We start from the raw sequence: 57,671 nt of genomic DNA, 5'->3' as shown, positions 1-57,671 counted from the left end.
GCTAAATAAACTTACCCGTTTGAATGTTAAGCAAGCCAATGATGGCGAACGTTTATTGCCCTGTTATGTGTATATTGCGCCCGGAGATCAGCACTTAGAAGTGATTAAGGTCGGCGGCAGTTTTAAGACCCGTTTGACCCAAGGTGATAAGGTTAGCGGCCATAGGCCTTCTGTGGATGTGTTGTTTAATTCGGTTGCGGCGTGTGCTGGGGCCAATACCACGGCGGCGATCCTCACCGGAATGGGTAAAGATGGTGCCGATGGCATGGCATTAATCGACCAACAGGGAGGAAAAACCTTTGCTCAGGGGGAACAGAGCTGTGTGGTGTTTGGTATGCCAAGGGAAGCGATTAAACGCGGCGTTATCCATCATGTGGTTGAACTGCCGCAACTGGCGGATAAGATGCTCAACTATTTAGCCTCGCTTAAGCGAGACTAAAAGCGCTTATAAATAGATTTTGGTCTTATCAATGGCAAATCACGCGCTATTTTGTCATTCCTCGTAACAGTCTTATTTGCACGCATCAGTTTCGTCACTTATGCAACTGATAGCCATAACACTTTTTAAAGCCATGCCTTTGATTAACTCGTTGATGCGTTAGTGCTTATTTTAAAGTGGTGATTAAACGGTTGCGTCCAGTTCGCTTCGCCTCATACAGATTTTTATCCGCCAGCAATAAACAATCTTGAAACTCATTACATTCGGTCGAGAAGGCCAAGCCACCGCTTAGGGTGACTTTAAATTCAGCGCCTTCTTCAACAAATACGATATGACTAAAGCTCTCGCGAATGGCATTAAGCTTGGCAATGGCTAAGGGCGCGGGTAGATCGGGCAAGACCAACATAAATTCCTCGCCACCGTAACGCCCCATAAAATCCACAGGACGTAGGGATTGCTGCAACAGGTGGGCAAAGGCTAAAAGGACTTTGTCGCCGCCAGAATGTCCATAGGTATCATTTACTTGTTTAAAGTGATCTAAGTCCAGCATGGCAATGCACACTGAAGAGTTGATACGTTTGGCGAGGTTATAACAGCGGCGTGCAGCAACCAGGATCTGAGTGTGATTGAGCAGCCCGGTTAAGCTATCACGGCTGGCGGAGCTGCGAATATCATGGCCACGCTGGGCGCGGGAAATCACTTGGGTCACAAACAGACTCGGCGCGGTTTGCTTTGAGATTAAATCGTCGGATCCCGCCTGAATGATGCTGACCTTGTTCTGCATGGTGTCGTCGGAGCTGAGCACGAGTATCGGACTCGAGCTGTACTTGTCTAATTGGCGGATCATTTTTGCCAGCTCTAAACCATTCACATCAGGCATATACAAATCAAAAATAAACAAGTCTGGCTCAAATTGCTCAAGGGTCGGCAATACTTGTTCGGGTTTGGTCAAGCCTTTTACCATTAGGCCATGACTGCGAAGTAGGCTGGAAAAATAATCGACCATGGATTGCTGATCGTCCACTAGCAGAATTTTGAGCGGCTGTTTTTCTGACATTTTAAGCCATTGGTGGATCTTGCGTACCAGTAGCGTGGTTTCGGCGGGTTTGACAAAGTACTCGCTGACATTGGCGCGGATCGCCAGCAGTCGCATCTCGAAGTCGCCGCGGGAAGAGAGAACAAACACGCGGGTGTTGTTTTTTTCAAATTCAGTCGCCGCCGTAAATAAAGCGGCCTCGGTATAATCGGGCAAGATAAGATCGAGTAAGACTAAATCGAAGGGCGAGGTATTTTGGATCCCCAGAAAATCGGTGAAATTTAAAAAATGCTGCACATTAAAACCAAACTCATGCAGCTGTTTAGTGATCATCGCCCCGACATTACTGTCATCCTCCACAATCGCAATTCGATACTCATGCCGTGCTTTGGTGGGCTTATAGGGGCTTTGCTGCATTTGCGCTTCCACCACGGGTGCTGCGGGTTCACTACGTAGATTATTTTGCAGCAGTTGATGGAATAGGGTGTCTAACCCCTTGATGACGGGCAGTTCTGGAGCAGGAGCGTCCAGTAGGTTTTTTAGCTGTAATTCGAGTCTATCGACGATATCTTTGGTTTCGGTTAAGCCGAAAGTTTCACAGGAGCCCTTTAAATTATGCACCTCACGGTATACGGCCGACAGCATATGGCTTTGCCAGTTTTTCCGTAGTGATATCCATAAGGTAATGATTTGCTTCTTTTTATCTGGTAGCGCATGCAAGTACTGACGTTTTAATTGTTCTAAGGATTCTTCAAGACTCATAAACCATCACCATGATAAGAATTTACAGAATAAATTGGTGCACAGCTGGCGCGTATGCAATACCCCATAAGGTTTAATTCACCCAATTCATTGAGTTGTGCTTTGTGGGTGCTTTAAGAGTGTAAACCAAGGCAGAGAAAATGCGGGCAAAAATACCAGTCTTGGTTGATTGTGATTAGAAATCTATTTTGCAGATGGATTAACTATTTATCTATCGAGTTCGTTATAGCAATTTATGGCGGTTGAAAATAATAAATCAGATCAAGTAACGTATAACCGTTGCAATGATAGCAAACAATAACAGGAGTTATTTCAAGGTGAAGGGATGCGTAAAGAATATCAGGCACAACGCCAAGTTCTGCATGTTGTTGGCTGTAATGGCCAGTGTCGTTGGTGTAGGCCTTTATCCTTTTTCGCTAAAGGCATTAGAGAAACAAGACTCTGAAGCCATCTGTATTCTTATCCAAAGTGAGATGCAAGATTGGCATCCAACCACGCCGCGTTATCAAGAGCTTAAGGCAAGATTCGATGCGCGTTGCCAGCAACCCGTCGCCAACGGTGTTAAATCCACGGTAAAGCAGCCTGCAACGCCAACTACGGCTCGCCAAGACAAGCCGCAGAACCCCAATCAGCTAACCGTGGTAACAGCTAAACCTACGCCCGCTCACAGCACGATTTCGCCCATCTCTTCAGTACTCGAGTCGTTGTCGATTCTGTTGGTGATTCCGATTTTTATACTTGTGTCTGCGATAGTCTCCTTGCTATTTCGTCCGACACTTAGGCAATACCGAGCAGAAAGGTTAGGTCAACAGGGTGAAAAGCGGGTCGCTAAGTTACTGAAACAAGGATTCAAAGATGAGGACTTCCGACTTTATCGCAATTTAATTTTACCTATGGATGAGATAACTGAAGGTACGTCTGCTTTGACAGAGGTGGATTTAGTTTTATTGACCCATTTTGGCGTGTTCGTTATTGAAGTTAAAAATTACTCCGGCTGGATATTTGGGGGAGAGAAGCAGGCCCTGTGGACGCAAAAAATCTTTACCAAGCAAACCCGCTTTAAAAATCCTCTCCATCAAAACTATAAACATTGCTTAGCCGTTGCCAACTGCTTAGGGTTAGTCGAGGGACTCCATTCGGTTGTTGTTTTTAGCGATGAGGCGAGCTTTAAAACGCCGTTGCCTAAAAATGTGGTGAATGAGTCGGGACTTTTGAGCTTAATCGCTCAATACAAAGGGCAAATAAGTGAAACCTCTCACAACCTGGCATTTACTCGCGCCGCAGAACGGCTGGATATTGCCCAGCAGCAATCAGACTCTGATGCTAAATCATTGCACTTAATGCAGTTTAAGCATCGCCGCGTCGAGCCAACCATCACAAGCTGAGGGGATAATTAATATTCTCGCGCAGGTGATAACGAATGGGATTCTTGCGCTATCTTTAAGGGCATCATTGGCCCATAAGCAATTGGAAGGATAAGGATATGTCGGATAACACAGGTACAGTGAAGTTACATAGAGTGCTGCGCGCACCCGCGGCGTTAGTCTATAAAGCCTTTACCGATAAAGCGGCGTTAGAGCGTTGGTTACCGCCTTACGGTTTTGTGGGGACGATTCATGAGTTTGAATTGGCGGTTGGGGCGGGCTATAGCATGAGTTTTATTCAATTTGCGACGGGATACAGTCACTCCTTTAAGGTGGTTTATACCGAGCTCATCCCCAACACACTTATCCGCCATACTGACCAGTTTGATGATGAGAATCTGCCCGGCGTGATGCAGGTGACTATCGAATTAACCGAGGTTTCCTGCGGTACCAATTTGCAGATCATTCAGGAGGGGATTCCAGCCGTTATCCCTGAGGAGATGTGTTACTTAGGCTGGCAGGAATCATTAATGCAATTAGCGGCTTTGGTGGAAGCGAAAACAGAATGAAGCAGTCAGTCACTGTGTATATGAAAGGGTGATACAAAAGGGTGGTATAAAAAAGACGCTAAGCTCGAGTAGAGTGAAGCGTCTTTTCTTTGGGTCTTTTGAAGTCCTTTAGCAAAAGGGCGTTTATCAAAAGCGCTTTTGCAAAAGACGATGGCGATTAGGCACTGGCAAGGTTTGCCAGATACTCATCAAAGGTCCCTTGGAAGTTGACTAATTTTCTATCGCGAATATCGATAATACGGGTCGCTAACGAGGACACAAATTCACGGTCGTGACTGACGAAAATCAATGTGCCTTCAAAATCTTTGAGGGCATTATTTAAGGATTCAATCGCTTCCATATCCATATGGTTAGTCGGTTCGTCCATAATGATGACGTTGATATCTTGCATCATTAACTTGCCGAAAATTAAACGGTTTTTCTCACCACCTGAGCAGTTTTTGGCTTTTTTGTTGGCATCATCTTCGGTAAACAGCAAACGACCTAACATGGCACGCACCATCAAATCGTTGTGTTTTGGCTGACGCCATTGGTCCATCCATTCAATAATAGTCAAATCATTATCAAAATCGCTGGTGCTGTCCTGTGGGCAGTAACCAATGGAAGCGTTTTCTGACCACTTAATCACGCCTTGATTATGGATTAACTCATTGACTAAACAGCGTAATAAGGTGGTTTTACCGACACCGTTCTCACCGATAATCGCAAGCTTTGCGCCAGCTTCGAGGATTAAATCGCCGCCTTCGAATAGCAACTCACCGTCAAAACCGTGGGCGAGGTTCTCAAGCACCAATGCTTGACGGTGCATTTTCTTACCCGGCGCGAAGCGAATCGATGGCGCGATACGGCTGGAGGATTTGACTTCATCCAGTTTAATTTTGTCCATGCGCTTAGCGCGTGAACTGGCGAGTTTTGCCTTAGAGGCGTTAGCGCCGAAACGGTTAACGAAGTCTTGCAGCTCTTCAATTTCGGCGCTCTTTTTAGCGTTGCTCGACAGCAATTGCTCGCGTTGCAAGGCCGACTGCTCGAGGAAGTATTCGTAGTTGCCAGGGTAAATCCGCAGTTCACCGTAATCGATATCCGCCATATGGGTACAGACAGCATTTAGGAAGTGTCTGTCGTGGGAAATAATGATCATGGTGCATTTGCGCTTATTCAGCTCAGTTTCGAGCCAACTGATGGTGTGAATATCCAAGTTGTTGGTGGGCTCGTCGAGCAGCAATATATCGGGGTTCGCAAACAGTGCTTGGGCTAACAGCACGCGCAGTTTCCAACCGGGGGCGACCTGTGACATTGGGCCATAGTGGAAGGATTCTTCGATACCTGCTTCAATCAGAATTTCGCCCGCGCGGCTCTCGGCGCTGTAGCCGTCCATCTCGGCAAATTCACTCTCCAAGTCACCCACACGCATGCCGTCTTCTTCGGTCATATCGGGTTTGGCATAAATAGCATCACGCTCTTGCTTGATTTTCCACAGCTGGGTATCGCCCATGATCACCGCATCGATAACCGTGTATTGCTCGAAGGCGAATTGATCTTGACTTAGGGTGCCGACCTTTAAACCCGGCGTGATCGACACGTTGCCCGAGGTTGGGGCGAGGGCGCCGCTTAAGATCTTCATAAAAGTCGATTTGCCGCAGCCGTTTGCGCCAATCAAACCATAACGGTTACCGTTGCCAAATTTTGCCGAGATATTTTCAAATAATGGCTCTGGGCCGAATTGCATGGTGATATTTGCGGTAGAGATCAAGGGTATGTCCTAGGAAAAAGTCGTTAATAACGGCTTAAAAAGCTGACAACCGCAAACAGTATTGCAATATCGAGCTAGTTATTGGCCAAATGATTTGGGCGCGGAGTATAGCGATTTCAGACTCAAGATGCGAGTTTCAAGCAAAAAGGTTCAAGGCAAAAATAAACCGAGCCACTCGGACTCGGTTATCATTCCTGTCGCCAGATCATGCAGCTTTCAACTGGCTCAATACTCAGTTAAGCGATAATTTCTCGATAATACTGCGCCAAGGCAGCCATTTAAAAGATTGATTATTATCGGGTAAATGATTGTGTCCATCCTGTACCACCAGCATTCCCTGTTGCCAAGCTCCGGTTCCAACGCTTAAGTGAGTCACGGCCAAACCATCGGTTTCGCTACTGCCATCAATACTGGTTTCGCGGCCATTTTCCATACCGTTAAGGTTTACTCCAATACGGAACTTGCCTAATTGGGCGTAGGGCGGCTGTGCCTGATACAGCAAGTAACTGTTGTCGCCTTGACTGGACACCACCAGCAGATCCTGCTTTTTACCGTGAATATTGGCGCCTTGATAGAGTGAAATGCCTTCAACATCGGGGACTAAGTCGCCCTCGGCTTTAATGATGAGCTCACCTTGGGTGCCGCCATTGGCCTTGGCATTAAAGCGCCAAATGCCCTTGTCTTCTTCACCGATAAACAGCGCGTGCTGAGCCTCATCGACTACACAGCCTTCGACTTGGCTTGGGGTATGGATATCGCGCACCAGCTTGATACTTGGTCCATTTACCTGCCAATCGACGCGGTATTGGGCGATGCGGCCGGACTTTTCATTGGCGAACACATACAGGGTATCGGCATCTTGGTACAGACACATGCCATAAATATCCACCATATTGGTGGCTTGATTGGGATACTCGCTTAACTTGCCTTGAGCGTCGATTTCATAGAAGGCGAGACTGTCGTTATCCCTTAATGTGGCCACGGCGATATCGCGTTTTTTACCGCCCAGCATCACTTGCTGGCGTAAATCGACGTTATTGATGCGCCCCGATGGTAGGGCTTGAACCTGCTCGCCACGCATATTAAAACTCAATAGCCCCCAACGTTTGTTGGTGCCAAGCACTAGGCTTTTTTCCGGTTCAGTTGGATGGACCCAAATCGCCGGATCGTCCATAGTATCGCCGGGTCTATCGGATGGGTCGCTTTCAACCCAAGCGGGGATTTCGACTGTCTCTTTTTGAGTTTCTTTTGCGTTGTTTTCACCGCTGGCTGCGGCTAAAGATACCTCGGTAAACCAATATTGATCGGTTTTATCATCATAAAGCGAGAGCTGAAGGGCGGTGTGATTGTTGTTACTGTTGCTAATATTACCGCCGCTGCGATAACCGCTTAGCCCTTGCACTTTACCCAAGTGGTAGTTTGCAATCGGCTGTTGATCTAAGGTCAGGACGCCTTTTTTATCGCTTAGCAATAACTTGCCATCGATCACTTGCATGTCCGCGATATCATTGTTGAGGGCGGCGAGAACCAACTTCGCGCTATTGTCGGCAAAGGGGCTGGCATCAAATTGCCAGACACCGGCTTCAGGCTCACTCACTAACAGTTTGTCGCCATCGATGGCGCAGCTAGTGCTGTTGACGGGGATTGCCTGACTGCGCATTTTTTTCGGCATAAAGTGTCCGGCATCGCCTAACAGCCATTGCTCGCTATAACCGTCTTCGCCGCCAAACCAAGCGTAGATATTGCCATCCTGCGGCCTTGGCTGAATACAGATCCAATTGATTTCAAACGATGGCATCGGCAGCAGTGGCAATACATTGGTCGCGACTTTGCCTTCTATCTGTTTGATCATGATAGGGCGAATGCGATCGGCACGGCGATCGAGCGTTAAGGCATAGGGATCGCTAAAGGCCAACAGCTCAAACTCGCCTTTGACTAAGGTTTTGGCGGCGGGTAGCGACGTTTTATCCGCGGTTGGTATGCTTTGTAGCATCAAACCACTTTTTTCACTGACCCAAAGCCAATCAACGGCAGGGATTATTGCGTTGTTATCGTTGGTAAACAGCAAGGCTTGGGCTTGGCTGCCTTTGTGGGCTGGGGCTGTGATTGGTTGAGCGAATGCGCTCAAGGGCGCACTGATAAGGCCTGCTAAGCTAACTGCTATGGCACTTATTTTGGTAAATGCTGTTGTCATATCTTTGTTCTTTTTTAATAGGTGATTAATAGTTGGTGTACTGCACGCCTAACTGGAAAGTGCGGCCATAGGCTTCGTATTGGGCGTTGTAGCTGCTTTCACCCGTGTAGCTGTAGTAGGGCTCGTCGGTCAGGTTCACCCCTTTGAAATACAAGGTTAAATTGCTGGTTAGATGGGCCTTGGCGACAAAGTCCCACTGCAAGTGATTGTCTTGATAGAGATCGTAGCGCTCATCACTGAGCTCAGTGACCTCCTGTAAATATTCGGATTTATAGGCCGCCGATAGCCAGACACTGGCGTAACTGTTTTCATAGCCAAGCGACAGGTTAGCGGTGAGATCCGATTGGCTTGGCATGGGAATATCGCGGCTCAGTAATTGGTCATCCTCTAGCCAACTGATCTTGGCGCTGGAGTCCGTGTAGGTAAGGTTAGAGTTGAGCACGAGCGAATTAAAGGGCTCGGGCAAAAAGTTAAACTCTTGCACATAGCTTAGCTCCAGGCCGTAGATGTCGGCGCTGTCGCCATTGACAAAGGTCACGGCGCTATGGGCATCCATATAATCACCACGGCCAGCTAAATCCGCCTGATAGATAAAGTTGTCGATATCTTTATAAAACAGCCCCGCCGAAATTAAGCCGATATTGCCGAAGTAGTGCTCTAGGCTTAAGTCAAAGTTCATCGATTCGAGTGACTTAAGCTGTGGATTGCCAAAGGTTAAATCGATATCGCCATCATCCTCTTCGAGCAAATATCCCGGCGCTAATTGGCCGAAGGTCGGGCGGACTAAGGTGTTGGTCCAAGCGGCGCGCAGCACGGTATTGTCGCTATAGCGGTAAGTGAGATGCAGTGCGGGCAGCCAATGTTCCTCATCGCGGGAGTGGTTGATATCGATAAACTCGCCCTTGGCGCCATCGTAACCGTAGCCGCTGGATTCCCATTGATTTTGCTCGAAACGTAGCCCTGTTAAAATACGCAGTTTATCGATATCAATATGGCCCATTAGGTAGGCGGCGTTGATATCTTCGCTGATATCAAAATCGTTAATGGTGGACTCGATATCATCGTGATTGCTGTCGGCATCGAGGCTATCGATAAGTTGCCACAGTGGCGTGGTATTGATCCCGCTGCCAAAGCGTCCGAGGTCATAGTCAAGCTCATTGCCTGCATATTGACTCAATAGCAAATCTTCATCACTTACGCCTTGATCGCCTAAGTCGCTGTAGATCCAGATATCTTCGCGATTGGATTTATCGCGGCGGCTCAACTTGACGCCGGTTTTTAGCTCGACGCTGTAATCCGCGAGGGTTAGCTGACGGGTGAGATCCAGTTGGCCACTGTTGATGGTGTCTTCGGCCTTGGAGGCGGCGATTTCAATCTCATCTAGCTCAAAGTTAGCGTTTTGAAAGTAGTCTTCGGGGGCGATAATCTGTGGCTGTTTGGTATTGCTAAAGCCCGTGTTATCAATCTTGGCGACAAAGTCGGCGCCAGCGATATCCCGCGGTTTTTCGGCGCTGGCGGTGCTGTGGCTCGCTTGATAGTCGAAGGTCCAGCGTTCGAAGCGGGTTTGACCACCCAGTACAAAGGAGGTGATGTTCTGGTTCTCGGTGCGTGATTTTAGCGATCGAGTGGTTTTGCCTTGGCTGAGGGCATTGGCTTGCTGCGGCGATTTCCACTTAGTTTTGGCGCTGTTACGGGTTTCGGTATCATCAAACTCACTGTAAAGGGTGCGCAGATACAGATCGGTATCATCACTTGGGCGATAATCGAAGTTCACGCCTATGCCTAAACGTTCCCGATTGATTTCATAATCCCGCGCGTCGATGGATTCAAGCGCCGCATCTTCAAAGCCGTTATCCCCGGCAAATTCCCATTTACCGCCAGTTTCGACGTTGTCTGAGCCAAAGTCGCGGTTATACCAACTGGCACCTATGGCTACCCCTAGCTTGTCGGCAAAGATATCGCTGTAGCTGGCGGCGAGTTTGGGATTGGTATTGTCGGTTAAGGTATCTTGGCTCGCCTCGGCGTTGAGGTTGAGATAAGTATCATCGCGATCGAAGGCCGACAGGCTTTTAACCTCAATCGCGCCGCCCAGTGCATCGGCATCCATATCCGGCGTTAAGGTTTTGCTCACTTCTACCGATTGCAAGAGATCCGATGGCACCACATCCAGGGCAACCGCACGGCGATCGCTTTCGGGTGAGGGTAAGCGGGTACCGTTCATCGACACTGAGTTATAGTCCGGCGCCATACCGCGCACGCGCACAAAACGACCTTCGCCCTGATCCCGCTCGATAGATAGCCCTGGCACCCGTTGCAGTGATTCACTGATATTGCTGTCGGGGAAATTCCCCAGCACATCGGCACTGACCACGCTCAGCACATTATCGGCGCCGCGTTGGCGGTTCATGGATTTACTTAATGCACCTTGTTGGCCGACGACGCGGATATGCTCGACATCTTGGCTGCTTAAGTTGATATCTTGCAGCGTGGTTTGTTTATCGCGAATGCTAACGCTATGTTCCAGCGGCATAGCACCGAGGTAGTTGACCACTAAGGTGTAATCGCCATCCTGCACGCCGACAAAGAAGAAACGACCATCGCGGCCTGCCTGTTGGCTCAGGTTGAGCTCTTTTAAGGTGACGGTAGCGCCAGCAAGAGGTTGCTGACTGACATTATCGCGAATTTGACCTTCAAGCTTGCCAACGGCAATGACGTTAGTGCTAAAGCCTGCGACCATCATGGCTAAGCTAATTGCCGACAGACGCGCAGCCAATCGGGTTTTAGGAATGGCGTGCTGCTTTTGCGGCGCTTGGGAGCCTTGTTGTAACTCTTGTTGTAATGGTGGGGTACGAGATTGCATCTTGAGTTCCGTTTAAGTTGTTTCTGTTGAGTGTTATTGCAAGCCTTGGGTGAAGGCCTATTTGTGATGGCGGCCAAGTTAGGGGAGCAAAATGTCAGATTTGTGACGGGATAATTGATCTACCGTGTTTGGCGCTTGTTAACGGACGAAAATGGCGGTTTTCGGCCGTGAGTGAGCCAAAATGACGTTGAAAAATCACCGCAAAAAATAGGCATGGATTAGTCAAAACCGCTCAGCAATGATGCAGGTATGAAGAGTGTGATTGGCAATAATGGCTTTATTTATAAAGCGTTATATCGCTGTCGGTCGTAAAACAATGAGATGCAGCAAAGGTCTAGTTAAGTCCGAGCAGACATAGAGTTCAGCATCAATCAGCTCAATATGGTTTTTTATCCGTACAACTCAAAAGTGCCTGAGCTAATTTGCCGCTGTGGTCGGCTCGAATAGTATGGGGTTAAGATTATTTTTTAATTTAATTCAATACATTAAGTTTGATTTGTTTATGTATGTCAGCTTAGCGCTAATAAATGGCGTCACGGCGTTGTCATAAAAGCCCGCTAACTTGCCATCCCATAAAGCATTAACGTTGTATTTGCCCGTTCGGGCTTCACAGAACAAGGTGTGTACTTTGGGAACTCCTGCAAAATCATTACGGCTCGCCAGCGTCTATGGCTTAAGTCTGCTTATTATCTTTATCGTGCCGCTGTTTCTTTGGCAAAGCACCACGGCCAAGACAGTGGCGGCGGTGGATTGGTTCGATGTCGTCACCGAGGGCGCCTTATTTATCCTCGGTATGTGTTGGTTGATGGTGATAGTGTCGGTTCGCCCCTCTGGCCGGGTGACAAATCTGTTGATCGCTGGCCTCTCAAGTTACTGCTTGGGCTGCTATTTAGATTTGTTAGATGAGATTTTTATCGTCAAAACTATCCCAGTGTATAACTGGTTTGAAAAGATGCCGACGCCAGTTGGGCTATTGGTGCTGACCTGTGGCCTATGGCTATGGCGTGATGAGCAAACCGTCGTCAATCGCCAGTTGCAAACTCGGGAGCAATTTCACCGTGAGCATCAGTTAACCGATGGCTTAACCTTGCTCAATGATGCTAAAGCCTTTGAACATCATCTAATAAAACAATTGTCGCAAAATCAAGCATTTGGTCTGATTATGCTTGATATCGATAATTTTCATCAATACAACAAAAATCAAGGGATGGAAGAGGGCGATAGGCTCTTGTCGCAGTTGGCATTGTGGCTCAGCTCAACCCTTAGGAATCAGGATTTAGTCTGCCGCTACGCAGGCGATCGCTTTATCATTCTGTTGCGCGGTGCGATTCCGCCCCTCGTGAGTGTGATGGCGGAGCAGATACAGCAAGGTGTTAGCGCGTTCGGTTGTAGCGCATCCGTGGTCTGGGCGCTGCCTTCGCCTAAAGTGCTGCCATTGCAAACGCATAAAGCGCCTGCCAAGGAAGAGGCCGCTACGCTGCTACAATTGTTGAATCAAAAAATGTCACAGCAAAAAGAGAATCGTAGTCCGGAAGCCACACCGGCTCAAGCGAGTAACACGCAAAATCTGTCGACCTTGAGTGAGCTTAACTGATGCGCGCGCTCGCCACTTGGCAGGATAAATGTATCGATAGCCAATTGCTGGTGGCGAGCATCGTTGGGCTTTTTAAGCAGCGTGGGCTCGATAGCGATAAGTTGTTACGGGGCACGGGGATTTTTGCTGCAGACATTCGTAAACCCGATCACCTTATTAGTCCAAAGCAGTTATCTCGGCTGCTGGACAATGCCTTATGCCTGTGGCCAAGTGGCGATTTAAGTTTCTTATTGGGTCAGCTGTGGCTGCCATCCCAAAGCGGCGCGCTCACGGCGGGGATATTTTGCGCACGGGATCTGCAGTCGCTCGGGCATTTTTGGCACAAATATCATTGGCTCACACAACCTTGGTTGCAAACTTGGCGCTGGCAAGGAGAGCAGGAATGGCACTTTCTACTCAGCCTCGATCTAGGCATGCAGCGGCACAAACAGTTTTTCATCGAATTAAGCCTGTCGTCCCTCACGTCATGCTGCAAACAATTACATGGCCAAGCATGGCGCGGCAGTATCAGTTTTCCGTACTCCGCACCAGCGAACTTAGCCCATTACTATAAGTATTTCGGCACTGAGTTAAGCTTTGATGCGCCCCTTTGCCGAATTTCGATGGCAAAATCCCTGTTGTGCCAACCTCTGTTGTTTGCAAGCCACTCCGAGACCCATGCTATCGATTTTGCTGGCTCCAAATATACAAAGCCGCCGAATAACCCCGCTGCGTTGCAACCTTGGGATCACCCTCATCCGAGAACATTGGAGTGCCATTTTAACGAGTCGCTTGCGAGTACTGTGTTAAGGCCGCAACTAACGATGGCCAAGAATGCCCGTCAAGCTCTGCTCGCGCATGGGTTTCGCCATGGATTAGCGGCAGGGATCCGCCTTAAATTGATGCACAATACATTGAGCCTGCCGGAAATGGCGCAATTGTTAGAGATGAGTCCTGCCACCTTAAAACGCCGTCTTGGGGAGATGGCGCTGAGTTACGGACAATTAGTCGATGAATCCCGTTTGATTAAGGCGCTGTATTTTCTCGCCGAGCCAGAGCAGGATGCCAATAGCATTGCGCATTCCTTATCCTTCAGTGACGCCAGTAATTTTAGACGTTCCTTCAAACGCTGGACTGGCCAATTACCCGCCTATTTCCGCTTTTGGCTCGCCTAAGCAAGCGCGATAAATATTTACGGCTCAAAACAGTAACAATTTCAACTGTTTTTGAATGGGTATTCGCGATTTTGCATAATGGTTAGAAAAATCCCCAGGGTTATATTTTTGTTTATGCAAACTAATGCATACTTAGTCATTTGCAAACTCAGTGGCGATTGGGGGCTGATTGGGGAATAAGTCATAGCAATCGAGGGGGGATTTGTGCCATGATCCGCCATCTTGTACTGCAAGATGCATGGTGACTCGTGCGGTAACAGGCGTTGTAATAAGTACGCAGCCAGAACAGTAATAAGTTATTCGACAGGTTAAAAACGGAGGTTAAAGATGAAGAGGGCGGTGCCTTTTATCCAATTATCGCTGTAAACATTCATAGCAATAATTGGATTTTAACATGACAAAAATTAATCAAAACCCGCAAGACCGCAAATGGAATTATACCTTTGCGTACTCACTCCTATTACTTATTCCCTTCGATTTACTCGCTTCCCTTGGCATGGATCTGTATCTGCCTGCCATCAATGATATTCGCCAGAGTTTTAGTGTTAGCCAAGGTCAAATGCAGCTGACTTTAACCCTCTATATGGCGATTTTAGGCTTAGGCCAGTTGTTATTTGGACCGCTATCCGACGCAATAGGGCGCAGGCGAGTGGTGATTGCCGGAGCCTTAGTTTACGCAGGTTCCAGTTTGGCGATGGCATTGACCGACAGCTTCAGTGTGTTTCTGCTCCTTCGGATTGTGCAGGCCTTGAGCGCCTCGGCCGTGCTGGTGGCGGCATTTGCGACCGTGCGAGATGTGTTTGCCGATAGGGAAGAAGGCGTTGTTATCTATGCCATTATGGGCTCAGTGCTCGCGGCCGTGCCTGCGGTAGCGCCTTTTATTGGCTCGCTTATCGATGGACTTTGGCATTGGCGAGGGATCTTCTACGCCTTAGCGATATTTGCTGCCCTAGTAGGTTTGCATGCCTTACTGAAATGGCCTGAAACCCGCCCAGCACAGACCCATCCCTTTGAATGGGAAAGATGTTTTAACATCATTCGCGCTAAGGCGTTTTTAGGCTATACCTTGGCCTACGCTACGGCTATGGGTACCTTCTTTATCTATTTTTCGGCATCACCGAGCATACTAATGGACAAATTAGGACTCGATAAGGTGGCCTTTAGCCTGTGGTTTGGCTCGGTTGCGATAGTCATGATAATCACCACCCGCTTTGTTAAGCGTCTCGTCAAACGTTGGGGCACGCAGGGAACTGTGCTTAGAGGCCTGTTCGGCATGATGCTAAGCGGCGGCTTATTGTATGGGCTGGAATGGCTAAATGGGCTGAGTTTACTTGGGTTTATGCTGCCAATGTACTTCATAGGAGTGCATATCGCCTTAACCTGCGCTGTAACGGCTAATGGTGCCTTAGCGGCGTTTTCCCATTCTGCGGGGCTGGCCACGGCTCTGTATTATGCCATCGAGAGTCTGTTCCTAAGTGCCTTAGTCAGTCTGTTGATTTGGCTGTTGCCCTCGGGTACTTCGCTGGTGATCTGTAGTTATATTTTGATCTCGGCGTCACTATCACTGCTATTTATTCTCTCCATTAGAGCAGATCACAAATAGCCTCAGCACCGTTATCGTCCATTAAAAGCCGAGAATCGCTCGGCTTTTTTTGTCATAGTGTAAACGTTGATAGATTTGTTTGTGCTGTCTACTTGATGGCTTTCTGGCTATAAAAGCTTTTTTATTTAACTTAGAATGATTCTAAATTGTCGTTTACTTAGGTTTGTTAGATAAAGCGTGTTACTCCATCAGCAATATACTCGCCATGGCCCCGATTATCGCTTCGGGGAGCAAATGACCTTTTTAGATGTCAAACAAACCTTTGGTTTTAGCCATGTACGTGTGGGACGCTGGGTTACGCGGGAGGAATCGTTAATTGCCGCGAATTTAGTGTTTGATTCGCTTGCCGATCTTGCCTTTATCCTCAATTTACCACCGTTGACCTTAGGGTTGAGGCAAACCTTAAGCCTTGCCTTTGGTCATGGCGGACAAAAGGGTGTGCAGGCTCACTATGCGCCAGGAGCGCGAGAGCTGGCGTTAGCCAAAAATGCGGGTGCTGGGGCGCTGGCCCATGAGTTTTGGCATGCCTTTGACCATTATGTGGCGCCCAAGGCGTTTTCACGAGTCTCGGGACGTTTTAAGTGCGCCAGCGATCTCTGGCTTGCGGATCTGCCACTTATCGAGCATCCGCTCAATCAGCGGTTGGCCGAAATTTTTCGAGTGACATTACTCTCCGAGGACAATTTGGAGCCAAGCGATTATGTCCGCCGCGCCATAGCCTTAGATAAGCGTTATGGCGCGCAGTATTTTGCTAAACCGACGGAAATGATGGCCCGCGCGTTTGAAGCTTGCATCGAATCCTATCAAGGGATCCAAAATCCCTATTTAGTCTCTGGCACGCGCCATTCTGCGTTGGCGAAGGAAGGGGCTTATCCCGATGAGCAGCATAGGCTGCGTATCTTTAATGCTTTGATTGCTTACTTTGAGCCATTAGGCATGGCCTTAGGGAAAGCGGGATAAGCAGACTGGCTTAGTCCGCGAGTTGCTGACAGTAGGCCAGCTGGTGGCGAATCGCATCGAGATATTGCGAGGCGTGATAATCCATCAGGTACCAAGGGCTCGTTTGGCTTTCGGGAAGATGATTAAAGAATAAAGGCTCGCACGCTTTTAGCTTGCAGTGATCGGCACATTGTTGCCAAATCTCATAAGGCGTGTGTGCAAGCTTGGCTAAGTGCTGACGTAGCGTTTGTTTAGTCTCCTCGCTTACGCTTGGGGCGAGGTTGGATTGTCTGAGTAATTCCAGCTGTTTAAAGGGCTCCTCGCATAAAGTTTGTTTATTCTTACCGCTATCGGTTTCTCTCGCTTCATTTGTTTCACAGTCCTTAGACATTGGCTCCCAAGGCATTAGAGTAAACTCGGCCCAATCTAAGCGTTCACACAGCAGCGTCTTGGCGATTCTTCTTTCCCCTAGCCAGTTATGCACCATGCAGGGTAAATGGCGTGTCTCTGGTAGTTCAATACTGCGCTGTAAGCTCGGCAACAGCGACATACGCTGAACCTGTACGTGATTTGCCAATTGCAGCATGAGTACAACTGTCGTTAAGCCTGAAGATGGCCAACAACCAAGGGATGCGGTGAGATCGGTAGCGACTTGTGTCAATGCTTTCGCCAGTTGCACAGCTTGCGGATGACCTTGAACTTCAAAGGCATACTGCGACTCAGCAAAGCCGCCATTGGCAATATTGACCACCTGGCTTTGGGGAGCTTTCTGCTGCGACCACTGCGTGCCATTAAAGATAAAGGTGAGGCCTTCGACCGCGGGCTGCCACTCGCCAGAGGCATTGCCAATAATGGTCACTTGCTCAAGCTTAAGTTGCTCAGCGAGAGTGCGAAGGCAAATCCTAGGTTGCGGCTCAGCCAATTGACGGTGCATATGCGTATGGGATTGAGGCGCATCGGCTAAGGGCTGTGGATAGGACATACTCGCAAGGACTCTCTAAAACAAAGATGGGTATTGTAGCGGATCTTCTGTTTTGACTAAAGAATTATTCCCCTGAAGCGACAGGCAAGATAATTAATAAAATTTCATAATAACAGTACGTTAGACTGTTTTTATTTCGGTTTTTCTCCCCTAGTTAATCTCCTCAAGCGTAGGTTGATGTATTTGGGGTTGAGGGCTATTGAGCTGCGAGTAGTATTGCCCGCTATGCTGTTGGAGCCTCAGCTTTGTAAACTCTGGCGATAAAATTTCGTCCTTAAAATAGTACTTATCCGTTATTTTCCCGATGTTTGACGTTCTTTTTCTATCACGGTAATGGTTCGTTCGATAAATTTCGTCAAGGCTTTTGGCGGCAGAAAAGGGGATTTGCCCTCCTGATTAAAGCGCGCAACCCGCTCTGCGATCTGTGGATGTTGGGTTATCTGTTCCACACTCTTGCCTGAGTCAATTAGCGACTCGATTTGTTGTATCCAATCATTGGTGTTTTGCTGAAAGCGACGCAGCGAGTCTTTATGACTTGGCTTACCATGGCCAGGTACGATAAGGCTGTCCTCATTCCCTATGGCTAAAATATGGTTGATGGCGGCATTAAATCCACTAAGACCACCAGCATAAAAAGTCGGGTGCCAGCTGTTATCGACAATATCGCCGACAAACAGGCTGTTGCTTCGTGGATGAAAATAAATCCAGTCAGCAGATGAATGGGATGATACTTGGGCTGCCAATATATCGGGTATCACGGGTTGCATTGGCACAGTATTTTGCGCTGCCACCGTGTTCTGCAGCTGGGCTGTATTTTGTGATGGAACTTTTTGTGACGGAACTTTTTGCGATAGAACTGTGTTTTGCGTTGGCGCTAGCCGTGCGCCCTGTTGGATAAAGTGCTGATTACCACCGGTGTGATCGGCGTGTTCATGGGTATTTAAGATGAATTTAACGGGTTTGGCATAGATGGATTGAATCACATCATCCAGAGCACTTAAGTGTTCATCCCCAGGCATAGGATCGATAAGCACCAAGCCATCCTGCGTCAATATCAGGCCAATATTGGTGCCGTAATCGATGCCTTTTAAAAGATGTACTTGCTCAGAGACTTGCTCAACACTGATGGTATTGGCTTGAACAATGAAGCTAGACGTTAAAAAAACGAGGGTAACGAATACCTTATGCATAGTGAATTCACTCTCAGGTTTAGCCTAATCGATGGGATCTTTAAGCATTATTGACCGCATTCGAGTTGCGAGCTATTGCGCAACTCGGCCTAATTTGTGACAAATCTTATAAACCTATCGTATTATCAATATGCTGTATTGATAACAATTCGCATTACCTTTACACTGTTGTGATTCTAAAAGAGGTAGGAAACAATCCCCCATGGCGAAAATAAGTAATCGCTTCTGGTTTATGTTACACGGTTGGGTGTCATTGCCCATCTGGATTTTATTCAGTTTTATCTGTTTAACGGGCACTGTGGCCGTGTTGAGTCATGAGTTGACTTGGCTGACCAATCCAGCGGCTCGTGCGACTAATCCTAACGAATTACCCGCAAAACCCGTTGACGAGTTGATGCTGGTGGTCGAAAAGGCGTATCCAAATGCGCAAGTGATGGGGGCAATGACCCTTGAGCCTTATTTAGTCAATGCCATTACCTTTACCGATGCCGATAAACCCTATGCCATCGCCTATGTGAATCAATATACGGGCGAGATCCAGCAGATCAATGAAGGGTTAACCTTTATCGGTTTTATGCGCTCATTACACGGTTGGCTGTTGTTCCCCTGGCAGAGCGGTTATAGCATAGGGTATTACCTTGTGTGCTCTATGGCACTTTTGATGCTTGCCTCATTGGTAACGGGACTCATCGTTTATAAACGTTTTTGGCGCAGTTTTTTTGCCCCAAAACTTAGACTCACCCAAGGCAAGAAGACTCTATTGTCGGATCTGCATAAATTATCCGGCGTCTGGTCGATTTGGTTTATCGCGATTATGAGCCTCACAGGGCTGTGGTATTTAGTCCAAGCCATCTTTTGGCATGCCGATATCGATATTGAATCCCATGCGCCTATGATTGCCGCCGAGCAAGTGCCTTTGATGCAAGCTGGTGATACGCAACTGCCAAGCGCTAATGTCTCTTTTACTGAGGCTTTAAGTTTAGCCAAGCAGCGTTTCCCCGATTTTCAACCAAGCTATGTGATGCTACCTGAGCATCAACGGGATATGTACCATTTAAGCGGCAGTGGCGATCATATTTTTTACGATCAATATTCCTATAGTCTCAGCATTAACCCGTGGACCGGCGAAATCGCCAGTGCTACCTCGCCAGAAACCATGACAGGTATGCAGACCTTAATGCATATTGCCGATCCGCTGCATTACGGCACCTTAGGTGGTATTTGGACTAAATTGATTTGGTTCTTCTTTGGGCTGGTGCTTTCTGGGATGTCTATTACTGGTTTTATGATGTGGGGATTGCGCCATGTCCGCGCCTTTAAACAGGCCGAAACCAAAGACTTAGCTGCAGATATGATAGGGGAGGCCCGCTAATGGCATCATCGGTATTTTGGTTAAAGCATAAATATAAGCTCAGTGGCTTGATTTTGATTTTACCCTTAGTGTTTCTCTATCAATCGCTTAGCCCAAGCTTTCCACCCGCTTGGCCGAGCCAGCAATTAGGTGAATTTAAAATCGCGCCAATGCCTTTAGATTTAAAGGCGCCTTACAAACACCACGATGATTACGTAAAAGATTTTATGTTGATCTTTGAACAGGGTGATATCGCCCATATTCGCCAAGGTTATGCCAATATCGGCCCAGAGGCCTTGCCATTAGAAGCCCTGCAAAAAGGTGAAAACGGGGTTTTACATGGCAGCAAACATGGCCAGCATGTGCATGCGATAACCGGCGCTAAGTTAGCGGCAACGGACAGCCTGTGGGTGTCGATTCAAAATTGGCAGGGCGAATGGTTAGTCAGCCAATGGCCTGTCCCCGAGGCAGTGTTAGTTCAGTAATACCGCTAGCAAATTGTTTGCAGTAAAACCGCCCTCAGGTGCAAACTGTGCTTGAGGGTTATTTTTATCGGATAGGTTTACTGCAAAGGATTGGATATGGCATTTACTCAAGCGGAACTCGCGTTAATCGCTGCCGCGAAACAAAAAGTGCAGATGGCGCAGCGAGTGCGTGTTGGGGTGATTATGTTACTTATCTTAGGCACGCTTACGCTGCTGGCAGGATTTTGGAGTCACCCGTACGCGATTTATATTGCCTTTGCGCTGGTGGTCTTTGCGGTCGCGCTACCCCAGTTTGGCCAAGGGCCCAAATATGAAGAATTGCTCGCCCTATTGCAGCAAAAAGCCGCTCAACAAAACGATTAATCTGCACCACAGGGCTAATATCAATAGGGCTAATAACAGCATTAATAACAAAAGGACTTTCAGCGAGATCTTCTCTAGCGTGGAAGCCCTTTATAAAAGTTTTCAACCAAAGTGTTTAACAAATTGTCTCCAACAATAAGCCGTTAACTAAAGCGCTTAACCACAGCCTTGTAGCGCCCTTACTCTTCGGGATAGACCTTTTCCTTAAACTCGCACAAATCTTCAATGATGTAGCTGCCACAGCGGGGTTTGCGGGCCAGACAGGTATAGCGGCCATGCAGAATAAACCAGTGGTGCACATCGACCTTAAATTCGGCGGGAACAACTTTTAACATGCGTTCCTCGACTTCGACCACGTTTTTACCTGGGGCGAATTTAGTACGGTTTGCGAGGCGAAAGATATGGATGTCGACGGCGATGGTTGGCCAGCCAAAGTTCTCGCTGCGGTAGTGGATGGTAGAATATTTCGATGTTTTGAAAGGACTGCTAAGTGCCAAAAGCGGACCTATACAAACTCCGTTTGTCGTATGATGATCATTGTGGCTCAGACAAACCTCTATCCGCATCTAGCTCAAAGAAGTCTCCGCCATTTATATAGCAGTCTTAATTATTGCAACTAAGACTGCTACTTGTTAGCTAAGCACCTTGAAGAGAGGGCATCACAACTTCCTGCACGATTCGCATCCCTTCGGGTGTACTCCAACTGCCGGCAAGCTCGGCAATGACTTGATTCGTACTGGTTAATACAACGCCCGCCTGTTCCATTCGCCGTAAAGCCATGTCATCGCCCATCTTACTCGGAGAGCCGCCCGCATCCGCTACGACCTGGACTTCATAGCCTTCTGAAACCAAGCTCAAAGCAGGGTAGACAGTACAGACATCATTTGTCACTCCGGCAATGATGATACGTTTGCGCCCCGGTGCTTTGGTCGCTTTCGCGAAGTTTTCGTCGTCCATCGCGTTAACGATACCTAAGCGTTGAATTCTGTTTTCAAACTCTTCCGGCAGGACATCTTTTAATTCCTGCATTAACGGTCCTTGCGCGTATTCCTCCATGCTGGAGGTCAATACAACGGGCATTTTTAGTATCTTGGCGGTTTTCGCCAGCATAAGGGCATTACGCTTCATTTCGTCAATTTGGATAGATTTTACCCAGCCCATAGTGCCAACCTGATGGTCAATCAAGAGCAGCGTTGCGTTCTCGCCAGTAAATCTACTGAAACTCATCTTGGTATCCTCATTAATTAAAGTGGTTTGCCACTAAAAAACATGACCTTCGCACCGGCATCGGACGCGGTCACTGTGATGGTCTGCTCATTTTCTTGTGACGAGAAGACCGGTACTTTGTGCTGCTGAAAAGAGAACGTTTGCTGGTCTACAGTAAACGCCCCCGAAACTGGCAGCAAAAAAGCGTTGTGGTTGGCTTTTACGTGCAAATTGATCGAGGCTCCGGCGTTTAAGGTAATATCCAGTAAGGTCACATCCGTGGGTGTATTTAAAGGAGATTGCACGCCATTAAATTCACCCACCGGAATACGGACTTTTCCTTCTGGAATCTTAACGCTGACAACATCTTCCGCTTCCAACGTCAAAGACGTTGGCTGCATCAACCGCTTAGCCTCTGGCAAGGCAATAAATATTTGTAACGAATGCACGGTTTTGCCGGGCTCGGCCGGAACTTCCTCATGAACAATCCCTGAGCCTGCCGCGGCCCAGTGCAATCCTCCTGGTTGGATTAGGTTCTTCACCCCGGTTGAGTCGCTGTTATCAATTCCGCTTTCAGAATCGAGAAACACATAGGAGACCGCTGAAAAACCTGCATGTGAATGAGGAGGAAATGTGGGTCCACTCATCCAGGCGTGATCAACCGCAATAAAGGGGTTAATTTTTTGCTGATAGCCACGCAGAACCTGTGCCCGAAAATGTGCACCGTGGCTAACCTGTTGTGTTGTCACTATGTGCATGGTGGTTCAACCCGCAACCTTGGCCAGCGGATAATCGGTATAACCTTGCGCTGCGCCACCAAAGAAAGTATTGCGATCCGCGGTATTAAACGGAATATCCTGTTTCAGACGTTCGACAAAGTCAGGATTAGCCAGCACCATCTGACCATAAGCCTCTAAATCAGCTAAGCCACTGCGAATATCTTCACCGATGTTTTCGCGGGCACGACCTGGTTTGTTGACGATCAGAATGCCATCCCAACCATCACGGATATCGCGCAGAAGCTCGTCATCACCTTGATGCATCACGTGCAAATAAACCAATTGCAGCTTGTTCAACTCTGCAACCAAATAGCGGTATAAGGCTGGTCCCTCAGCGCCTTCATCAATGCCCCACAATTTTGTGCCCGGTGACAAGCGGATAGCTGTTCTTTCTGCACCGATTTCTTCGGCGACAGCTTTAGCAATTTCGATAGCAAAGCGGGCTCTGTTTTCGATAGAACCACCATATTCATCCGTACGAGTATTTGAGCTCGGGGCAAGAAACTGTTGGATGAGGTAAGCGTTCGCACCGTGAATTTCGACACCATCGGCGCCCGCTTCAATGGCACTGCGTGCGGCATGTCTGAATTCGCCAATGGCTTGCTTAATTTGCACCTGAGTCATGGCCTCGGGCACCGGAATGTCCAGCATGCCTTTCAAGGTAAACATTTGCGTACCTGGCGCTATGGCTGAAGGGGCCAAACCAGCCCGGTGATGCGGTGTATTGTCTGGATGAGACATGCGGCCAGCATGCATCAGCTGGAAAAAAATACGTCCGCCTTTTTCATGCACCGCTTTCGTAACCTGCTTCCAGCCGTCGATATGGGCCTGGGTGTAAATCCCTGGCGTAAAGATATAGCCTTGTCCGTCGTCTGATGGTTGTATGCCTTCGGAGACAATTAACCCCAGACTTGCGCGTTGACTGTAATAGTCGGCAGCTAATGTACCGGGTGTACCATCCTGATGGGCCCTTGAACGGGTCATTGGCGCCATAACAAGCGCGTTTTGTAGGGTGTTTTTACCTAAAGTGATCGAATCAAAAATGGATTTCATCGTAATAACCTCTGATATTCGTTAACTGGATACTTAAGCCAATGCCTTTGCGATTAAGTCGCGGGATTGAAGTAAATAAGCCTGCATATGGTCGTCCGCATTGATGCCTTTGGTCGGCAGCAGTGCCTGAGATTTTTGGTTAAATAAAGTGCCGGAATATTGGTCTAATTCAGGCGCAATCAGTAACGGCGTAATGCCTTGGGCGTATTGCTTCGGTGTCGGGGTAAACCAACCGATCAGCGTTTCCAGCAGATTGAAAATCACCCGGTTCCCACCGAGGAAATTACTGCGGATATCGGTTTTAACTAAACCTGGATTCAGGCCAAATATCGAAAAATTTTGGAAGCGATGATGATTATCAAGGACCAGCATTTCATTGCCGGCGACCGTGTTCATATGCACTTGCATGGTTTTGTAGCTTTGCTCTGCATTCAAATCGCCCAGCACGCCTGGGCTACCTGAACCTGGATACCCCATCACAAATACCCGGGGTTTTTGATGGGTTTGCTTGCCTAAGCGAGGCATGATGTTATCAAGCATGAGCAGGCGATTGAGGTAACTGGTCGCCATGTCCATCTCCAGCCCTTCCGCAGTTTCTTGCCGTTTAGGTGCAGCAAAAATTCCGGTGGTAAAAATCAACATATCCAGTGTTTCGGCAGGGATAATGGTTGCTACGCGCTCAGCTTCCCGCATCGAACTTAAGTCCGCTTGCAAAAAGCGAATACCTAGGTGGGCTTGATCGCGAAATGTTCTTCCTACTACCAGAACATCAGCACCATGTTTAGCCATGTTTTGCGCAAGTGCACGCCCTAAACCGCTGGTACCACCGACAATGACGACTTGCTTACCTTTCAACTCAGTACGAACATCGCCCATACGGATTGCACAGAACTGTTTATTAATTTTCACGCTAATGTGCCTCTGTTTTAATGCCACCTCTTGGTTGAGTGTCATTATTAACCAATAGATATTTGGGATAAATAAGTTAAAATGGAATTGATTGATGCACTGATGGAGCAATCTAGTTGGACATATTGAGAGACATGGCGCTATTCGTGGAAGTGTGCAAAGTAATGAGCTTTCGCAAAGCGGCGGATGCTTTAGACATGCCAAGCTCAACGCTTTCCCGCAGAATAAGTCATTTAGAAAAAGAAGTTGGATTGCGCTTATTGCATCGCACCACCAGAAAAGTGGATCTGACAGAAGCCGGATTACTTTACTTCCAGCGCTGTAAACGTATTGTCGATGAAGCCAATTTAGCCCACGAACAACTTGGTGAAATGCTTGAACACCCCACAGGGACAATCAGAGCGTCCGTTCCTGTCGACTTTGCCATCATCTACATCGCGCCCTTGCTTGAAGAATTCGGTGCTATTTACCCGGGCATTAACGTCGAATTTGATATGACGCCGCGTAATGCAGACCTGATTTCAGAGCATATAGACTTAGCCATCCGTATGGGGCAACCACCGGATTCAACACTAATCGCCAGAAAAATTACCAGTTTTACCAGCCAATTGTTTGCGTCACCTGCTTACCTTAAACGATGCGGTCAGCCAAAACATCCATCGGAACTCATCGGGCATGACGGCATAGCATTTCCAAAGACAAGTCACTGGGATTTGAGAAATGGCAAACAAGACATTCGGGCTGAATTTGGCGGTCGCTATCGGGCCAACAACGTGGGCATGATGAAACGCTTAGCAACGTTAAATCACGGCATTATTCTATTGCCGCAAACCTCGGTAATAGAAGAATTAGCCCAAGGGAAATTAGTCGGATTATTACCAGGATGGACCGGTGCGAGTTTACCTGTTTACGCATTGACTGAAACCAGACTATTGCCCGCAAAAGTTCGGGTTTTCATCGATTTCTTACAGAAAAAACTTGGTAAATAATTAAATTTACTAGAGTAATTTACAGCATTAAAAAGCGGACCATATGATGTACGCTATTCGCTCATGAACAACAGCCTTGTGGCTTTTTATTCTTCGGGGTAGACCTTTTCTTTAAAGTACATTTATATTTACTAAAAATGCATTCTCTTTGGGTGATGAATGAGTGTGCGTCTAGCTATAACAGGCTCTATGGGTGGTTAATTTGCTTATAATTCATTACAAATATTTTAATTTTTGTATAGATGTTCTCTTTTTGACTCGAAATTATAGAAAATATAGTCTGATATACTTTACAAAAAACAATAACAAATGAACCCAATGCTCAATCTAACTTTTTAGTTTAAAAGACTAGCAAGGCATGGTTTAGCTGTCTATAGCCACTGATTTTCTAGATACCTTTTAGTTCGATTAGGGGGCTTGGCGGTTTACTCCAACAAGCTTCTCCCTCAAACGTGCCAGAGAAAACTTTAGACTCACATGTTAATAACTCGGTTGGCCTAGTCTTGGTAATGTTACAAAGTGACTAATGTATTGGTGGTTATTCATAACTGGTATCAAAGATGTTTATGGAATTGAGAACCTTAAGATTGTATTTTTATTTGTTTACAGAACCACGCACTCATGCTGGTTTTGACCCCTAACGGAGCTAGCGAGCCAAACTATACAAAAATCTTGCGCAAAGCCTCGGTGTAACTAACGAGAAAAATGAACCAGAACTGCTAGTAAAGCTGACTTAGGCATAGTAAATCTTAAAGTTAGGGATGATTAGTATATTTTTATTTTTCCTATGGCTTTTTGATCTAGATTTTGGTTGAGGATATAAAGGCTTAGCGCCACTCAATACATGCTCAGCATAAACCAACTGTCGCCTCTTCTTTTCCTCTACTAACTTGTCATATCCCATACATCTACCTACTTAAATGTCAATGCTGTTAAGCATAGATTAGCTCTCGCATGTAGAAATTACACTATAAAAATGGTTATGGTTTATGAGCTATCAAGTGGAGTTGCTCTTTGAGCTGATGGAGGATGTCACTGATTTACTACTAACTGGCTGTGCTCAGCTTGGGATATGTTATAAAAACGAGAATTCCCATCGCGAGATTGTCACTTACACACTAGGTGAGGCTTTGTTTCCTAAATCGACTCAGCGAACAAAGCCCCTCATAATTGTTCAAATATCAAACTACATAGTGAGTTTCAGGCATACCTAGCCCTGTGAGCTTGTTCAACGCCCTTATCATCACGTAAGTTTCTCCTACCTGACCGTTATAATTTCGCAAGCTTAATCTGCCACCTAGTAGTTGTTTCACCCTGTACATGGCAGTTTCTGAGATTGACCGACGATGATACCCATAGCGCTTCTTCCACTGTTTATTTGAACCATGAAGTTGTTGCCAACTGACTGCTAAGTTACGTGGATGTCCTGGTTCCCAGAGTGCGGCACCTTCCCTCGGTGGAATGAGTACTAAAGCGCGTTTTCTAAGAACGGCATCGTGACAGGCTCTTGTGTCGTAAGCACCATCACCTGAGATAATGCGGATTTTTCGATGGGTTTGTTTGAGCAAATTCGGCATGACTTCAGCGTCGGTCACATTTGATAAGCTGAGTTCTGCACCAATGATCTCGTGAGTATGTGTATCAACGGCAATGAGTAGTTTACGCCACACTCGGCGTTTGCCATCTGTACCATGTTTCTTCACTTTCCACTCACCTTCGCCGTAAACCTTTAAGCCTGTGGAGTCAATTGCCAAGTGCTCGATGATGCCGCAAGTCTTGGTTTTAAAAGCAATATTGACCGTTTTTGCGCGTTTGCTGATGCAAGTGTAATGTGGACACATTAGCGGAATGCCACCCAATTTAAACACCGAGTTAATGAAACCTTGCAGCGCTCGCAGTGGCATAGAGAAAACACGTTTAACCATCAGCGCAGTGGTAATGGCTAAGTCGCTAAACACGCGAGGGCGACCTTTCCCAGGTTGCTCTGCATTGGCCTTCCACTGGGCAATAGAGCCTTCATCAATCCAGAAGGTAAGTGAGCCACGATTGATTAAAGCTTGATTGTATTGCTTCCAGTTGGTTGTTTTATAACGAGGTTTTGGCACGGTTGAGGGGGTAGTTGATAGGCTGTGTCGATCAGATCAGCGGCTACTGCTTTAGTTCAACCGATTTAGGAAACAAAGCCATGTTTGGCCTTACCAGAAATCGGCTAATAATGTATGGCTATACAGTCATATTTAAATTTAGATACTTTGGAGTGATTTTAAGACAATATCAGTGCGCACTAATTCCATCCGCAATAAATAAAGCTCTATAAAATCAGGTGAATATAGTAACTGAATTTTAGTTAATAGGTTTGGAAAACGCGCATGCGTGTTTTTCCAGATGGTGTATTTAGCAGAATGCTGATAAGTTCATTACATACAGATAGTTAACTGTGCGCGTTTTCACTAGTCTGACGAGATAAACGCGCATGCGCACTAATAACATGTTATGTGAAAACAAGGACCACCTATGAGTCACAATAAACCCTTTCATAGAAATTACAGAGCCATGATTCAAAGTTCTAATTCTGGCTACAGTGATTGGGCTTACATTGTTGACCAAGACTACGCAGTCGCTCGAGAGCATTACACTAGAGCTTTCAAGATAATCCAGACTGATTTAATAAAATGCTTCGAATTTATTGAGCCTGCTGACAACAATGTTAACGCCTATTCCTTCAGAACTCATGAACTACTCATGAGGGCCTGTATGGAGGTCGAGGCTAATTTCAAAGCAATACTAAAAGAGAATATATTTAATCCTGTGTATGCTAGTGGCAACAAAGCTGGCCAGCCGAGGCCTGATAAAAAATGGAATATTCTTGATTATAAGAAAATAAATAAAACACATAGGCTTTCATCCTATGTTGTACATATTCCCATTTGGTCAGGGTCACATGGTGTAATAAAGCCATTTAGTGAATGGAGCAGTGGTGATTCTCTATCTTGGTACCAAGCCTACAATAAATCAAAGCATGATCGGCATAACGAATTTCATCATGCGAACTTCCAAAACATGATTACTGCAATATCTGGCCTTCTAGTGTTGCTCTCTTCTCAGTTTCGTACTGAATCTTTTACTCCAGGCGAAGTGGCAAGCCTTGGTGTAGGCGTCGATAGCTATTACGATACGGAGCCAGCTTTGGGAGGCTTTTTTCATATTGAGTTTCCCAACGATTGGCCAGAAACGGATAAATATGATTTCGATTGGTCAGTTTTAAAACAGCAATCACAGAAATTCAATAAAATTGACTATGATGCAATCACATAACAAGGCCATCAAAAATCGCTCCACTACGTTCCGCTGGACCTCCTTACGCTGCGCTCCAGTCGGCCCTTTATGGCGGCGTTAGGTAACCAAGGAAATATAGGTGCATATTGTCATAACTGAGAAGGAAGTGGTTATTACTAAACAGGATTACCAATCGTTCCGAGAAATTCAAAACGACTTCTTTGATTACGTCACCTCACTTGGTCCGTGGTCATCGGAGGAAATAGTTGATTACCTTGAAATTGAGTATCCAAACATTTTACCTCCTGCAAAAGAACAAGTAGATGCACTTATTAAGTCAGAGCATTTTGAAGTTGCCTTAAAAGGGCTTGGTGAATAAGGTTACCTAACAAGTTACTCAAAAGGACGCAAAACGCTTGGCTTGCGCTCCTTCGTCGCTAATTTTAGCCAAGCATTTATGCGTCCATTAGTAAGGCGTTAGAGCACTCGCATGAAAGCACGTAGATACTTAACAATTTTGATTAGCTTGTTTTTACTAGGCTGTGCAAATAAACAAGTAAATTTTGATACCGGAACTGGCTTTGCGTGCTTTGATGAACCCAAATGGCCAAACGACAAAAAGCAGTACTATCTATGCGTGTTTGAGTTAAATGCTATTAGCCCGCACTATTCAAAAAGTGACCGAATGGTTCTAGTAAATAAATTCATAGAAAAGATCGGTAAAGAATGTACTGTATCAGAAGGTCAAGAAATGGTTGATCCAAAAGCTGAGACTGACCGCGTTATGTTTTTAATGGTGCATCATGTTCGATGCAATTAGCCCGTGCTCAAACAAGCGCCATCAAAACGCCGCTTCGCGGCTCGACTCGCAACACGTTGCTCGCGTTTGTGGCGGGCGTTATAAATCCTACTCAACATTGGGTGTAATTAAATATGAGTAATGAATTAACGATGTCTTTTTTGACTGCACTGCTTGTTTTAGTAGGTATTGCTCAGATTAGAATGCTGTTTAGCCAAAAGCATCAAAATCAACTTGCTTTACTTCAGGATTATAGAAACAGGTGGTGGGGCTTAAAAAAACAATGGGCGAGAACTGTGTATGTTGGACGAGGAGAAAAGGACTATTATCAAGTCGCAGACCAAGCTCAACTTACAGAATTAGAGCAATTAAAAGGGGATTATTCTTTAAGTGCGCCTACAGTATGGGCACTAGAGTCAGTGCGAGGAGTATCTAATATATTTAGTGATATCTGTATACGTATTCTTCAAGGGCACTTAGACATCAAAGATGTATATCCGATATTTGGCAGTGAGTTACTGCGACAAGGTCGTCCACTAAGAGTACTTCTCGATGTTTACTACCCTCAAGATCATGACCCAATGGAGAGCAGAGCGCATAGAGGAATTAGGAGGGAAGTGCAAGATTGGTTGGTTTATCATGACGGAATAAGACGACGCTGCTTGATATTGATTGATCTCTTATGGGCAGAAGGCGTTCGTCTTGGTGATATATGCCCTACTGACATAAAAAAAGCAGCTATAGCTAAAGTCCATACAGCTAACAAAATAAATAATAGATTGGGTGAGGAAACACGAAAAGTTAATGGCTCGATATCTCTCATCAGAATAGTGAAACTTAAAAGTCATTTAAAAAATGCTCAGTATCGCAAAGGCTTTTGGGAGAACGGGCTTGATGAGGTCGAGTTAGATGAACGTGAAAAAAAGTGGGAAGCAATGCTAATTAGAGAGAGTGTCTGATCAGATTTATAACAAACTGTTTAAGAGTGATTCGCAACGCGTGGCATTTTTACTATGCGTTAGGTTTAGTGGTTAAGGTGGTATGCGGGAGCTACAGTATTGCGTTGCTCACATCTTAACAGGGCGTTAGCTATCTAGGTGATTAATCTTAGTATTAGGTGTGTTATGGCTGGAAATAAAAAAACACGAAAAAAGAAACCGTCAAAAAGTGGTAAGAATAGAACGGCTCTGCTCGATCATAAAAAAGTAGGTTCTGAATTACAGCCAGGTTTTGCACAATTAGGCGATAAAATGACGTTCTCTTCTTGGTCTAATGAGCGTCTTCCCGAAATGTTGTGGGTAGCGATTATCCGCGTTATTCAAGACCAAGATTCGGCAATCGTTGAGTTTAGAAGGATTATTACATTTGTTTCGGAGCATTCGGAAAAAGAGAAACTATCAGACCTCTCTATTACAGGGATTTCAAAGTTAGATGAAGAGCTACGGAATGAGTTTTTGGCTTTTCTATTGTCGAATCCCCAAACAGCATCAGCCTTAACTGTTTTAAAGTTGTTTAAAAACTTGCCAGCTAAAGAGTCTTGGCTGAGATTTTTGCCACCTATTGAACCAGATCTTAATATTCTGATGACTGCAATTGGTATGTGTTTACCTCATCAATCTCAAGAGGCTACCGATTGTCGTTGGTTCAAGTTAATGTTAGTGGTTGTGGGTGGCAAATTTCGTGCACCAAGAGAAATGGTTGAACCTTGGATTAACTATCCTTATGAGGGAGATCAACGAAGTGTTCGCCCATCTATCCGTTCGTGTGAAATGGCTACCAATTCGATAGTCGAGCAAGAATTAACATGGTCAAACGATTTTTGGGCTGAATCATGGGAAAACACTCCTTGTTTAGAATTAATTCCAGAAAGTGACACTAATTCCGAAGAACGTTGTTGTGATTTAAATGAGATCCATAAGCTCAGAGGCGAGTTGGAAACACACTGGGAAGAAACTCACTCTACAACTGGAGTCGATGCTAAGCACGACGGCGTTTTTGGTATGGCATTTTACGCGCTATCGATATTGAGTGAGATAGTCTCGGTTGGAGTTAGCACTGGAATTCTTGCAAGGTTAGGACTGAGAACCATTTTAGAAACACATATCAGTCTTAGATATTTGATTCAAAAAAATGACGATCAGCTTTGGGCTAAATGGAGAACTTACGGAGCTGGTCAAGCCAAACTGAACGCCTTGAAATTTGATGAGCTTATAGAGCCGCCAAAATTTATTAATACTGAAACGTTAGAGTCTATTGCAGGTGAAGACTTGTGGGAAGAGTTCATCAATATCGAACTTGGTAGTTGGAGTGGTTCTGACCTCAGAAAATTGAGTGATCAGGCAGGGTTAAAGTCCTCTTATGACCAATTTTATTCTTGGTCATCTACATATTCGCACGGGACTTGGGGCGCTATCAGGGAGGTTTGCTTCCACACATGTGGTAATCCACTACACCGCTTACATAGATACCCTAAGGAGTCGACACTGCCCGATACTCTTCAGGATGCATGTATGTTAGTCAACGAAATACTAAACGACTTAAGTGTAGTGTACCCAACATTTAGTCCTCGTTTACTGGGAGAAGACAGCTAACAAAGCATTCAAGAGAGACAGTCAACGCTTGGCAGTTTTGGTTTGGCTGAGTATTTGAGGTTACGGTTGGTTAATTTGAGCGCAGTGGTTTGCGTTGCCAGCCCCTTAATGCGGCGTTAGCTTTCCTAATATAGCTTTGAATTTATAAATCGAGGTAGTTTGTGGAAGAAAGAAATGTAATGATTAATTACTTGATCAATGAATACTTTAACGGCGATTTAGATCAAGCAAGTGATCTAACAGGATATACAAAAACACAGTTACACGATTGGATAACTGGTGTTAAACATCCACAAAAACAGACAGTTGAATTTATTATGCATAAATTATTTGTGCCAGAATTCAAAGTTATTGTCGAATACGCAGAATTTGAACCAAAGGGTGACGTTAGACCTCAGTTAAGAAATCTATTCAAAGGTTATGAGGATAGAATGGGAATTTATGCGTTTTATGATGCATTTGCGAATTTGATTTATGTCGGTAAGGCTACTAGATTACTCGATGAATGCTATTCAGCGATTCGGAGAGATGTACCTGTAAAGTTTCCTACTGGTGTAAAAAAATCACCAGAAAAACGTCATGAAGTTGTACGTTACATTTCAGCTTATGATGTAGGTGATACACAATGGGTTGACTACCCCAAGCATGTGGAATCATTAATATTACGTATTTCAAAACCGATTTTAAATAAGCAAATTGGGTATCTAGAAAAAGCCTTCCCTTTTGACAATGAAAGCTAACAAGCCAGTGCAATTGACGCATTTAATCACTGCTGTTGCGGTTTTAAATTTTTATACGCTTTATTTATGTGTTCTGCGCAATTGACTGGAGCGTTATGCTCAATTGAGACCCTAATTAGATGGAAACTACCGAAGCGGCTTTTACCACGGCGAAAAAAGTATTTAATGGAGAGCTTTCTCAAACTGAAGGTGCTCGCCAGTTAAACGCAGGGCATGGAATAAATCTTAATTCCGCAAAAATTATGATAACCGTGTACGGGAAGTTGGTAAAAGGGCTGGAATTCAAGCGTGCGTTAAGCGCACCTGACATGAGTTATTACTTAGCTCGAATCATGTGCGAGGGTGGCAGTAACGCGTTGACAAAACCTGTCGAAGCATTGTGGAGGCACATAACTTACTACGAAGCAAGAAATAACGTCACGCTTAAATCGCTTCGTGATTTGCATTCATCCTACTCAGCAATTGAGAAAGGCTCCTCCAGCCTGGATAGTCTAAATGAATCTTTTGATGCCGAAGTCAAGAAGGCATTAAGTACACCTAAAGACGAGCGTCAAAAGCGAATTGCTGAATCAAGTGCAGTGCCTAAAACCAAATCAGTCCTCGTCAAAGTATATGAGCGCAATCCTTATGTGGTGGCAGAGGTGCTTACACGAGCAAATGGTGTATGCGAAAGCTGCAATAGTGCCGCTCCTTTTATAAGAAAAAAAGATGATAGTCCATATTTGGAGGTTCATCATAAAACTAGACTTGCTGACGGTGGAGAAGATACTGTGGAAAATGCAGTTGCGCTGTGCCCAAATTGTCACCGAGATCTGCACTTTGGTAAGCATAACAAAGCATTGCACCGGACAAGCTGGTGAACGCGGCGTTATAAATACGGAGAATATGACGTGACAGAAATTGAACAAGAAGAATTAGAGCGTAGAGCGTCAGTTATTTTGGAGTTTGGTGGTGTTCAGCCGATGCACAATCCGTTTTATACATTTTCAGTTCGATATTCAGCTGAGCGTGCAATTGTTGCGTTTATTCAGTATGACTACTTGCTTACTCAAACAGATGATGCATCAACACTAATTAGTGAAGTGCAAGAGGCTATTGTTCATGTTGGTGCATTATCAAGATATTTTTGGCCATCGCCGGGAGGGCACAAGAAAGATAAGCAACAGCGTAATCTGAGGCTTAAAAGAGGCGAATACTTAAAGAAACTTTATAAACTTACCGACAACTCGCCTTTAGCTGACCGAGAGCTAAGAAACGCATGGGAACATTTTGATGAAAAATTAGATACTTACTTGTTAACTCAAGAAGCAGGCTATTTTTTTCCAACACCTATAATAGGTTCACATGAGTTAGCAGATGATCCTGTTGGAAATATCTTTAAACTACTTGACCCAGATGCTGAGTGCTTAGTTTTATTAGGTAAAAAGTTTTTCTTCTCGCCATTACGTAAAGAAGTAGAGCGACTATTTCCAGATATAGTGAAAGAGTATTTATAACAATCACCTCAAGAGGGACTGTCAACGTATGGCGTTTCCAGTCCCAATGAGCCGCGGTGGTTATGGTTGTTGTGTTTGATTTTAGTGTTATGCGTTGCCAGCCCCTTAGGCGGGCGTTAATCCATAGAAATTTTTATCCGAAATTCAACTGATACAACCGATGACCTAACACGCTTTTGTCCCAAAGCTTTCTAGTTGTGAATCACTTTGAACTTTATGGTTTCACCATAAAGTTCAAAGTGTCGAGAAAAGTGGTTGAACTATAATTCAGATATTATGACTTAAAACGGTGAGTTAAACGTTGAGACAACTTTTTCTCTAAAACCACCTAAAAGTTCAAATGATAATGATGTTGGTGTACCTAAAATATGCCGCGATGAAAGCTCTATAGAATATGATGGTGTCTGTGTATCGATTGACAGCCTGCCAATATTGAGAATATTGCTGTTAGAAGGTGGCATCGTTTTCACTGTCATATTATATTGTTGGGGAAACTCTTGTTTGAGCTTTATCTCAATGGGCTCGCTAAATATCACTGGGATATCAGGTATTTCTTCTGCTATGCGACTGGCAAATTCTACAAGTTTTGGTTCAGCAAAGGTGTATAGCCAAGCTTGCTGATTAAGTGAATCGTTAGTGCGTAAAATACGACCTAAAACCTGTCTAAAGTAAAGCTCAGTTTTTACTCGACTAAGGTGGCAACAAACCTGCAGGCGAGGGATATCAGTTCCCTCACTTATCATGCCTACACTCACGATCCAGTTAGTTGTGCTGTTTCTGAATTCATTTATCTTGGTAGATGGATCATCTTCTTTGTAGGTAACTATTTGAGCTGTCTCATTAAACGCTACTTTGAGTGTGTTTAAGATATCTGCAGCGTGCGATACAGATGATGCGACAATAAGTCCGGCTGCATTAGGATTGCACTGTTTTATGGCTTTTAACTTGTTTGTTGCTAACGTTAAGATATATTGAATCGCCTCATGATTCTCAATGATAGACTGATAAGAGATTGATGAGTTTTTCAGTAGCTCATCCAAAGAGCGATAAGTCTTTGTTTCGTTTTCTTCGTTTGTAACTGCAATTTTGTCGTTATCAATTAGTACAATATGAGGGCTGCGACATACATCATCGGTAACGGCTTCCTTAAGGCCGTAGACGTAGTCACACTGAATCTGGTTATCTGGCCCTCTGTATCGGGATAAAACAATAGGTGCTTGGTCAGAGCGCCAAGGCGTGCCCGTTAGCGCTAGGGTGTACTGCGCTTGGGCCTGTATGTTGAGTAGGATTTCTTCCCCCCATGCGTTTGCATCTTCAAGAGAGCTCCCTGCGCAATGATGGATCTCATCAAAGATGACGAGAACTCGATTTTTTATCAATAATTGCCAAAAATCCGCTTTAAAAGCCAACATTCCTTGGTAAGTATAAGAGCAACCAACTGAACCTATCACACCATCAAATCGGCACTCCAGACGATTAGAAAATGTCTGTTTCAACCCTTGAGAGATATTTACTGATGGAGAAAAGCACAACACAAAATCGATTTGATCATCCTCGAATAGCTTTGCAGCAAGTTCCGCAGCCATAATTGATTTGCCAGAACCAGGTGTTGCTAAGCAAAGGAAATGTTTATGCGCACCATTAAAGTGCCTTAGAGCGCGTTCGACACACTCAGATTGCCATTTTCTAAGTTGCATTGAGTTACTTTTGTTGATGGGTAATAGCTGATTTAATGGCTTTTATTTGACCAAGCAATTTTGAGCTCGTTTCGCGAGCCAACAAATACTGAGATTCGAGATGGGCTTTCATTTCAGGGAAGGATTGGTATAAGCGCATATACTCTTCCGATTCACCAATGCTCGTTAGTAAATCGATTTCGGACTGCTTGAGCCGTTCTTCTAATTGTCTAATAGTATTATGCTTTTGCTTATTTGTGAGTGTAGCCACTACGGATTCAGATTTTTTCGGGCCTTGCAGGATGAAATTCACTTGGAAAAAATTCGCCGTCTTTTGATAAGTCGTTTCGTTCGATTGTGGGTCCACCTTTTTATCTAATAGCCCCTTTTTCACAAATCTGTGGACCTGTTGATAAATGAAATTGTAAGTCTTACTGACTGTTATACAGCTAGTCGAAGCTGAAAGATAAGCATCGCGTAAACTTTTAATTTGAAAATTGTTGAAGCTCTCTTCCTGGAGAATGGTATGCAAAATTGGGCATAATTTGATTGAGACTTTAGACATGACTTTCTCGCAAGAGGCTGTTTAGTGCTCCATCTAGGCATTAGAGGAGCATTGTTTGCAAAGAATGCGGATTATAATCAGTGGCATTATAAGCCGCAACTTTGGATAGTCTTTCTCTTTAACGAGATGAAAAATGAAAGACTTAGCAATCCAATTTGGGGCTAAATTATGAGAAGAACGTAAACGGTGAGGCATTCCTCAAGGAAAAATTGCGCTACTAACTGAGATAGACCGCAGTTATATGGGGCGAATAGAGCGTGGAGAGGTAAAAATCACGCTTGAAAAGGCATATCTGTTGGCAGAAGCCTTGAGTTGCGACATAAGGTCACTCTTGCAATTGCATATCTTAAATTCTTGCCATGTGAGATTTGTCGCTCCAGTTCTGTTAGCACTCTGGTGTGCCTAGTAAACTTTCGAGCGAGCCCTGTTTGCTTATTTCAGTCGCTTTTTGAGTTTGTGTGGCTTCAGGGGGATTACCCAAGTCTAGGTGCTTTTACTTTAGTCAGCCTTTGCCTTTAATCTGGCGTGTGCAGTGGTCTTAGATAAAAATCGACTCAATACGAACAATCTAGGATCAGTCTTTTGAACAAGTGACTTCCAGGGTAAAGTGAAAACGATTCACCTGCTTGCCTCAACACTCCAGATTCTAACCATGCAGCTATGATTTCCTTATAAATTGGAGACAATTGTTCTATTGGCGTGCTATCAGCGGTTCCCATTCCAGCATAGTAACCTAAGTGTAAGGTGTAATCTTCCTGGGAAATTAACAAGTAAGGGGAGCTAATCTCTTCTTTAGTCCAACTTCTAATTTTATCAATTTCAAATTGACTCATAGTTAACTCATCCAATTAAATGTACAAACATTTAAAAGCTACATGTGATTTTTACTTAGTGCTACTTTCAACGTCTCGTAAGGTCTTTTGAAACACATCCATGACACTTGGGTTGGTTTTGCCAATGCTGGATAATTTTTGAATGAAAGCCTGAAGTTTGCCAATCTCTGAGCTCGCTACCGCAAGCTGTGCTTCGAGTTGGATCACCTTTTGCGCTAATTCCACGTCTTTCTGTAAATAAGAAATCAGTTCCTTATTATCAGGCGAAACAGGCTTACCTCTTAAAACTTGCTTTTTTTGCTTGTATTCGTGCTTGATATTAGCGTATTTGTCGAGCGTTTGCCTCGTGGTGGCAATACCTAAACTGGATTCAATTTTTGTGACTAACAAGTCCCAGGTTAATTTCCCTTCCCAGCTTCGAATGAGGGCTTGTATGGTAATTTGCTGTTCAGTTTCGAGTGATTTAAGTGCCATATTGCCTCCCTAGAGTGAACCTAGAAAGCCTAAGAAATTATTCGTGGCTTTATCTTGGCTTTTAGCGTTTTTTGCCTCAAGCGCGGCTTGAAGAGCTTGCTCGGCATCAGGTAGCGCCAACTTGTGCTCTGCCACGGTTTTTGTCTCTAAATTGGTGATTCTTATGCTGTTTGAACGAGTGAGTAAACGCACCATACTGCCTTTTTCGATGGTGTCATTGGACAGCACTTCAATGAGGTGCTTTAGCATGCACGTGTTGCGATAATGGGTTTTGTACCACATCTGCATGCTTTGACTGGTGACAAAGTTGATGGCAGTCTGAACCTTTTCCAAGTTATGCGTCTGTACTTTTAGATCCTTCATAAGCAAGGCAATTGCCTCACTATCATGGGCGATATGGCACGACGATGAGCACAGCGCACATTGTGTTTCAAACTCCGACATGTAAGTACAAGGTGATATGGCGAGGTTCTGAGTGCAAAACCCTGTTTCATGAGCAAAAGTTGGCGTTTCCTTGTCGATAGCCTCATTGTACTGGCTCATGGTTCTAATACGAAGACTTACCTTCTCTTGAACCTCGCTTTCTAGCTCATTAGAATAAGAGATATCCCCAATCACCGAGGCGTTCTCGGCGTCCGTGGTATGAATATAAGTCAGGGTCTGCTCTGCGCTCTGTCGACCGGACAGCAGGGTAATGAGGTGATGAGGCAACCCTTTTTTCGCAAGATAATCATTTTGCCAATGGCGCAGTTGGTGCGGCTTGAGCGCGAAGTCGGAGGCAAAGCCATGTCGCTCAAAAATAGTCAGTCTATTTTTATTGCGTTTAATTAATTCATCAGCAAAGAACTTAGCGAGCGTACCTATTGGAACCAAAAGAAAAGGGTGTGTTACCCTGCCGCCCATTTGCTTTTCTGTATACATAAACAAGGCGTGTTCAACATCGACAGACTTCGTTTGATGATAATTATAGCCGCTCAGTTGAGGTTGATTTATCTCGATGATGTGATTTTGAAAGGCGGCCACGGTCATCGCTTGTTGACCTAAGGTATAATTTAGGTATTGAGATTGTATTGTGAACTTACATCCTGTCAGCGCCCGAGCGTAAGGGCAGCGAGGCTTAAACACCAGTGTATCGAACGGCTCAAGTTGGGCGATGGGTTTTATGAATTTTGGCTGATGTGGATTTTGTATACCTGTTTTGTCTGTTGCCCCTTTTGTTTCTGGTGAAACTCGCAGGCATTTATCAGTGCCGTCAAAAAAGCCCAGCAGCAAGCCAAGATGCAACAGTTGGGTTGGTTTGTTCATGGATGGCTTAAGCAGGGCGATGTTCTCATCGCTCGGCTTAAAGTCACCCAGCACTTCTTTCAGTGGACGATTTGGCTGTCGATAGAATCGAGCGAGAGCTCTGGCAGGCTCCGTCGCTAGGATGGTGTAGTGCAAGGCTCGGTCTAGACTCTCAACCATTTCGGCATTGATGTGATTTTGATTGTCCTTGTACCCCTTTGAGCCCCGCCAGTTGAGATAATGCACCGTTTTTTCTTGTCCATCGACAACTTCTGTATGGCACTGTATTCGTTGTGTTGTCAGAAGCACTTGCTCTGCACCGATCCGATTGGGTGACGCCATGCCTAGCGCTGCCATAGTGCAAATAAAGCGGTCTCGCTGCGTTTGAGTCGAAGCGATAAGCGGTTGCCAAGCATCAATATCATTTTGGTCATCATCCAGATAGGGGGGGATGACATCATGAAAGATAGCACCGAGCGCCAACAGTGCTTTTTCTGAAGGCAGTTTGCTTTTCTCCGCCGCCAGTGCGTCCTCACCACTTTTCATACGCAGTGAATCTAGGCTGGTGTTTATGTAAGGCTGGCAGCTTTTGGGCAGCATTTTATGATGGTGTAGCCAGTTGATGAATCCCGTTAGGTAGCTTGAGTATTTCAGCGAGTCTATGGCGTGTTGGATCTTTTCAAGGGAGGCTGAGGCGACATTCTCACCTAAGTGGCAAAGGAAGCGTCTTGCAGTTGTGATTTTTTGATGTTTGTGATGTGTGCCTACGTTTTCCTTTAATACATCAAACGTATAGGCAAACAATAAATCGTGTTTTTCAGGCACTAATCGATCATCTTCTGTGAAGCGCGTACCTTTCCTCGGTATGTTTATATTCAGATTGCAAAAGTAAATGTTGAGGCTTCTGCCGTTTCTGTCGGTGAATGTCACCGCCATGTCATACCATGAAGCAGGCTCCCCCTGAGCGTTAGTGAAGCCCATTAGTGGCTGCGTTTTCTTTTTGGCTACATAAGCACGTTGATTATCAATGTAGCGATTTATCGTGATCATATCTGTGCACCTACTTTCAGGTTTTTTCGCTCTTCACACAGCGCAATCGTCACTCTGATATAGGTGATGATGGTTTGCAGCCGTTTGGCCGTGGCGGGATGCGCTGATTGACTGTTAATCGCCAGTTTACGCTCGGCTTTATCCAAATACGGCTGATGATTGGCGGTTTCTAACGGTCGAAAGTTATCACAGGGATAGCACCCCATCGGGGCGGCCCCTTTTGACTGACAACTGGCGCAATTGGCGGGTTTCAGTTTGTGCCCCATTTCCTCATCAAAAGGACTTTTAATGACAAAATCAGGGTGTTGTTGTAACTCTTTCGAAGAGAAGCTATCAAAGCGCTGTATAACACTGTTCCCCGCAAAGGCTTGGTCAATTTTGACCCGTTCTGGCGCTTTTAAATCAAGATAAGATTGGATGGACTGCACGGTGACACCGGTAATGGCGGCAACCTGTGCGGGGCTTAATCCCATCCAAGCAGCAAGAGTTAACTGGGTGTGACGCCAGCGATTATTTTTAAAGACAAGGGGCTGATGGGCGATGCGGTCACTTTTAATGTCGAGCTTTTGTTTGAAGAGGTAATAAATACAACTAATAAGATTCACAGAAGATAGATGAAACGCCGCGGATGTATCGCTCACTGAGCGAAAGAGGCTCTCTTTCGATTCGAATTTTGCTGAAAATAAACTTTGGTCCGGAAGCAGTGGCAGTCGTTGCATCAGTGCTTTGACGTCACTCTCAGATAATGCGATATCGCACTTGCTCAAGCAGACACATAGATAGGTTTCATACGCTTGGTAATATTGGAGTAGCAATTCAGACAGGTTTGGATCGAGTCGATGTGAGCGTGATTCGGCATTGCGTCTAAATCCTCCGTCTTTTCCTTTAAAGGTTCGCAAGTGCAATTGCTCCACATCAGAAAAGTGATGCTGTGTCAGAGGCTGCCAATCACGGTTATGCTCCTTGTGTGAGGTAAACGCCTGACCCACTCGCAAGAGGTCACACCATTTGAGTTGAACTAATTGTGTAGGTCTTCTTACGATGGCGACCATCAACTGACAAGCCAGAACATTTCTCAGGCGGGTAAAAGGGTGTGTGGTGATGAACTCATTATCGAGTGCATGGAGCGTTTCGATTCTAAGGGCTTCAAGAAGGTTATCACGCTCGATTTCACTGTACGCACCTATTTTTTCATCAAGGATGCCTTTATGAAAATTGCTTCTCCCTAGGTTTTCTTCCTTAACGAGATTATAGAGCGGAGTCAGGATAGGGCTACGGTACTCATGGCTTCTCTGACAAAATGCATATAGCGCATCTCTTATATTCCTTTTATAGTCCGTCTGTGTTAGCCACCACGCTTCAAACGTTGCGGGCTCTATATACTGGCAAAGCGTTTTTAAGATGCTGACATAACCACTTAGACTTGTATAAGCATAATGTTTTGCTACGTGAGCGATAGCCAGTCGCAAATCGAGAAAAACTTTGCTGTCTAACGTGTGCATCCAGCCAAGGTAAAGGGTTTTCTTGTAACCGAGCACCCACTCATCTGAAAAGAGGTCGAATTCATAGCCCTCCGCTTTTGACTGAAAGGTACTTGTTCCTTCAAAACTATTTATTAAATCATTTAATTCAAGACAGTTCATTGGTCACCTCTCAGGTTGGGCACGGATCGTCTCAGGTTCTTCGATGAGATTTCTGCCACAGTCACGGCTAATTGGAATTCGTTGTAGACGGAGGCCATTTTTGAATCTTCCACCCAACCCATCGCATATTTGCGAAGATCTTCAATTTTATCAGCTGAAAATCCCTTTTCTTTTGCTTTATCTTCAAAGATTTCATTCCATTTATGACGAAGTAAATGGGGGTGCAGTGCTATCCCAATAGCGTCCCCAAAGGTCTTTATGACTTTGTGAGTGGCGTTGTAAGAGATTGGCTTTCCAATGGATTTCCCTTTTTCCGAAATGAAGACAAAGTCATGCTTATGAGCGTTTGGGGTACTATGGCGCACGGTTTCAATGTAGAGCTTAATAAGGTTCATTAATTCACGAGAGATGGAAACTGAGAGTGCTTTTGTTTTGTTCGCAGCGGGAAGCCGCCTTGTATCCGTTGGGTCATTAGGTGTTCGGGTCAGTCGGAATCTAGGGTTGCCCCAATCATCCACTAAATCACTCACCTTCAATTTCAATACAGCACCCACACGAATACCAGTATCAATCAATATTTGGGCGATGATTTGATTTCGAAGCTTGCTTGACTTGAATGGATTATTCGGCGAGCACTCTTTAATGATTTCTAATAAATCAAAGAACTTACTCGTTGAAATCACGGATTCAAAGGGATCTTTAACAACTGTGTTGTCTTTTCTAGAGTTAGATATTACCGAGCTAATGTAGAGTTTAAATTTGTTAAATTGAGCGTCCGTACTGATTTGCTGATCAGTTTCAGCTCTATCGTAGTGATGGCACACATATAGGAATTCAATGTAGGATTTCAGGCGATTAAGGCGTTGATTAAACGTATGCGCTGACACTTCTGGCTGACTGTTGGATGTCGCATGTATCGCATCTCTGATCCTTTTATCAGTCAGGCTGACTACCGTGCTGTCTTTGTTATCACCTTCTGTATCCACATAGAATTTACAAGCACGAATGTAGTCATCAATTTCCTCAGTCGATAAAAACGCGCCAAATGCTACACGCTCAACAAGGTCAATACCGTTCTCCATGAAGAAGCAATATATAAACTTCAGTTCATAGGCATATTTCTTTCGGGTGTAGAATGACAGTGACTGTTTTGAGGTACGTGATCTCGTTTTAGAAGGTGGGGAGTTATGATTGTCGTTTAGGTAAGCATTTAGATACAAGCAGCATGGGAAACAGCCGTTCCTAACCACAACTGGAAACGAAGTGCCTTTGATATCCTTATATATCCTAACCTGAATATTATCCTTCATATTATTCATTACATAATTCAATGCCGCTTACACATAAATATACTATGGTAAGTCTTTGGGGGTTTGTAAAGATAAAAAACAGATTTACTAAGGAAACTGTTATACAAACTAAGTCTGATTCTTTACTTTTCTTTTGGTGGGGAGTATTCGCAAAGGTCCTCAATAATGCAGCTGCCACAGCGGGGTTTGCGGGCCAGACAGGTATAGCGGCCATGCAGAATAAACCAGTGGTGCACATCGACTTTAAATTCGGCGGGAACAACCTTTAACATGCGCTCCTCGACTTCGACCACGTTTTTACCGGGGGCGAATTTAGTGCGGTTTGCCATGCGAAAGATATGGGTGTCGACGGCGATGGTCGGCCAGCCAAAGGCGGTATTGAGCACCACATTAGCGGTTTTACGACCGACGCCAGGAAGCGACTCTAGCGCTTCTCTGTCCTCTGGGACTTCGCCGTTGTATTTTTCAATCAAGATCTCACAAGCTTTAATCACATTGATGGCCTTGTTGTTATACAGGCCAATCGTCTTGATATATTCCTTTAATCCATCCACGCCTAAGGCATAAATACTGTGGGCGGTATTGGCGACTGGAAATAGTTTATCGGTTGCCTTATTCACGCTCACATCGGTCGCCTGCGCCGATAAAGTCACCGCCACCAACAATTCAAAGGGACTAGAGAAATTCAGCTCGGTTTCGGGTTTGGGATTGTTTTCGCGAAGGCGGGTGAGGATTTGGATGCGTTTTTCTTGATTCATAGTGGTCCTTGTAAGTAGTGGGTTTAACGCTAAACCCACTACTTAAGCTGTTATCTCAATAAGGGTTTAACTCACTTTGGTGATCCGTGCCCGTGTTACGCTTGGCTGCACTGCCGCTTCGGGTTGACGCTCTTTAAGCTTTTTATCGATAACGTTTTTCAGGGCGATAAGTAGGCCCATCACAATAAAGGCGCCTGGCGGTAACATCGCCAGCAGGAAGGGGGTATCGACTTGCCATACCTGAATAGTTAAGGCTTTTGCCCATGGGCCGAGCAGTTGGTCTGCGCCATCAAACAGGGTGCCTTGGCCGAGAATTTCCCGCGTTGCGCCAAGGACTGCTAAGACTAAGGTAAAGCCAAGTCCCATCATCAGTCCATCGAAGGCGGCGCTAAAGGCATTATTACGGGAGGCAAACGCTTCGGCGCGGCCAATGATAATGCAGTTAGTCACAATCAGCGGTAAGAAGATCCCTAAGGACAAATACAGGCCATAGGCGTAGGCGTTGATCAGCAGCTGCACCGCGGTTACCAGCGCCGCAATGATCATCACAAACACGGGGATACGGATTTCCTTGGGCACATAGTCACGTACCAACGAGACTAAAATGTTTGAACCAATAAGTACTAACATAGTGGCGACCCCAAGCCCGAGGGCATTGGTGAGGGTGGCAGTTACGGCCAGCAGTGGACATAATCCCAGCAGTTGCACCAAGCCGGGGTTATTTTTCCACAGTCCTTGCCAGGCTATTTCGCGATAATTAGTCATGGTTGGCCTCACAATTCAGTGGTTGGCTGAAAATCTCTGCTTGATGCTGAGTAAAGTACCATACGGCGCGTTTAACCGCTTTCACATAGGCGCGTGGTGTGATTGTTGCGCCAGTGAATTGGTCAAAGTTACCCCCGTCTTTTTGCACTTGCCATTGCTTATCATCTTCGGATGTCAGCACTTTTCCGACAAACTTGGTGACCCAATCGGATTTACGTAAATCGATTTTATCCCCAAGGCCCGGGGTTTCTTGGTGGGCAAGTGTGCGTACACCTAACACTTCACCTTGGGTATTGATACCCACAATCAGCTTAATATTGCCGTTGTAACCATCGGGGGCAATGGCTTCGAGGGCGATAGCAACGGGCTTACCCGCAGCAGTGGCGATATAGGCTGGCATGGCATCATCGGTGCCGAGCGCGTCTTTATTCTGCAACAGGGTACATTGCGCGGTCAGCTCATTGTCATGGATCTCATCGGGGATCAACTGATGCAACACGCGCATCAGTTCCTGCTGCTCTTGCTGCTTAATTTTATCTAAGGTCTGTTGATTAACCACTGCCACTAAGCCCGTACAGAGCAGGGCAAATAGGGCAAGCAGCAAACCATTTTTAATCATTGGATTATTCACTTTTATTCCTCAAGAATCCTTGTTCAAGCTCGCTTGATTCTTTTATGCCACAGGCCTAGCCCGCAGAGTGGCCATAGGTGAGTGGACGCACGTAGTAGTCAATAAATGGTGCGCACAGGTTTGCGAGCAGCACGGCAAAGGCGAACGCATCGGGGTAGCCACCTTGGGTACGAATGACATAGACCAAGACACCGATTAATGCACCGAAAATCAAACGACCGCGTGGACTGGTCGCCGCGGTGACAGGATCGGTCGCGATAAAGAAGGCGGCGAGCATGGTCGCGCCCGAGAATAAATGGAACAGTGGGCTTGCCTGAGTATCGGGCGATAATAAATAGCCGATGCTCGATGCCACAAATAATCCCACCAACACGCCGGTGCTGATGTGCCAACGGATGGCTTTTAATTTAAGCAGTACTAAACCGCCAGCAAGGTAAGCTAAATTGACCCAAAACCAACCTACACCTGTGCCGCCATCGAATATGCTTTTGGCCATACTCTCAGTAGTGGTCAGCCCTAAGGACAGATCGGTTTTGAGGGTATCGAGCGGTGTCGCCATACTGATCCCATCGATGCCTAGACGGAATTGCTCCATGCCACCATGGGCGCCGACATTGAAGATCAGTTGCAAGCTATCGATCACACTTGGGGTATTAAGCGCAACCGTACTTGGCGCAATCCAGCTGGTCATCTGCACCGGGAAGGAAACCAGCAGCAACACATAGGCGGCCATCGCGGGGTTGAACAGGTTATGGCCTAGGCCACCGTAGAGGTGTTTGACGATAACAATCGCAAACACTGTGCCCATAACGATCATCCACCAAGGTGCCAGCGGCGGGATCGCAACCCCGATTAAGATCGCCGTTAACATGGCGCTGTTATCGCTTAAACTCGCTTTGATGCTGCGGTTACGCAGTTTCATTACCGCGGCTTCACAGCTTAGAGCAACGATAATCGCCAGTAACACTTGAATAAGCGTGCCCCAGCCGAAAAAGGCGCATTGCACCACAAGGCCGGGTAACAAGCATAAAATGACCCTTTGCATAACCGTTGAAGTATGCAAATTACGGGTAACATGGGGTGATGAGGCTATTTTAAACGCCATTGTGATCCCTTTTATCTAATCTTGAGTCACTGATTTTTAAGCTAATAATTTTAAATGCACAGAGGTTAAAACCTGCAGTGCTATTCATTTGCATCGCTGATCGCATTCGCTTCTCTGGCCGCTTTTTTGGCTTTCGCACGAGCAACGGCTGCCGCGACCTTGGCCTTTTTCTCATCTTCGGGACTGAGTGGTGCGCTTGGTTCAGCGACTGAGCTTGATTCATCGCCTGATTGAGAGTCTGATTCAGAGTCTGGCTCATTGGTCAATTCAGGCTTAGCATCTGCGACTAACTCGGGCTGAACTTCGGCAACATCACTCGATTCAGCCTGCTGCGCGGCGGCCTTTTTGGCTTTAGCACGGGCAACGGCGGCAGCGACTTTGGCCTTTTTCTCATCTTCAGGACTGAGGGGGGCGCTTAGATGAGTAGCTGAGTCTGATTCATTACCAGATTCATCGTTTGACTCATTGGTCAATTCAGGCTTAGCGTCAGTTACTTGCTCGGGCAGAACTTCGGCAACATCACTCGATTCAGCTTGCTGCGCGGCGGCTTTTTTGGCTTTTGCACGGGCAACCGCGGCAGCGACTTTGGCTTTTTTGTCATCCACTTCTGCGTTAGTCGTCGTTTCTGTTGCTGGTTTATCTGTGTTGTCTGTCGCGATGTCAGTGTCGCCATTGGCATCTGAGTCGGCTTTTAAGGCGGCTTTTTTCGCTTTGGCGCGAGCGATGGCAGCGGCGACTTTATCTTTTTGCGATAAAGACTCGGTTTGCTCAGTTGGCTCGCTTTGCTCAGGAGACACGGCTTGTTGAGGCGATTCTGCATCATCGGCCCCTTGCGCCGCAGCGGCGGCTTTCTTGGCCTTGGCTCGAGCAATCGCGGCGGCAACGGCCGCCTTACCCTTAGGCGCCTCAGTGCTGCTTGCATCAGCCGCAACGACCTCGACCGGAGCGTTATTCGCTGTGGTCTCTGCCGCAGCTGCTTTTTTGGCCGCTATCCGCGCCATGGCTTCGGCGACGGCATTCTTATCCGTTGAGGTCATGGTCGCTTGGCGACGCGCAGCGGCTTCCTTAGCCTTGGCTTCGCGGGCGAGTTTTTCTTCCTCGAGGCGTTGAATACGCGCCTCGAAGCGCTGTTTGGCGCGCTCGGCTTGATGCTTTTCATCGGCGGCTTGTTTTAGCGCCGATTTAGCGATGCGGTAGTATTCCACCAGTGGGATATCACTGGGGCACACATAACTACAGCAACCACATTCGATACAGTCTTTAAGGTTGTAGCTGGCCGCCTTGTCATATTCTTCGGCTTTTGCATGCCAAAACAGTTGTTGTGGTAGCAGGAGTGCAGGGCAGGCATTGGCACATTCGCCGCAGCGGATACAGGCCTTTTCCTCTGGCGTGGTTCCAATCTCTTGACTACTGGGCACCAAAATACAGTTTGTGCCTTTTAAAATAGGCACTTGGATGGTTGGTAACGCATGGCCCATCATAGGACCGCCAATAATCACTTTTTGATCGGCTTCGGCGTTAAATTCAGTGTGTTTGAGCACATGCTCAACGGGCGTGCCTATGGGTAACCAATAGTTGCCGGGCTTACCCACATTTTGGCCGGTAACTGTCACCACACGTTCAATCAGTGGTTTACCTTGAGTCACGGCTTGGTGAATCGCAAACGCGGTCCCCACGTTATGCACGACAATGCCAAGCTTAGCGGGGATGGAGCCAGAGGGCACTTCACGTCCCGTGATGATCTGAATAAGCTGCTTTTCACCGCCAGAGGGATACTTAGTTGGGATAGCCGTTACCCGCGTGCTGCCCGCAGGGAGCGTGGATTGGCTCACCGCCTGTTGCATGGCTTTGATGGCTTCGGGTTTGTTGTCTTCAATCGCAATCACAATGCGCTTGGGCGCTAGGAGGCGATGGATAATCCCAATACCCGCCAGAATGTCTTGGCTGTATTCGCGCATTAAGCGATCGTCGGCGCTGATATAAGGCTCACACTCTACGCCGTTGATAATCACTAATTCGATTTCACTGACGGGATTCAGCTTGATATGGCTTGGGAAGGCGGCGCCCCCCATACCGGCAATGCCCGCGCCATGGATTTTGGCAATCATCTCATGATTGCTGAGCTCAATTGAGCCTGGCGTTAACTCGCACCAGCGGTCTTCACCATCGGCGGCAATCACGCAGGTATTGACCGGCAAGGCCGAGGCGTGGTTACTGGCTCTTGGCTCAATAGCAACCACAGTGCCAGAGGTTGGCGCATGCACGGGTAAATGCCAAATTGAGGTGCCTTGAGTTAATGGCGCGCCTTTTAATACTTTGTCACCCACTTTGACTGCAAGAGTGCAGTTTTCGCCAACCTGTGGCACAGGTACAAGGTATTCCTGCGCTAATGGCAGTTGGCTAATCGGCGTGGTGTTGGAGAGGAATTTGACTTCAGGCGGATGAATGCCACCGGGTGAGCGCCAAAGGGTTCCTTTATCTAATTGATCTAATAAAGTCAGCACCGCTTATCCTCTCTTTTCTTCGTGCGGGGTCTCTTGGATAAGAGTCACGGGAATGGCATTTAAGCGCCAGTTCCAGTTTTTCAGATTTTGGCCCACAGGGATCATATCGATACAGTCAACGGGGCAGGGCTCGACACAGAGATCGCAGCCAGTGCAGTCGGCGGTGAGCACGGTGTGCATGAGTTTGCCCGCGCCAATAATGGCGTCGACAGGACAGGCCTGAATACACTTAGTGCAGCCGATACATTCATCTTCGCGAATGTAGGCGACTTTTTTGACTTGGGACTGAGCCTCGGCATTGAGCGGCTCTGGCTCGACACCCATTAAGTTGGCGAGCTTTTCCATGGTTGCAGTGCCGCCGGGAGGGCACTTGTTGACTTTATCGCCATTAGCAATCGCTTCGGCGTAGGGACGGCAACCGGGATAACCACATTGACCGCATTGGGTTTGTGGCAGGATAGCTTCGAGTTCATCGACAATGGGATTGCCTTCAACCTTAAATTTTAAGGCGGCAAACCCGAGTAATACCCCAAAGAACAATGCCAATAGGGTCAGTAAGATAACGGCAATTAACATGGTGGACATCTATTTAACCAATCCTGTGAATCCCATAAAGGCTAAAGACATTAAGCCTGCGGTGATCATGGCGATGGCGCCGCCCTTAAACGGCATTGGCACATCGGCGGCCGCTAAACGTTCGCGCATCGCGGAAAACAGAATTAACACTAAGGAAAAACCTACCGCAGCCCCAAAACCATAGATAGCTGACTGAATAAAATCGTGTTTCTCGTTCACGTTTAACAGGGCCACACCCAGTACGGCACAGTTAGTGGTGATCAATGGCAGATAGATCCCGAGCGCTCGGTGTAGGGAGGCACTGGTTTTTTGCACCACCATCTCAGTAAATTGCACCACCACAGCAATGACCAGAATAAAGCTCATGGTACGCAAGTAGCTGAGGTCAAAAGGCAATAATAGATATTGGTTGACGAGGTAACTGAGAATGGATGCCAAGGTCAACACGAAGGTGGTCGCCATGGACATGCCAATAGCGGACTCCAATTTACTGGAGACCCCCATAAAAGGACATAAACCTAAGAATTTCACTAATACGAAATTGTTGACCAGTACGGTGCTGATCAACAACAGGAGATATTCACTCATCTCAATACTTGTCTAAACGGATCTTGGCCGTATTATCGACTTTTCCGTTTGCATAAACAACATATAGAATGCAGGGTTAACTATCTTTACTGTAAATTTGCGCGCTCCATTAACCCTGTGCTGGCTTAAATTTGGTCAGTTAAGGTAATGGCCTGTGGCTGGGCAATATAATAGCCCTGCAAACCATCGACGAGGAGTTTTTCGAGGGTCAGTTTTTCCTCTTGGCGCTCGACACTGGTGGCGATTACTCGAATGCCGATGCGTCGTGCCACATCGACCATCATCCGCACGAAGAACTTATTATTGCTGTCTTCATCGATTGACGAGGTGTAGCTGCCATCGAGCTTAATGTAGTCTGGACGCACTTCACTGAAGAATTTGAAGGAGGTAAAGCTCATTCCAAAGCGCTCAATTGAGACCCGTGAACCGACACTATGGACTTCTCGAACAAACTTATAGCTTGCCCCTAAATTAGCCTGCATACCGGATTCGTTGATCTCAAACACTAGGCGAGAAGCGATGTATTTATGCTTACTCAACACATCCCTTAACCAGCCAACAAACAATTCTTGATGGGCCGAAAAGGCACTGATATTGATACCAAAGTTGCCGCTAATGGTTGGATTTTCTTTAAGCATTCTTAATGTGCTGATCACTACTAATTTATCTAATTCGGTGCTCATGCCGTGGCGCTCGGCCATAGCGATGACGGTAGTGGTAGGTAAAAACTTGCCTTCGTTGTTGTAAAAACGTGCGAGTAACTCGCGATAGACCTCGACATCATTGCGGCAAGGCTGAATCGGCTGTTGGAAAAACTTCAACGCTTGGCGGGTGATTAAGTCGTTGATAGCCACTTTCCAACGGTCATCCCCAAACTGCTCGTCACCGTTGAGTTTCTCTTGAATATGGAAACTATTGGGACCTAAGGTTTGCGCAATGCTGACGGCGGTGTCTGCTAAGGAGAGCAAATTAACGGGGTCGGTCCCCTGTTGATAAGGCACTAAGCCAATGTGCGCCACCGATTCGGCTCTGGTCATTTGTTGGTATTCATCGAGGAACACTTTAAGTTGTTCTAAAAACTTAGGACCGTCTTTTAACACTAAGTCAGGTAAAAAGATCGCAAAATCGGCACTGGAGACACGGTAACACTCAGAATCGGGATATTTTGAACAAGCCTTACGAATGCAATTAGCTACACTCGCAAGATAATCATCACCCGCTGAGCGGCCTTGCAATTGGTTCACATGGGAAAGCTCAGTCGCTTTGACCATGGCTAACAGCCCGAGTTGTGGGATGCTGCGGTTACTGATGCTTTCTAATTTAGTGGTAAAAGGTGGACGACTGCCAAAACCCGTCACAGGGTCTTGATAGGCGGCTTTATGTAATTTTTGATTTTCTTGGGTGAGCAAATCCAGTTTTGATTTGAGCTGAGTTCGGCAGTCTTCTAAGGCTAATTTCACTGGCGCCATTTCACCGTTCAGCTTCGAAGATTCAATGGCGGAAAAATTCATGTCAGGAATGTGGGAGATATACTCTGCCGCATAACGGATAGCTGATTTTAATCTGTTGATAAGCAAAATAAAAACAACCATCAACAGGATATAGGTCAGCACCAATACCAATCCCAATTGCTGGGTACTAGTGATCGCATTTTCAATCGCTTGATCGGCACTCAACTTAACCTGTAAACGCCCCGCAGCCAGTTTTTGCGTATGGGATAAATCTAAGGCAAACAATCCAGCTAGCAGGTGAGGGCTCTGGGAGTTGAGATCGCCCTGAGTAAAATTAAGTTGTCCGTCGGTATCATCGACATATTGGAAAAATTGCAGCGGATAATGGCTGGCAATACTTTGGTAAAGTTCGGCACCATTGCCTTGCCATTGGGCAAAGTTACCCATGTACTGTTTAAAGTTATTGAGCTCTTGCTGTTGCTGCACTTGGAGCTGATTATTTTCGTTGTGATAAATCCAACCAAACAGCCCTAAAAAAATCAGCAATAAAAAGATGGGATATGATTTAGACATCGCCATAAAAATCCGCTCTCAATGTGGTGAAGTATTTGCGGACAGAATATTAAGAGAGTGCTCAGTCAATATCCCTATCTGCGTGATGATACTCGGAATTTTGGTTAACAAACTGCTTACAGTGTAACCGTATTTGGCGTAAAACAGAAATGAAAACACACGCCTAGATGACGAGTTATTGGAGCTTAGAAAATTGGATGGATAAGCAAGAAAGTGGCTCCCCTGACTGGACTTGAACCAGTGACATACGGATTAACAGTCCGCCGTTCTACCGACTGAACTACAGGGGAGTAGAGGGTGCGATATTGCTATCGACTTGAGATATCATCTTGAAAGTGGCTCCCCTGACTGGACTTGAACCAGTGACATACGGATTAACAGTCCGCCGTTCTACCGACTGAACTACAGGGGAGTAGATGATGCGATATTACTATCGACTTTAACTTGTCTTGCGTTAGTGGCTCCCCTGACTGGACTTGAACCAGTGACATACGGATTAACAGTCCGCCGTTCTACCGACTGAACTACAGGGGAATCGTTTTAACGCAACAGCTTGATAATTAAGTGGCTCCCCTGACTGGACTTGAACCAGTGACATACGGATTAACAGTCCGCCGTTCTACCGACTGAACTACAGGGGAATCGTTAGTTACCTAACTGTATCCTCACTTTTATCGAGATTGAAATTTGGCTCCCCTGACTGGACTTGAACCAGTGACATACGGATTAACAGTCCGCCGTTCTACCGACTGAACTACAGGGGAATCGTTTCTCTTGTCTCGATGACTCGTTGAGAACGGAGCGCATAGTAAAACGCTCTGTGGGATGAGTCAACTCGAGTTACTAAAAAAAGTGTAATTATGCTGTTAAGTGCTCATCTAATGTGCATTGCGGTGTAGAAATCAGCATTTTGATGAAGAAATAACTTATGTTTTCGTAAGATAGCGTATGTAAACATCCAAACTCAGTTGGCTTTTATCCGCCAGTAAAAATCCCCAAAAGGCTTAATTGATTAAATTGACAGCAGTTATTGGGGCTAATGGTTAATTTGAAATTTCTAAAAGCTCGGTCTTAACTAGATAAAGTTCAAATTCGTGGCAACGAAACGGCACGATTGTGGTCGAATTGAGTAGGTGGCATTCAATTTGGCCTTTGCGCCGATGCAAAGCAATGGGTAAAGCGATAACCCAAGACACTTCACATTATCCCTATAGCGACAGGTAGGCGCCATTTTTAACGATATAAGTGGCATCGAAAACATCCCGAGAGGTGATAACTATGGCAATGAGTCGATTAGCGCAAGCGGAAGCCTTACTTCAGGAACCGTTGACTTTAGATGTACTGCGTCAATACCGCGAATTATCCATGCACTTAGATGATCCTGATTTTCAAAAAATCCAAGATTTAGCCGAAATCCTCTTTGTGGTTGCATCGGCGGATGAAGCACTATTTGCCGCCGCGCTGGCAGAGGACTTAATTTAGCGCAGCTATCTGCAGCGATGATCAATCAGGAGAACGAGCCTTATAAAAAGGCTTTGCCCACATTAATACGTCGTGAATGGGTAAACGCTGTCATTTTATGCTGCAATGCCAAGGTTAAAGCCTAACAGTTGGACATGTATCAGATTTTTCGAATGCTTGCAGCTGTAACAAGTAGTAACATTTATCAAATGTAATTAAATTACCAAAGCCGTCCATCAGCTGACGCTAGGGTGAAATACTCCTCAATCCCGCATGGTTTCTCACTTATTTCGACTTATCAACAAATTCTGTGGATAACCCTGTGAGTTGCGGCTTAAAACAGGCAGCAAAGCCTTGTCGTGCGGGCGATGGACTTAAATTGCACTATTTTGGCGATAAAAATATTAAGCCATATTTTTCAAATAGATAATAATTGCAAGCCTTATCTTTTTTGGACTCGATTTAGGTTGCAATTTTGTAAGCAAGTGAAAGTCAACTCTTGTGTATTAATTTGGCATTTCTCCTGAGTTTTAGGGCGTTTTATCGCCAATTTGAGCATTAAAAGCTCGTGGTCAAAAAGTTTCACTTTCTGTCCATCAAACTGTCATCCACTTGAGTTAATGCAAATCTGTGCGCATGGTTTAAGAAGGATAACTGCTGGAGCTTAATGGACGACTTGATTAGAATGAGTCGACTAACCACAAGGATATGTTCGCGTGTCAGAATCTGTTTTTCAGCTTGAATCCCAATTCGCCCCCGCAGGGGATCAGCCCACGGCCATCGCCAAGTTGGTCGATGGCCTCGAATCTGGCCTAGCTTGTCAAACCCTTTTAGGGGTGACGGGCTCGGGCAAGACGTTCACCATCGCCAATGTGATTGCCCAGCTTGGGCGCCCGACGATTATTATGGCGCCAAACAAGACACTGGCGGCGCAGCTTTATGGCGAGATGAAAGAGTTTTTCCCCAATAATGCGGTGGAATACTTCGTTTCCTATTACGACTATTACCAGCCAGAAGCCTACGTACCCGCATCGAACACCTTTATTGAAAAGGATGCATCGGTCAACGCTCATATCGAGCAAATGCGTCTCTCGGCAACTAAAGCACTGCTGGAGCGCAAGGATGTGGTCTTGATTGCCTCTGTATCGGCAATTTACGGTCTTGGCGATCCCGATTCCTACATGAAGATGCTCTTGCACCTACGCCAGGGCGATACCATGGGGCAGCGGGATATTCTTAAGCGCTTGAGTGAACTGCAATATACTCGCAACGATCTCGAGTTGCAGCGCGGTACCTTCCGCGCCCGTGGAGAAGTCATCGATATTTTCCCCGCTGACTCGGATCGCTACGGTATTCGGGTAGAGCTGTTTGACGATGAAATTGAACGTTTAAGCGAGTTTGACCCGTTAACGGGGCAGATAGTTAAGCGCATTGCGCGCACCACTGTGTATCCGAAAACCCACTATGTGACGCCGCGGGAGAAAATCCTCGAAGCGACCGAGTCAATTAAAGAAGAGCTGCGCGAGCGCAAGCAGTATCTGCTCGACAACAATAAGTTGATTGAAGCGCAGCGGATCCACGAGCGGGTGCAATACGATATCGAGATGATGGTCGAGCTGGGTTATTGCTCTGGTATTGAGAACTACTCACGCTACTTGTCGGGTCGTGCACCGGGTGAAGGACCGCCAACCTTGCTCGATTATTTACCCGCCGATGGTTTGCTGATTATCGACGAGTCCCACGTCACTGTGCCGCAAATTGGCGCCATGTATAAGGGGGACCGCTCCCGTAAAACCACGCTTGTGGAATATGGTTTCCGTTTACCTTCGGCGCTCGATAACCGGCCGCTGAAGTTTGAAGAGTTTGAGCAACTGATGCCCCAGACCATTTATGTGTCGGCAACACCAAACCCTTACGAACTAGATAAGAGTGGCGGCGAGATTGTTGAGCAAGTGGTTCGGCCAACGGGTTTGCTCGATCCCGAGTTGGAAGTGCGCCCGGTCAGCATTCAAGTGGACGATCTGCTCTCCGAGGTGGCCAAGCGCGTCGCCGTCAATGAGCGGGTGCTTGTTACCACTCTAACCAAGCGCATGTCGGAGGATTTGACCGAATACCTCGATGAACACGGCGTCAAAGTCCGCTACTTGCACTCGGACATCGATACAGTAGAGCGGGTGGAGATCATTCGCGATCTGCGCCTCGGTAAGTTTGATGTGTTGGTCGGCATCAACTTGCTGCGTGAAGGCTTAGACATGCCCGAAGTTTCCTTGGTCTGTATTCTGGATGCGGATAAGGAAGGCTTTTTACGTTCGGAGCGTTCGCTTATTCAGACCATTGGTCGCGCCGCGCGTAACGTCAATGGCAAGGTTATCCTCTATGCGGATAGGATCACTCAGTCGATGGCCAAGGCGATGGGTGAAACCGAGCGTCGTCGTGAGAAGCAGCATGCCTACAACCTTGAGCATGGCATAGTGCCAAAAGGCGTGGTCAAGCGTATTACCGACGTGATGGATGTGGACGATGGCAGAGACACTGAAAAAGGTTATCGCCAAGCGTCACTGGGTAAAGTGGCTGAACCCAAAGCTAAACGTTATCAAGCCGATGCGGCGCAGCTGAGCCATGATATCGACAAGCTCGAGAAGCAAATGCATGAGCATGCGCGTAACTTGGAGTTTGAACAGGCGGCGGCCCTGCGTGATGAGGTGAAACGTTTACGGGAGTTGCTGATCACCGCCTAACAAAATCTGTACCTTAGCTAGTTAGACGTAGGACTGCGATGTTAATCAAGCAGATACCAAGGTTCACTACCTAATAAAAAGCCGCCAACATAACAATGTGAGGCGGCTTTTTATTGTATGAATTAATCAAAATAGTAGGTATTAGCGCGACGTTTCCTTGGCTAATCTAGGGCGTGTTGACGTTTCGAGATTAGATTTTGTTCGTTCTGGCAAGCACGTGCTCGCGAAACGAGGAATGATGTGTAGTTATTCTACTCAAATGACGAGTGACAAAGAGCAAGGGCTTGCCAGGCGAACCCTTCGGGCAGCATTTGGCTGGCGTTTCTGCCGCGTTATCGTCCGTTTATGTAGAATAACTACACTGCACGGACTTTGCCTTGCATAAAAGCCAGCCAAACTGCTGCAAAAATAACCCTGAAACGTCAACACGCCCTAGTTCGTTGGTACACAAACACCATAAGTGCGCAGACTAAGCCACAGATCAGGCCGACTAAATGCGCCTCGGTGGCAACGCGTGCACCAATCATGGCGGTCACATCATCACTGGCGCCATAGAACTGTTCATGGCCGACTTTAACTATCACGCCGAGCAGCAGCAAATAACCCGAGCGCAGATGACGGCGAATATCTTGCACCGCACCAAAGGTGAATAGGCCGTGTAACATGCCACTCAGCCCCACATAACCTAATAGCTGCGGATAGCCCAGATACAGGCCAATGCCTTCAAATAGACAAAGTAGGATAAACAGCGCGGTTAAGCCCTTGAGCTGGTAATGAAAGTGATGCAAAAACAACACTACCCATAATCCCGCGAGGTTCATCAGCAGGTGCCAATGATTGGTATGCAGCAGATTGCCTGTGATCAGGCGCCACCACTGGCCGTCACTGATGGCGCTGCGGCGATAGGCGAGCAGGTTATCTATGCTCGGGGTAAAAAGTCCCACAACATACAAGAGCGCGCAGAGCAGGCTGACAATAAGCGCCAACCAATAGGGGCCGAGTTTTTTTAACGTCACCAGTCTCACGCTTGCGGTTTACCCGTTTCAGTTGCCTTGTCGAGCGAGGCCATTACCTCTGCTTTATTTTGCAGGTAATCCTCTAAGCCCCGTTTGCGAAGATGGCAGGCTGGGCAGTCACCGCAACCATCACCGACAATGCCGTTATAACAGGTCAGGGTATGGTGGCGAACTAAATCGAGCTGCTGGTATTTATC

49 protein-coding genes, 5 tRNA genes and 2 pseudogenes (2 of these 56 only partly in view) are annotated in these 57,671 nt (G+C 46.2%); 22 read left to right on the top strand and 34 right to left on the bottom strand.

All coding sequences use genetic code 11. The annotated features are described in order from the left end of the window. Nucleotides 1-439, top strand: partial view of a chemotaxis response regulator protein-glutamate methylesterase gene (locus K0H59_RS11600; RefSeq protein ID WP_220053218.1) — the end only. It extends 617 nt beyond the left edge of the window; the window shows 439 of its 1,056 coding nt (coding positions 618-1,056); its start codon lies off the left edge, out of view; its stop codon occupies nucleotides 437-439. 166 nt (nucleotides 440-605) lie between these two features. Here K0H59_RS11600 and K0H59_RS11595 read toward each other — a convergent pair whose 3' ends face one another. Further along, a complete protein-coding gene (locus tag K0H59_RS11595) occupies nucleotides 606-2,237 on the bottom strand; it encodes a diguanylate cyclase (protein ID WP_220053217.1) in 1,632 nt (543 codons plus the stop codon). A 317-nt stretch (nucleotides 2,238-2,554) separates the two neighbouring features. Between K0H59_RS11595 and K0H59_RS11590 the strand changes: the two genes are divergently transcribed. Beyond that, nucleotides 2,555-3,622, top strand: coding sequence for a nuclease-related domain-containing protein (locus K0H59_RS11590; RefSeq protein ID WP_220053216.1), 1,068 nt, complete (start codon nucleotides 2,555-2,557; stop codon nucleotides 3,620-3,622). Nucleotides 3,623-3,720: 98 nt separating this feature from the next. Continuing rightward, nucleotides 3,721-4,170: an SRPBCC family protein gene (locus K0H59_RS11585; protein ID WP_220053215.1), complete on the top strand. Its 450-nt coding sequence runs from the start codon at nucleotides 3,721-3,723 to the stop codon at nucleotides 4,168-4,170. A gap of 157 nt (nucleotides 4,171-4,327) precedes the next feature. Here the strand turns inward: K0H59_RS11585 and K0H59_RS11580 are convergent, their stop codons facing one another. The 3 genes from K0H59_RS11580 to K0H59_RS11570 form a co-directional block, all read right to left on the bottom strand. Beyond that, complete coding sequence (locus tag K0H59_RS11580; RefSeq protein ID WP_011622847.1) at nucleotides 4,328-5,920, bottom strand: ABC-F family ATPase; 1,593 nt, start codon at nucleotides 5,918-5,920, stop codon at nucleotides 4,328-4,330. A 232-nt stretch (nucleotides 5,921-6,152) separates the two neighbouring features. Next, nucleotides 6,153-8,114, bottom strand: a complete 1,962-nt coding sequence (locus K0H59_RS11575; RefSeq protein WP_220053214.1) for a phytase — start codon at nucleotides 8,112-8,114, stop codon at nucleotides 6,153-6,155. 25 nt (nucleotides 8,115-8,139) lie between these two features. Then, nucleotides 8,140-10,974, bottom strand: a complete 2,835-nt coding sequence (locus K0H59_RS11570) for a TonB-dependent receptor (protein ID WP_220053213.1) — start codon at nucleotides 10,972-10,974, stop codon at nucleotides 8,140-8,142. 628 nt (nucleotides 10,975-11,602) lie between these two features. On the opposite strand from K0H59_RS11570, the gene K0H59_RS11565 reads away from it, so the two are divergent. From K0H59_RS11565 to K0H59_RS11550, 4 genes are all read left to right on the top strand, one after another. Next, nucleotides 11,603-12,568: a GGDEF domain-containing protein gene (locus K0H59_RS11565; protein ID WP_220053212.1), complete on the top strand. Its 966-nt coding sequence runs from the start codon at nucleotides 11,603-11,605 to the stop codon at nucleotides 12,566-12,568. Beyond that, a complete protein-coding gene (locus tag K0H59_RS11560) occupies nucleotides 12,568-13,722 on the top strand; it encodes an AraC family transcriptional regulator (protein WP_220053211.1) in 1,155 nt (384 codons plus the stop codon). The genes K0H59_RS11565 and K0H59_RS11560 overlap by 1 nt, the downstream gene beginning before the upstream one ends. A 394-nt stretch (nucleotides 13,723-14,116) precedes the next feature. Continuing rightward, nucleotides 14,117-15,325, top strand: a complete 1,209-nt coding sequence (locus K0H59_RS11555; protein WP_220053210.1) for a multidrug effflux MFS transporter — start codon at nucleotides 14,117-14,119, stop codon at nucleotides 15,323-15,325. Nucleotides 15,326-15,502: 177 nt separating this feature from the next. Then, entirely contained in the window at nucleotides 15,503-16,285 is a 783-nt protein-coding gene (locus tag K0H59_RS11550; RefSeq protein WP_220053209.1) for a CLCA_X family protein, read from the top strand. A gap of 10 nt (nucleotides 16,286-16,295) precedes the next feature. On the opposite strand, the gene K0H59_RS11545 is transcribed toward K0H59_RS11550, so the two are convergent. Together K0H59_RS11545 and K0H59_RS11540 are read right to left on the bottom strand one after the other, a co-directional pair. Beyond that, nucleotides 16,296-17,246, bottom strand: coding sequence for a hypothetical protein (locus tag K0H59_RS11545; protein ID WP_220053208.1), 951 nt, complete (start codon nucleotides 17,244-17,246; stop codon nucleotides 16,296-16,298). Between the two features lie 293 nt (nucleotides 17,247-17,539). After that, nucleotides 17,540-18,436 (bottom strand): MBL fold metallo-hydrolase, encoded by an 897-nt coding sequence (locus tag K0H59_RS11540; protein WP_220053207.1) that lies wholly within the window; start codon nucleotides 18,434-18,436, stop codon nucleotides 17,540-17,542. A 202-nt stretch (nucleotides 18,437-18,638) separates the two neighbouring features. On the opposite strand from K0H59_RS11540, the gene K0H59_RS11535 reads away from it, so the two are divergent. The 3 genes from K0H59_RS11535 (at nucleotide 18,639) to K0H59_RS11525 (ending at nucleotide 20,635) form a co-directional block, all read left to right on the top strand. Then, nucleotides 18,639-19,808 carry a PepSY domain-containing protein gene (locus K0H59_RS11535; RefSeq protein WP_220053206.1) on the top strand — a complete coding sequence of 390 codons (1,170 nt, stop codon included), beginning with the start codon at nucleotides 18,639-18,641 and terminating at the stop codon, nucleotides 19,806-19,808. Then, complete coding sequence (locus K0H59_RS11530; RefSeq protein ID WP_220053205.1) at nucleotides 19,808-20,272, top strand: hypothetical protein; 465 nt, start codon at nucleotides 19,808-19,810, stop codon at nucleotides 20,270-20,272. The genes K0H59_RS11535 and K0H59_RS11530 overlap by 1 nt, the downstream gene beginning before the upstream one ends. Before the next feature lie 96 nt (nucleotides 20,273-20,368). Beyond that, nucleotides 20,369-20,635 carry a hypothetical protein gene (locus K0H59_RS11525; RefSeq protein WP_220053204.1) on the top strand — a complete coding sequence of 89 codons (267 nt, stop codon included), beginning with the start codon at nucleotides 20,369-20,371 and terminating at the stop codon, nucleotides 20,633-20,635. 179 nt (nucleotides 20,636-20,814) lie between these two features. Here K0H59_RS11525 and K0H59_RS11520 read toward each other — a convergent pair. From K0H59_RS11520 to K0H59_RS11500, 5 genes and pseudogenes are all read right to left on the bottom strand, one after another. Further along, nucleotides 20,815-21,069 (bottom strand): annotated as a pseudogene (locus tag K0H59_RS11520) (endonuclease III); the annotation flags it as partial. Nucleotides 21,070-21,271: 202 nt separating this feature from the next. Next, nucleotides 21,272-21,862 (bottom strand): isochorismatase family protein, encoded by a 591-nt coding sequence (locus K0H59_RS11515; RefSeq protein ID WP_220053203.1) that lies wholly within the window; start codon nucleotides 21,860-21,862, stop codon nucleotides 21,272-21,274. A 17-nt stretch (nucleotides 21,863-21,879) separates the two neighbouring features. Then, entirely contained in the window at nucleotides 21,880-22,599 is a 720-nt protein-coding gene (locus K0H59_RS11510) for a pirin family protein (protein ID WP_220053202.1), read from the bottom strand. 6 nt (nucleotides 22,600-22,605) lie between these two features. Then, the gene (locus K0H59_RS11505) at nucleotides 22,606-23,673 is read right to left on the bottom strand and encodes an alkene reductase (protein WP_220053201.1); all 1,068 of its coding nucleotides are present in this window, start codon (nucleotides 23,671-23,673) and stop codon (nucleotides 22,606-22,608) included. A gap of 33 nt (nucleotides 23,674-23,706) precedes the next feature. Beyond that, complete coding sequence (locus tag K0H59_RS11500) at nucleotides 23,707-24,582, bottom strand: SDR family NAD(P)-dependent oxidoreductase (RefSeq protein WP_220053200.1); 876 nt, start codon at nucleotides 24,580-24,582, stop codon at nucleotides 23,707-23,709. A 134-nt stretch (nucleotides 24,583-24,716) separates the two neighbouring features. Here K0H59_RS11500 and K0H59_RS11495 point away from each other — a divergent pair, with 134 nt between their 5' ends. Beyond that, complete coding sequence (locus tag K0H59_RS11495) at nucleotides 24,717-25,571, top strand: LysR family transcriptional regulator (RefSeq protein ID WP_220053199.1); 855 nt, start codon at nucleotides 24,717-24,719, stop codon at nucleotides 25,569-25,571. A gap of 1,181 nt (nucleotides 25,572-26,752) precedes the next feature. Here K0H59_RS11495 and K0H59_RS11490 read toward each other — a convergent pair. After that, nucleotides 26,753-27,676, bottom strand: a complete 924-nt coding sequence (locus tag K0H59_RS11490) for an IS5 family transposase (protein WP_220053198.1) — start codon at nucleotides 27,674-27,676, stop codon at nucleotides 26,753-26,755. A 409-nt stretch (nucleotides 27,677-28,085) separates the two neighbouring features. Between K0H59_RS11490 and K0H59_RS11485 the strand changes: the two genes are divergently transcribed. From K0H59_RS11485 to K0H59_RS11445, 8 genes are all read left to right on the top strand, one after another. Next, nucleotides 28,086-28,886 carry a hypothetical protein gene (locus tag K0H59_RS11485; protein ID WP_220053197.1) on the top strand — a complete coding sequence of 267 codons (801 nt, stop codon included), beginning with the start codon at nucleotides 28,086-28,088 and terminating at the stop codon, nucleotides 28,884-28,886. Between the two features lie 100 nt (nucleotides 28,887-28,986). Next, nucleotides 28,987-29,226 carry a hypothetical protein gene (locus K0H59_RS11480; protein ID WP_220053196.1) on the top strand — a complete coding sequence of 80 codons (240 nt, stop codon included), beginning with the start codon at nucleotides 28,987-28,989 and terminating at the stop codon, nucleotides 29,224-29,226. A gap of 111 nt (nucleotides 29,227-29,337) precedes the next feature. Then, nucleotides 29,338-29,667 carry a hypothetical protein gene (locus K0H59_RS11475; RefSeq protein WP_220053195.1) on the top strand — a complete coding sequence of 110 codons (330 nt, stop codon included), beginning with the start codon at nucleotides 29,338-29,340 and terminating at the stop codon, nucleotides 29,665-29,667. Between the two features lie 113 nt (nucleotides 29,668-29,780). Then, nucleotides 29,781-30,605, top strand: coding sequence for a hypothetical protein (locus K0H59_RS11470; RefSeq protein WP_220053194.1), 825 nt, complete (start codon nucleotides 29,781-29,783; stop codon nucleotides 30,603-30,605). Nucleotides 30,606-30,770: 165 nt separating this feature from the next. Further along, complete coding sequence (locus tag K0H59_RS11460) at nucleotides 30,771-32,237, top strand: DUF5677 domain-containing protein (protein WP_220053192.1); 1,467 nt, start codon at nucleotides 30,771-30,773, stop codon at nucleotides 32,235-32,237. Nucleotides 32,238-32,398: 161 nt separating this feature from the next. Continuing rightward, complete coding sequence (locus K0H59_RS11455; protein ID WP_258405836.1) at nucleotides 32,399-32,977, top strand: hypothetical protein; 579 nt, start codon at nucleotides 32,399-32,401, stop codon at nucleotides 32,975-32,977. 119 nt (nucleotides 32,978-33,096) lie between these two features. Continuing rightward, nucleotides 33,097-33,837, top strand: coding sequence for an HNH endonuclease (locus tag K0H59_RS11450; RefSeq protein ID WP_220053191.1), 741 nt, complete (start codon nucleotides 33,097-33,099; stop codon nucleotides 33,835-33,837). A gap of 30 nt (nucleotides 33,838-33,867) precedes the next feature. Beyond that, nucleotides 33,868-34,473 (top strand): hypothetical protein, encoded by a 606-nt coding sequence (locus K0H59_RS11445; protein WP_220053190.1) that lies wholly within the window; start codon nucleotides 33,868-33,870, stop codon nucleotides 34,471-34,473. Between the two features lie 281 nt (nucleotides 34,474-34,754). Here the strand turns inward: K0H59_RS11445 and K0H59_RS11440 are convergent, their stop codons facing one another. Together K0H59_RS11440 and K0H59_RS11435 are read right to left on the bottom strand one after the other, a co-directional pair. Then, nucleotides 34,755-36,170, bottom strand: a complete 1,416-nt coding sequence (locus K0H59_RS11440; RefSeq protein WP_220053189.1) for a DEAD/DEAH box helicase — start codon at nucleotides 36,168-36,170, stop codon at nucleotides 34,755-34,757. A gap of 4 nt (nucleotides 36,171-36,174) precedes the next feature. Beyond that, nucleotides 36,175-36,714 (bottom strand): response regulator, encoded by a 540-nt coding sequence (locus K0H59_RS11435; protein WP_220053188.1) that lies wholly within the window; start codon nucleotides 36,712-36,714, stop codon nucleotides 36,175-36,177. A gap of 133 nt (nucleotides 36,715-36,847) precedes the next feature. Here K0H59_RS11435 and K0H59_RS11430 point away from each other — a divergent pair. After that, nucleotides 36,848-37,048 (top strand): annotated as a pseudogene (locus K0H59_RS11430) (helix-turn-helix domain-containing protein); the annotation flags it as partial. 220 nt (nucleotides 37,049-37,268) lie between these two features. On the opposite strand, the gene K0H59_RS11425 reads toward K0H59_RS11430, so the two are convergent. The 18 genes from K0H59_RS11425 to K0H59_RS11340 form a co-directional block, all read right to left on the bottom strand. Then, nucleotides 37,269-37,547: a hypothetical protein gene (locus K0H59_RS11425; RefSeq protein ID WP_220053187.1), complete on the bottom strand. Its 279-nt coding sequence runs from the start codon at nucleotides 37,545-37,547 to the stop codon at nucleotides 37,269-37,271. Between the two features lie 51 nt (nucleotides 37,548-37,598). Beyond that, nucleotides 37,599-38,021, bottom strand: a complete 423-nt coding sequence (locus K0H59_RS11420; protein WP_220053186.1) for a hypothetical protein — start codon at nucleotides 38,019-38,021, stop codon at nucleotides 37,599-37,601. A gap of 9 nt (nucleotides 38,022-38,030) precedes the next feature. Beyond that, nucleotides 38,031-40,355: a hypothetical protein gene (locus K0H59_RS11415; protein ID WP_258405835.1), complete on the bottom strand. Its 2,325-nt coding sequence runs from the start codon at nucleotides 40,353-40,355 to the stop codon at nucleotides 38,031-38,033. Continuing rightward, nucleotides 40,352-41,998: a hypothetical protein gene (locus tag K0H59_RS11410; RefSeq protein WP_220053185.1), complete on the bottom strand. Its 1,647-nt coding sequence runs from the start codon at nucleotides 41,996-41,998 to the stop codon at nucleotides 40,352-40,354. Before K0H59_RS11410 ends, K0H59_RS11415 begins: the two co-directional genes overlap by 4 nt. After that, nucleotides 41,995-43,080: a site-specific integrase gene (locus K0H59_RS11405; protein ID WP_258405834.1), complete on the bottom strand. Its 1,086-nt coding sequence runs from the start codon at nucleotides 43,078-43,080 to the stop codon at nucleotides 41,995-41,997. Before K0H59_RS11405 ends, K0H59_RS11410 begins: the two co-directional genes overlap by 4 nt. Nucleotides 43,081-43,430: 350 nt before the next feature. Beyond that, on the bottom strand, nucleotides 43,431-44,066 hold the full coding sequence (gene nth / locus K0H59_RS11400; RefSeq protein WP_220053183.1) for an endonuclease III: 636 nt from the start codon (nucleotides 44,064-44,066) through the stop codon (nucleotides 43,431-43,433). 66 nt (nucleotides 44,067-44,132) lie between these two features. After that, the gene (locus tag K0H59_RS11395; protein WP_011622832.1) at nucleotides 44,133-44,831 is read right to left on the bottom strand and encodes an electron transport complex subunit E; all 699 of its coding nucleotides are present in this window, start codon (nucleotides 44,829-44,831) and stop codon (nucleotides 44,133-44,135) included. Then, complete coding sequence (rsxG, locus tag K0H59_RS11390) at nucleotides 44,824-45,462, bottom strand: electron transport complex subunit RsxG (RefSeq protein WP_220053182.1); 639 nt, start codon at nucleotides 45,460-45,462, stop codon at nucleotides 44,824-44,826. Before rsxG ends, K0H59_RS11395 begins: the two co-directional genes overlap by 8 nt. A 55-nt stretch (nucleotides 45,463-45,517) precedes the next feature. Then, complete coding sequence (gene rsxD / locus K0H59_RS11385; protein ID WP_220053181.1) at nucleotides 45,518-46,567, bottom strand: electron transport complex subunit RsxD; 1,050 nt, start codon at nucleotides 46,565-46,567, stop codon at nucleotides 45,518-45,520. 80 nt (nucleotides 46,568-46,647) lie between these two features. After that, nucleotides 46,648-49,071, bottom strand: coding sequence for an electron transport complex subunit RsxC (gene rsxC / locus K0H59_RS11380; protein WP_220053180.1), 2,424 nt, complete (start codon nucleotides 49,069-49,071; stop codon nucleotides 46,648-46,650). A gap of 3 nt (nucleotides 49,072-49,074) precedes the next feature. After that, nucleotides 49,075-49,656, bottom strand: a complete 582-nt coding sequence (rsxB, locus tag K0H59_RS11375) for an electron transport complex subunit RsxB (protein ID WP_011717122.1) — start codon at nucleotides 49,654-49,656, stop codon at nucleotides 49,075-49,077. Further along, on the bottom strand, nucleotides 49,657-50,235 hold the full coding sequence (gene rsxA / locus K0H59_RS11370) for an electron transport complex subunit RsxA (RefSeq protein WP_011717121.1): 579 nt from the start codon (nucleotides 50,233-50,235) through the stop codon (nucleotides 49,657-49,659). Between the two features lie 125 nt (nucleotides 50,236-50,360). Continuing rightward, complete coding sequence (locus tag K0H59_RS11365; RefSeq protein ID WP_220053179.1) at nucleotides 50,361-52,265, bottom strand: GGDEF domain-containing protein; 1,905 nt, start codon at nucleotides 52,263-52,265, stop codon at nucleotides 50,361-50,363. Between the two features lie 208 nt (nucleotides 52,266-52,473). Next, nucleotides 52,474-52,549, bottom strand: a tRNA-Asn gene (locus K0H59_RS11360). A 46-nt stretch (nucleotides 52,550-52,595) separates the two neighbouring features. Further along, a tRNA-Asn gene (locus K0H59_RS11355) sits at nucleotides 52,596-52,671 on the bottom strand. 46 nt (nucleotides 52,672-52,717) lie between these two features. After that, nucleotides 52,718-52,793 (bottom strand) — tRNA-Asn (locus K0H59_RS11350). Between the two features lie 31 nt (nucleotides 52,794-52,824). Beyond that, nucleotides 52,825-52,900, bottom strand: a tRNA-Asn gene (locus K0H59_RS11345). Between the two features lie 47 nt (nucleotides 52,901-52,947). Beyond that, nucleotides 52,948-53,023, bottom strand: a tRNA-Asn gene (locus K0H59_RS11340). A 514-nt stretch (nucleotides 53,024-53,537) separates the two neighbouring features. On the opposite strand from K0H59_RS11340, the gene K0H59_RS11335 reads away from it, so the two are divergent. Beyond that, complete coding sequence (locus K0H59_RS11335) at nucleotides 53,538-53,741, top strand: hypothetical protein (RefSeq protein ID WP_041412641.1); 204 nt, start codon at nucleotides 53,538-53,540, stop codon at nucleotides 53,739-53,741. A 695-nt stretch (nucleotides 53,742-54,436) separates the two neighbouring features. Further along, on the top strand, nucleotides 54,437-56,458 hold the full coding sequence (gene uvrB / locus K0H59_RS11330; protein WP_088212331.1) for an excinuclease ABC subunit UvrB: 2,022 nt from the start codon (nucleotides 54,437-54,439) through the stop codon (nucleotides 56,456-56,458). A gap of 422 nt (nucleotides 56,459-56,880) precedes the next feature. Here the strand turns inward: uvrB and rrtA are convergent, their stop codons facing one another. Continuing rightward, on the bottom strand, nucleotides 56,881-57,483 hold the full coding sequence (gene rrtA / locus K0H59_RS11325) for a rhombosortase (RefSeq protein ID WP_220053178.1): 603 nt from the start codon (nucleotides 57,481-57,483) through the stop codon (nucleotides 56,881-56,883). Beyond that, nucleotides 57,480-57,671, bottom strand: partial view of a 7-cyano-7-deazaguanine synthase QueC gene (queC, locus tag K0H59_RS11320; protein WP_023267229.1) — the final stretch only. Its footprint extends 528 nt past the window's final position; the window shows 192 of its 720 coding nt (coding positions 529-720); the start codon falls outside the window, past its right edge — the gene reads right to left on this strand; the stop codon is at nucleotides 57,480-57,482. Before queC ends, rrtA begins: the two co-directional genes overlap by 4 nt.

Origin of the sequence: Shewanella sp. FJAT-51649, assembly GCF_019457435.1 — a bacterium.
Classification (GTDB): Bacteria; Pseudomonadota; Gammaproteobacteria; order Enterobacterales; family Shewanellaceae; genus Shewanella; species Shewanella mangrovisoli.
The sequence above is the reverse complement of the archived record's forward strand: the minus strand, read 5'-3'. Positions and strand labels throughout refer to the sequence as shown.

Excerpts from the sequence above, each read along its gene's own strand:
- K0H59_RS11540 (WP_220053207.1), bottom strand. The coding sequence starts at position 18,436 with ATGCATAAGGTATTCGTTACCCTCGTTTTTTTAACGTCTAGCTTCATT.
- K0H59_RS11460 (WP_220053192.1), top strand. The coding sequence starts at position 30,771 with ATGGCTGGAAATAAAAAAACACGAAAAAAGAAACCGTCAAAAAGTGGT.
- K0H59_RS11560 (WP_220053211.1), top strand. The coding sequence starts at position 12,568 with ATGCGCGCGCTCGCCACTTGGCAGGATAAATGTATCGATAGCCAATTG.
- K0H59_RS11535 (WP_220053206.1), top strand. The coding sequence starts at position 18,639 with ATGGCGAAAATAAGTAATCGCTTCTGGTTTATGTTACACGGTTGGGTG.
- K0H59_RS11395 (WP_011622832.1), bottom strand. The coding sequence starts at position 44,831 with ATGACTAATTATCGCGAAATAGCCTGGCAAGGACTGTGGAAAAATAAC.
- K0H59_RS11335 (WP_041412641.1), top strand. The coding sequence starts at position 53,538 with ATGGCAATGAGTCGATTAGCGCAAGCGGAAGCCTTACTTCAGGAACCG.
- K0H59_RS11505 (WP_220053201.1), bottom strand. The coding sequence starts at position 23,673 with ATGAAATCCATTTTTGATTCGATCACTTTAGGTAAAAACACCCTACAA.
- K0H59_RS11425 (WP_220053187.1), bottom strand. The coding sequence starts at position 37,547 with ATGAGTCAATTTGAAATTGATAAAATTAGAAGTTGGACTAAAGAAGAG.
- K0H59_RS11470 (WP_220053194.1), top strand. The coding sequence starts at position 29,781 with ATGAGTAATGAATTAACGATGTCTTTTTTGACTGCACTGCTTGTTTTA.
- K0H59_RS11410 (WP_220053185.1), bottom strand. The coding sequence starts at position 41,998 with ATGAACTGTCTTGAATTAAATGATTTAATAAATAGTTTTGAAGGAACA.
- K0H59_RS11440 (WP_220053189.1), bottom strand. The coding sequence starts at position 36,170 with ATGCAACTTAGAAAATGGCAATCTGAGTGTGTCGAACGCGCTCTAAGG.
- K0H59_RS11405 (WP_258405834.1), bottom strand. The coding sequence starts at position 43,080 with ATGGAGAACGGTATTGACCTTGTTGAGCGTGTAGCATTTGGCGCGTTT.
- K0H59_RS11545 (WP_220053208.1), bottom strand. The coding sequence starts at position 17,246 with ATGTCCTATCCACAGCCCTTAGCCGATGCGCCTCAATCCCATACGCAT.
- K0H59_RS11495 (WP_220053199.1), top strand. The coding sequence starts at position 24,717 with ATGGCGCTATTCGTGGAAGTGTGCAAAGTAATGAGCTTTCGCAAAGCG.
- K0H59_RS11420 (WP_220053186.1), bottom strand. The coding sequence starts at position 38,021 with ATGGCACTTAAATCACTCGAAACTGAACAGCAAATTACCATACAAGCC.
- K0H59_RS11525 (WP_220053204.1), top strand. The coding sequence starts at position 20,369 with ATGGCATTTACTCAAGCGGAACTCGCGTTAATCGCTGCCGCGAAACAA.
- rsxD (WP_220053181.1), bottom strand. The coding sequence starts at position 46,567 with ATGGCGTTTAAAATAGCCTCATCACCCCATGTTACCCGTAATTTGCAT.
- K0H59_RS11415 (WP_258405835.1), bottom strand. The coding sequence starts at position 40,355 with ATGATCACGATAAATCGCTACATTGATAATCAACGTGCTTATGTAGCC.
- K0H59_RS11435 (WP_220053188.1), bottom strand. The coding sequence starts at position 36,714 with ATGTCTAAAGTCTCAATCAAATTATGCCCAATTTTGCATACCATTCTC.
- rsxA (WP_011717121.1), bottom strand. The coding sequence starts at position 50,235 with ATGAGTGAATATCTCCTGTTGTTGATCAGCACCGTACTGGTCAACAAT.
- K0H59_RS11530 (WP_220053205.1), top strand. The coding sequence starts at position 19,808 with ATGGCATCATCGGTATTTTGGTTAAAGCATAAATATAAGCTCAGTGGC.
- K0H59_RS11510 (WP_220053202.1), bottom strand. The coding sequence starts at position 22,599 with ATGCACATAGTGACAACACAACAGGTTAGCCACGGTGCACATTTTCGG.
- K0H59_RS11365 (WP_220053179.1), bottom strand. The coding sequence starts at position 52,265 with ATGGCGATGTCTAAATCATATCCCATCTTTTTATTGCTGATTTTTTTA.
- K0H59_RS11515 (WP_220053203.1), bottom strand. The coding sequence starts at position 21,862 with ATGAGTTTCAGTAGATTTACTGGCGAGAACGCAACGCTGCTCTTGATT.
- K0H59_RS11475 (WP_220053195.1), top strand. The coding sequence starts at position 29,338 with ATGAAAGCACGTAGATACTTAACAATTTTGATTAGCTTGTTTTTACTA.
- K0H59_RS11450 (WP_220053191.1), top strand. The coding sequence starts at position 33,097 with ATGGAAACTACCGAAGCGGCTTTTACCACGGCGAAAAAAGTATTTAAT.
- K0H59_RS11570 (WP_220053213.1), bottom strand. The coding sequence starts at position 10,974 with ATGCAATCTCGTACCCCACCATTACAACAAGAGTTACAACAAGGCTCC.
- K0H59_RS11585 (WP_220053215.1), top strand. The coding sequence starts at position 3,721 with ATGTCGGATAACACAGGTACAGTGAAGTTACATAGAGTGCTGCGCGCA.
- K0H59_RS11595 (WP_220053217.1), bottom strand. The coding sequence starts at position 2,237 with ATGAGTCTTGAAGAATCCTTAGAACAATTAAAACGTCAGTACTTGCAT.
- K0H59_RS11555 (WP_220053210.1), top strand. The coding sequence starts at position 14,117 with ATGACAAAAATTAATCAAAACCCGCAAGACCGCAAATGGAATTATACC.
- K0H59_RS11575 (WP_220053214.1), bottom strand. The coding sequence starts at position 8,114 with ATGACAACAGCATTTACCAAAATAAGTGCCATAGCAGTTAGCTTAGCA.
- K0H59_RS11485 (WP_220053197.1), top strand. The coding sequence starts at position 28,086 with ATGAGTCACAATAAACCCTTTCATAGAAATTACAGAGCCATGATTCAA.
- rsxB (WP_011717122.1), bottom strand. The coding sequence starts at position 49,656 with ATGTCCACCATGTTAATTGCCGTTATCTTACTGACCCTATTGGCATTG.
- nth (WP_220053183.1), bottom strand. The coding sequence starts at position 44,066 with ATGAATCAAGAAAAACGCATCCAAATCCTCACCCGCCTTCGCGAAAAC.